The sequence below is a fragment of the Soonwooa purpurea genome, from assembly GCF_053891095.1.
Genome location: NZ_JBSSMA010000009.1, coordinates 57,672 through 115,342, shown reverse-complemented (window position 1 = coordinate 115,342; position 57,671 = coordinate 57,672). Strand labels below are relative to the sequence as shown.

At 35.7% G+C, this 57,671-nt stretch carries 51 protein-coding genes and 1 pseudogene (2 of these 52 cut by a window edge); 20 read left to right on the top strand and 32 right to left on the bottom strand.

The annotated features are described in order from the left end of the window. Positions 1–278, top strand: partial view of a Maf family protein gene (locus ACVFVN_RS09950; RefSeq protein ID WP_456235128.1) — the end only. Its footprint begins 289 nt before the window's first position; the window shows 278 of its 567 coding nt (coding positions 290–567); its start codon lies beyond the left edge, outside the window; the stop codon is at positions 276–278. 99 nt (positions 279–377) lie between these two features. Further along, complete coding sequence (porW, locus tag ACVFVN_RS09945) at positions 378–2,900, top strand: type IX secretion system periplasmic lipoprotein PorW/SprE (RefSeq protein WP_456235127.1); 2,523 nt, start codon at positions 378–380, stop codon at positions 2,898–2,900. 43 nt (positions 2,901–2,943) lie between these two features. Here the strand turns inward: porW and ACVFVN_RS09940 are convergent, their stop codons facing one another. From ACVFVN_RS09940 to mutL, 4 genes are read right to left on the bottom strand one after another with little or no spacing between them, the layout of a single operon-like run. Then, a complete protein-coding gene (locus ACVFVN_RS09940; protein ID WP_456235126.1) occupies positions 2,944–3,285 on the bottom strand; it encodes a hypothetical protein in 342 nt (113 codons plus the stop codon). Further along, the gene (locus ACVFVN_RS09935) at positions 3,282–4,271 is read right to left on the bottom strand and encodes an endonuclease/exonuclease/phosphatase family protein (protein WP_456235125.1); all 990 of its coding nucleotides are present in this window, start codon (positions 4,269–4,271) and stop codon (positions 3,282–3,284) included. The genes ACVFVN_RS09940 and ACVFVN_RS09935 overlap by 4 nt, the downstream gene beginning before the upstream one ends. Beyond that, entirely contained in the window at positions 4,271–5,020 is a 750-nt protein-coding gene (locus ACVFVN_RS09930; RefSeq protein ID WP_456235124.1) for a rhomboid family intramembrane serine protease, read from the bottom strand. The genes ACVFVN_RS09935 and ACVFVN_RS09930 overlap by 1 nt, the downstream gene beginning before the upstream one ends. A gap of 3 nt (positions 5,021–5,023) precedes the next feature. Next, positions 5,024–6,811 (bottom strand): DNA mismatch repair endonuclease MutL, encoded by a 1,788-nt coding sequence (gene mutL / locus ACVFVN_RS09925; RefSeq protein ID WP_456235123.1) that lies wholly within the window; start codon positions 6,809–6,811, stop codon positions 5,024–5,026. A 146-nt stretch (positions 6,812–6,957) separates the two neighbouring features. Between mutL and ACVFVN_RS09920 the strand changes: the two genes are divergently transcribed. Further along, positions 6,958–8,049, top strand: a complete 1,092-nt coding sequence (locus ACVFVN_RS09920; protein WP_456235122.1) for an acyltransferase family protein — start codon at positions 6,958–6,960, stop codon at positions 8,047–8,049. Between the two features lie 30 nt (positions 8,050–8,079). Here the strand turns inward: ACVFVN_RS09920 and ACVFVN_RS09915 are convergent, their stop codons facing one another. Further along, positions 8,080–8,316, bottom strand: a complete 237-nt coding sequence (locus tag ACVFVN_RS09915; protein ID WP_456235121.1) for a hypothetical protein — start codon at positions 8,314–8,316, stop codon at positions 8,080–8,082. Positions 8,317–8,421: 105 nt separating this feature from the next. Then, the gene (locus ACVFVN_RS09910; protein ID WP_456235120.1) at positions 8,422–9,282 is read right to left on the bottom strand and encodes a DUF4846 domain-containing protein; all 861 of its coding nucleotides are present in this window, start codon (positions 9,280–9,282) and stop codon (positions 8,422–8,424) included. Positions 9,283–9,349: 67 nt separating this feature from the next. Between ACVFVN_RS09910 and miaE the strand changes: the two genes are divergently transcribed. The 3 genes from miaE to ACVFVN_RS09895 all read left to right on the top strand — a co-directional run bounded on the left by miaE (position 9,350) and on the right by ACVFVN_RS09895 (position 12,013). Continuing rightward, positions 9,350–9,928, top strand: a complete 579-nt coding sequence (gene miaE, locus ACVFVN_RS09905; RefSeq protein ID WP_456235119.1) for a tRNA isopentenyl-2-thiomethyl-A-37 hydroxylase MiaE — start codon at positions 9,350–9,352, stop codon at positions 9,926–9,928. 3 nt (positions 9,929–9,931) lie between these two features. Further along, complete coding sequence (locus ACVFVN_RS09900) at positions 9,932–10,546, top strand: DUF502 domain-containing protein (protein ID WP_165135140.1); 615 nt, start codon at positions 9,932–9,934, stop codon at positions 10,544–10,546. Positions 10,547–10,636: 90 nt separating this feature from the next. Continuing rightward, on the top strand, positions 10,637–12,013 hold the full coding sequence (locus ACVFVN_RS09895; protein WP_456235118.1) for a tryptophanase: 1,377 nt from the start codon (positions 10,637–10,639) through the stop codon (positions 12,011–12,013). A 163-nt stretch (positions 12,014–12,176) separates the two neighbouring features. Here ACVFVN_RS09895 and prfA read toward each other — a convergent pair whose 3' ends face one another. The 3 genes from prfA to ACVFVN_RS09880 all read right to left on the bottom strand — a co-directional run bounded on the left by prfA (position 12,177) and on the right by ACVFVN_RS09880 (position 14,235). Beyond that, entirely contained in the window at positions 12,177–13,262 is a 1,086-nt protein-coding gene (prfA, locus tag ACVFVN_RS09890; protein ID WP_456235117.1) for a peptide chain release factor 1, read from the bottom strand. 213 nt (positions 13,263–13,475) lie between these two features. Further along, positions 13,476–13,736 (bottom strand): DUF4260 family protein, encoded by a 261-nt coding sequence (locus ACVFVN_RS09885; protein ID WP_456235151.1) that lies wholly within the window; start codon positions 13,734–13,736, stop codon positions 13,476–13,478. Between the two features lie 226 nt (positions 13,737–13,962). After that, entirely contained in the window at positions 13,963–14,235 is a 273-nt protein-coding gene (locus ACVFVN_RS09880) for a hypothetical protein (protein WP_456235116.1), read from the bottom strand. 381 nt (positions 14,236–14,616) lie between these two features. On the opposite strand from ACVFVN_RS09880, the gene ACVFVN_RS09875 reads away from it, so the two are divergent. After that, complete coding sequence (locus ACVFVN_RS09875; protein ID WP_165135125.1) at positions 14,617–15,273, top strand: C40 family peptidase; 657 nt, start codon at positions 14,617–14,619, stop codon at positions 15,271–15,273. A 63-nt stretch (positions 15,274–15,336) separates the two neighbouring features. Here ACVFVN_RS09875 and ACVFVN_RS09870 read toward each other — a convergent pair whose 3' ends face one another. After that, complete coding sequence (locus ACVFVN_RS09870; protein ID WP_456235115.1) at positions 15,337–16,350, bottom strand: aminoglycoside phosphotransferase family protein; 1,014 nt, start codon at positions 16,348–16,350, stop codon at positions 15,337–15,339. A gap of 78 nt (positions 16,351–16,428) precedes the next feature. On the opposite strand from ACVFVN_RS09870, the gene xrtF reads away from it, so the two are divergent. Both xrtF and ACVFVN_RS09860 read left to right on the top strand, forming a co-directional pair. Beyond that, a complete protein-coding gene (xrtF, locus tag ACVFVN_RS09865; protein ID WP_456235114.1) occupies positions 16,429–16,965 on the top strand; it encodes an exosortase family protein XrtF in 537 nt (178 codons plus the stop codon). Then, complete coding sequence (locus ACVFVN_RS09860; RefSeq protein WP_456235150.1) at positions 16,952–17,383, top strand: exosortase F system-associated membrane protein; 432 nt, start codon at positions 16,952–16,954, stop codon at positions 17,381–17,383. Before xrtF ends, ACVFVN_RS09860 begins: the two co-directional genes overlap by 14 nt. On the opposite strand, the gene ACVFVN_RS09855 is transcribed toward ACVFVN_RS09860, so the two are convergent. The 9 genes from ACVFVN_RS09855 to dnaB form a co-directional block, all read right to left on the bottom strand. Next, a complete protein-coding gene (locus ACVFVN_RS09855; RefSeq protein WP_456235149.1) occupies positions 17,380–18,381 on the bottom strand; it encodes a cation diffusion facilitator family transporter in 1,002 nt (333 codons plus the stop codon). The two genes, ACVFVN_RS09860 and ACVFVN_RS09855, sit on opposite strands and share 4 nt — an antisense overlap. Before the next feature lie 80 nt (positions 18,382–18,461). Then, entirely contained in the window at positions 18,462–19,454 is a 993-nt protein-coding gene (locus tag ACVFVN_RS09850) for an aspartate-semialdehyde dehydrogenase (RefSeq protein WP_456235113.1), read from the bottom strand. Between the two features lie 37 nt (positions 19,455–19,491). Next, the gene (locus tag ACVFVN_RS09845; RefSeq protein ID WP_456235112.1) at positions 19,492–19,923 is read right to left on the bottom strand and encodes a hypothetical protein; all 432 of its coding nucleotides are present in this window, start codon (positions 19,921–19,923) and stop codon (positions 19,492–19,494) included. 83 nt (positions 19,924–20,006) lie between these two features. Further along, a complete protein-coding gene (locus ACVFVN_RS09840) occupies positions 20,007–22,592 on the bottom strand; it encodes a TonB-dependent receptor (protein WP_456235111.1) in 2,586 nt (861 codons plus the stop codon). A 141-nt stretch (positions 22,593–22,733) separates the two neighbouring features. Further along, the gene (gene nadC / locus ACVFVN_RS09835; RefSeq protein WP_165135110.1) at positions 22,734–23,594 is read right to left on the bottom strand and encodes a carboxylating nicotinate-nucleotide diphosphorylase; all 861 of its coding nucleotides are present in this window, start codon (positions 23,592–23,594) and stop codon (positions 22,734–22,736) included. A 51-nt stretch (positions 23,595–23,645) separates the two neighbouring features. After that, positions 23,646–25,217 (bottom strand): L-aspartate oxidase, encoded by a 1,572-nt coding sequence (gene nadB, locus ACVFVN_RS09830; RefSeq protein ID WP_165135107.1) that lies wholly within the window; start codon positions 25,215–25,217, stop codon positions 23,646–23,648. A 16-nt stretch (positions 25,218–25,233) separates the two neighbouring features. Continuing rightward, entirely contained in the window at positions 25,234–25,860 is a 627-nt protein-coding gene (locus ACVFVN_RS09825) for an NAD(P)H-dependent oxidoreductase (protein WP_456235110.1), read from the bottom strand. Positions 25,861–26,116: 256 nt separating this feature from the next. Further along, positions 26,117–26,593, bottom strand: coding sequence for a ribonuclease HI (gene rnhA, locus ACVFVN_RS09820; RefSeq protein ID WP_456235109.1), 477 nt, complete (start codon positions 26,591–26,593; stop codon positions 26,117–26,119). A 10-nt stretch (positions 26,594–26,603) separates the two neighbouring features. Beyond that, positions 26,604–28,211 carry a replicative DNA helicase gene (gene dnaB / locus ACVFVN_RS09815; protein ID WP_165135098.1) on the bottom strand — a complete coding sequence of 536 codons (1,608 nt, stop codon included), beginning with the start codon at positions 28,209–28,211 and terminating at the stop codon, positions 26,604–26,606. Positions 28,212–28,407: 196 nt separating this feature from the next. On the opposite strand from dnaB, the gene ACVFVN_RS09810 reads away from it, so the two are divergent. From ACVFVN_RS09810 to ACVFVN_RS09795, 4 genes are all read left to right on the top strand, one after another. After that, entirely contained in the window at positions 28,408–29,874 is a 1,467-nt protein-coding gene (locus tag ACVFVN_RS09810) for a DUF5687 family protein (RefSeq protein ID WP_456235108.1), read from the top strand. Positions 29,875–29,883: 9 nt separating this feature from the next. Next, the gene (locus tag ACVFVN_RS09805; protein ID WP_456235107.1) at positions 29,884–30,585 is read left to right on the top strand and encodes an ABC transporter ATP-binding protein; all 702 of its coding nucleotides are present in this window, start codon (positions 29,884–29,886) and stop codon (positions 30,583–30,585) included. A 69-nt stretch (positions 30,586–30,654) separates the two neighbouring features. After that, complete coding sequence (locus ACVFVN_RS09800; protein WP_456235106.1) at positions 30,655–31,968, top strand: M16 family metallopeptidase; 1,314 nt, start codon at positions 30,655–30,657, stop codon at positions 31,966–31,968. Between the two features lie 4 nt (positions 31,969–31,972). Next, a complete protein-coding gene (locus ACVFVN_RS09795) occupies positions 31,973–34,018 on the top strand; it encodes a M16 family metallopeptidase (RefSeq protein ID WP_456235105.1) in 2,046 nt (681 codons plus the stop codon). Positions 34,019–34,169: 151 nt separating this feature from the next. On the opposite strand, the gene fumC (ACVFVN_RS09790) is transcribed toward ACVFVN_RS09795, so the two are convergent. From fumC (ACVFVN_RS09790) to fumC (ACVFVN_RS09780), 3 genes and pseudogenes are all read right to left on the bottom strand, one after another. After that, positions 34,170–35,564 (bottom strand): class II fumarate hydratase, encoded by a 1,395-nt coding sequence (gene fumC, locus ACVFVN_RS09790; protein WP_456235104.1) that lies wholly within the window; start codon positions 35,562–35,564, stop codon positions 34,170–34,172. Between the two features lie 103 nt (positions 35,565–35,667). Beyond that, positions 35,668–37,743 (bottom strand): TonB-dependent receptor, encoded by a 2,076-nt coding sequence (locus tag ACVFVN_RS09785; protein ID WP_456235103.1) that lies wholly within the window; start codon positions 37,741–37,743, stop codon positions 35,668–35,670. 275 nt (positions 37,744–38,018) lie between these two features. Beyond that, positions 38,019–38,351 (bottom strand): annotated as a pseudogene (fumC, locus tag ACVFVN_RS09780) (class II fumarate hydratase); the annotation flags it as partial. Positions 38,352–38,574: 223 nt separating this feature from the next. On the opposite strand from fumC (ACVFVN_RS09780), the gene ACVFVN_RS09775 reads away from it, so the two are divergent. Both ACVFVN_RS09775 and ACVFVN_RS09770 read left to right on the top strand, forming a co-directional pair. After that, the gene (locus ACVFVN_RS09775; protein WP_456235102.1) at positions 38,575–41,223 is read left to right on the top strand and encodes a BspA family leucine-rich repeat surface protein; all 2,649 of its coding nucleotides are present in this window, start codon (positions 38,575–38,577) and stop codon (positions 41,221–41,223) included. A gap of 170 nt (positions 41,224–41,393) precedes the next feature. Further along, positions 41,394–43,001, top strand: a complete 1,608-nt coding sequence (locus ACVFVN_RS09770) for a fumarate hydratase (protein WP_456235101.1) — start codon at positions 41,394–41,396, stop codon at positions 42,999–43,001. A gap of 64 nt (positions 43,002–43,065) precedes the next feature. Here the strand turns inward: ACVFVN_RS09770 and ACVFVN_RS09765 are convergent, their stop codons facing one another. Beyond that, positions 43,066–45,264: a glutamine synthetase III family protein gene (locus tag ACVFVN_RS09765; protein ID WP_456235100.1), complete on the bottom strand. Its 2,199-nt coding sequence runs from the start codon at positions 45,262–45,264 to the stop codon at positions 43,066–43,068. Positions 45,265–45,578: 314 nt separating this feature from the next. On the opposite strand from ACVFVN_RS09765, the gene ACVFVN_RS09760 reads away from it, so the two are divergent. Next, positions 45,579–47,246 (top strand): DUF6909 family protein, encoded by a 1,668-nt coding sequence (locus ACVFVN_RS09760; RefSeq protein WP_456235099.1) that lies wholly within the window; start codon positions 45,579–45,581, stop codon positions 47,244–47,246. 112 nt (positions 47,247–47,358) lie between these two features. Here the strand turns inward: ACVFVN_RS09760 and ACVFVN_RS09755 are convergent, their stop codons facing one another. Next, positions 47,359–48,213, bottom strand: a complete 855-nt coding sequence (locus ACVFVN_RS09755; RefSeq protein ID WP_456235098.1) for a GLPGLI family protein — start codon at positions 48,211–48,213, stop codon at positions 47,359–47,361. A 17-nt stretch (positions 48,214–48,230) separates the two neighbouring features. Continuing rightward, positions 48,231–48,755: a hypothetical protein gene (locus ACVFVN_RS09750; protein ID WP_165135065.1), complete on the bottom strand. Its 525-nt coding sequence runs from the start codon at positions 48,753–48,755 to the stop codon at positions 48,231–48,233. Between the two features lie 290 nt (positions 48,756–49,045). Here ACVFVN_RS09750 and mnmA point away from each other — a divergent pair, with 290 nt between their 5' ends. Continuing rightward, the gene (mnmA, locus tag ACVFVN_RS09745) at positions 49,046–50,233 is read left to right on the top strand and encodes a tRNA 2-thiouridine(34) synthase MnmA (RefSeq protein ID WP_456235148.1); all 1,188 of its coding nucleotides are present in this window, start codon (positions 49,046–49,048) and stop codon (positions 50,231–50,233) included. A 73-nt stretch (positions 50,234–50,306) separates the two neighbouring features. Here mnmA and ACVFVN_RS09740 read toward each other — a convergent pair whose 3' ends face one another. Genes ACVFVN_RS09740 through ACVFVN_RS09730 form a run of 3 tightly spaced genes read right to left on the bottom strand, consistent with a single transcriptional unit; the run spans position 50,307 to position 52,691 of the window. After that, on the bottom strand, positions 50,307–51,050 hold the full coding sequence (locus ACVFVN_RS09740; RefSeq protein ID WP_456235097.1) for a LytR/AlgR family response regulator transcription factor: 744 nt from the start codon (positions 51,048–51,050) through the stop codon (positions 50,307–50,309). Between the two features lie 18 nt (positions 51,051–51,068). Beyond that, positions 51,069–51,362 (bottom strand): 2TM domain-containing protein, encoded by a 294-nt coding sequence (locus tag ACVFVN_RS09735; protein WP_228455843.1) that lies wholly within the window; start codon positions 51,360–51,362, stop codon positions 51,069–51,071. Between the two features lie 9 nt (positions 51,363–51,371). Then, a complete protein-coding gene (locus tag ACVFVN_RS09730) occupies positions 51,372–52,691 on the bottom strand; it encodes a 2TM domain-containing protein (protein ID WP_456235096.1) in 1,320 nt (439 codons plus the stop codon). A 180-nt stretch (positions 52,692–52,871) separates the two neighbouring features. Between ACVFVN_RS09730 and ACVFVN_RS09725 the strand changes: the two genes are divergently transcribed. From ACVFVN_RS09725 to ACVFVN_RS09715, 3 genes are all read left to right on the top strand, one after another. Then, the gene (locus tag ACVFVN_RS09725; RefSeq protein ID WP_456235095.1) at positions 52,872–53,069 is read left to right on the top strand and encodes a hypothetical protein; all 198 of its coding nucleotides are present in this window, start codon (positions 52,872–52,874) and stop codon (positions 53,067–53,069) included. 129 nt (positions 53,070–53,198) lie between these two features. Next, complete coding sequence (locus ACVFVN_RS09720) at positions 53,199–54,239, top strand: PA0069 family radical SAM protein (protein WP_456235094.1); 1,041 nt, start codon at positions 53,199–53,201, stop codon at positions 54,237–54,239. A 35-nt stretch (positions 54,240–54,274) separates the two neighbouring features. Beyond that, a complete protein-coding gene (locus ACVFVN_RS09715) occupies positions 54,275–55,033 on the top strand; it encodes an amidohydrolase (protein ID WP_165135050.1) in 759 nt (252 codons plus the stop codon). A 33-nt stretch (positions 55,034–55,066) separates the two neighbouring features. On the opposite strand, the gene ACVFVN_RS09710 is transcribed toward ACVFVN_RS09715, so the two are convergent. The 4 genes from ACVFVN_RS09710 to ACVFVN_RS09695 form a co-directional block, all read right to left on the bottom strand. Further along, on the bottom strand, positions 55,067–55,366 hold the full coding sequence (locus ACVFVN_RS09710; protein WP_165135047.1) for a thioredoxin family protein: 300 nt from the start codon (positions 55,364–55,366) through the stop codon (positions 55,067–55,069). A 17-nt stretch (positions 55,367–55,383) separates the two neighbouring features. Then, positions 55,384–55,752 (bottom strand): rhodanese-like domain-containing protein, encoded by a 369-nt coding sequence (locus ACVFVN_RS09705; RefSeq protein WP_456235093.1) that lies wholly within the window; start codon positions 55,750–55,752, stop codon positions 55,384–55,386. Further along, positions 55,753–57,162, bottom strand: coding sequence for an MBL fold metallo-hydrolase (locus tag ACVFVN_RS09700; protein ID WP_456235092.1), 1,410 nt, complete (start codon positions 57,160–57,162; stop codon positions 55,753–55,755). A gap of 123 nt (positions 57,163–57,285) precedes the next feature. Then, positions 57,286–57,671, bottom strand: partial view of a hypothetical protein gene (locus ACVFVN_RS09695; RefSeq protein WP_456235091.1) — the 3' portion only. 58 nt of this gene lie beyond the right edge of the window; the window shows 386 of its 444 coding nt (coding positions 59–444); its start codon lies beyond the right edge, outside the window; the stop codon is at positions 57,286–57,288.

Sequence of the window (57,671 nt, the reverse complement as noted above, 5' to 3'; positions counted from 1 at the left end):
AAACGCATCAGGTATATACCGCGATATGCATTAAAACCACTTCGGAAACTATTGTAGAAACCGATTGTGCTGATGTTAGCTTTCACGAAATATCTGAAGAGGAAATTAGTTTTTACATTAAAAACTTCAAACCATTTGATAAAGCGGGAAGCTATGGCATACAAGAGTGGATGGGTATGGCAAAAATTGCCGAGATCAAAGGAAGCTATTACAGCATTATGGGATTGCCGACACATTTGGTTTATCAATATTTATCAAAATACTTTCCTGTGAGTTGATTTGTTAATTTAACACCGATTCTTAAAAAGAAAAACATTATTTTTACAAAAATTAATATTTTAAATAATAAATTGCCCTTTAGCAAGTTATCTACTTAAATGAGAAAATTCGCCCTAATTATACTTTCTATCTTTGCTGTTGCCTCTTGTAATCCTCGTAAAAAGAAAACGAAGAGTGGCCCCATGAACCGTTTCTCAACCTATTACAATACCATGTTTAATAGTAAGGAAGCCTTCAACACAGAAATGCAAAACCGTACAAAAAGTTTCAAAGACAACTTTTACGAACCCTATATTCCCATTTTAACAACCGAAGATATTGCCTCGGAAGTTACCAGTTTTGGTGCAGGAAATCCAATGAGCGACTTGGGCACCGCTAAAGGACCAGGCTCACCCAATGCCAATTCCAACTCTGGTTTCAGCAGTACGACCACAAGGCCAAACTCTACAAAAGGCGCAACAATTCTACAAATTGCTGAAGCCAAAGCGATAAAAACGATTTCTAAAAACTCGGTATTGGTAAATGGTGTTGAGAAGAATTCTTATATGTTCGACGCTTATATGTTGTTGACAAAATCTAGATTGTATCAAAACAAATATCTTGAGGCTTTGGACACTTTAGGTTATATTTTTAACAATATGCCAAAACACAAACGCATTAATACAGCAAGAATTTATCAGGCTCAACTGTATGCAAAACTTAAAGATTATCAAAAAGCCGATAAACTATTTGCGGAACTTAAAGAGGAAAAACTTAACAAAGAAGAAAAAAGAACTTTAAGCATCTTCTATTCGGAAATGTTACTAAAATGGGGCAAAAAAAATGATGCGATTAAAGAGCTAGAAGAAGCTTTTGAGTATAATAAAACACGTAAAACTAAAAGTAGAATCGCTTATTTGCGAGGCCAAATCTTGTCGGAACTGGGACAAAAACAAGACGCAAGAGATTCTTTTACAACTGCTTACAAATATGCATACGATTATGAATTTGAAGTGAAAACGCAAATCCAAATCGCTAAAACTTTTGACACTTCTAATGACAGCTATGCCGATGCAATGGCTTATTTAGAAAAGATTTCTAAAAAAGGAACTTATGCCTCTCGTAAAAACGAATTGTATTACGCCATGGGACTTTTGGCTCAGAATGCGAAACAAGGAAAAGATGCAGACTCTTTGTTTAGAAAATCGATTTCAGAAAAAGTATCCGATCCACAAATCCGAGGTCTAGCATTCTCACAAATTGGAAAAAAATATTTTGAAGAAGATGATTACTTAACAGCGGGCGCTTACTACGACAGTGCATTGGCGGTAATGACGTACGCTCCAGAAAAACAACGTTTGACAGAGCTAACCACCAACATCAAAAAGCTGTCAAAAAACTACTATTTGATCAAGAAAAACGATAGTATTCTTGCGTTGACTAACATGACAAAAGAACAACAAGACGCTTATTTCACAAAACATATCGACAAACTAAAAGCAAAAGAAGCTGCAGAAGAGCTCGAAAGAAAAAGAGCAGAACGTTCCAAAGGTTTTGACACGGGCGATTATAATGCTAATTCGATGTTTGCCAATTCTGGCGGCGGAACCTTCGGAGACATCAACATGGGCGGCGAAAACAAGAGCACATTTTATTTTGTTAATACCAACAATATTCCGCGAGGAGAAAATAACTTTAAACAAATTTGGGGCAACAGAACACTAGCTGACAATTGGCGTTATTCTGCAAAATCTCAAACGATTGAAGATCTTAAAAATGATGCTTTGGGAATTAGCGCAGCACCAGATCCACGCCGTTTTGAACCAAGTTTCTACACCGAAAAAATCCCGACCAAAACATCCGAAATTGCTAAGCTTAAAAAAGATAGAGATACAGCAAGTCTAGGTCTGGGAATAATGTTTGAAAACTTCTTCGGAAATTCTAAATTAGCAACCAAAACGCTTTACGACCTTGTTGATTCTAAAACCGATGAAGACACAGAACTGAAAGCCCTTTATCAAGCTTTTGTAATTAATTACGAAAAAAATCCACAAGCAGCTGAACGTGCTAAGAATTTAATTTTAGAAAAATATCCATATACTTCTTACGCCGAATTTGTGAAAAACCCGAGGGACAAAAATTTTAATAAATCGTCAGAAGAAGTTCAAAAATTGTACGAAGAAGCCTACCAACTTCATATAGATGGGAAATACCAAGCTTCTACAAACCTCATCCACAAAGCCATTGAAGACAATAAAAAGGACGCTTTAATTCCGAAGTTTTATTTACTAAATGCTTACAATGCAGGAAAATCTGCGGGCAAAGAAATCATGATTCTCCAGCTAGAGCAAATCGTTCTGAATTATGCCAAAACACCTGAAGGAATAAAAGCTAAAGAACTTTTGAAACATCTGAAAAGCGATGTCAAATTAGAACTTACAGACGGTGAGGGTAAAGCTTTAGCACCGACCAATCCGGAAACAACGCCAACGGACAACAACGAATTATTAGATCAGGGTAAAAAAGAAAATCAACCGCGACGACCTGTTCGTCCAGGAAAAAATAATAACATTGAGGCTTCGCCAAAAATGCGACAAATACAAGCTCAGCCTGCAACAGAGAGTATACAAATGCAACTGTAAAAAAGAAATAGAAAAGCTGCCTAAATTCATTAGACAGCTTTTTTTATATTGCTGATTGTTCAGTTGGAAGTGAGGTTTCCAAAGCTTTTTGCTTTTCTTTATCTTTTGATTTTTGCTTTTCTTCAGCTTTCTTTTTTTCGAGTTCCTTTTTTTCGAGTTCTTTTATTTGAGCTTCGAGTACTTTCTTTTTAGCTTCTTTTGCACTATCTTTTACAATGATAACTTTTTTTGGAAGCATATTCGTTGGTGTTGCTCCAGGCGCGAAAGAGTCAATTGCGGTTGTATCATAATCCAAAACTTCGGGCTTCTCCGACATTGTTGTTTCTGGAGCTTTTTTTGAACAAGAAGCGGCGATTAAGAATATTAGCAACATTAGATTTTTCATAAGCTATCCTGAAATTTAAAACTGGCTAAAACTGGAAAATGATCCGAAACATGAACACTTCTATCCACTTTATAATTTAAAGTTTTTATAGATTGCGACGTGAAGATATGATCAATTTTTATTGGAAATTTAAACTCATGAAAGCTTGTCCCGCTGCCGATTCCTGCTTCTAGGAAAGAATCTTTCAGGTTTTTGGAAGCGGTAAAATATTCATAAGAGTTAGGCACCGCATTAAAATCTCCTACAAATACGACCGGATGAGGCGAATTATCTACATAAGCCATTGTATTCTGCATTTGTATTTGATGTTCTTTAAAAATAGGCAACATCTTTCTAACCAAACTTTTGGCTTTAGCTTCGTTTTCGTCCATCGAACGTGTTGGTCGCACCATTTGTTTATCGATTTGGAAAGGCTCCATATAGATATTCACAAAACGAATCGTCTTAGATCCGATTTTAACATCCGCATAAAAACTATTGCCAATATCGACTTGGGTTTTAATATCCTCAAATTTTTCTATTGGAAATTTCGAATAACATCTTATTTGTGAAAATTGGTCGATTTTATATGGATAATTAAGAAGATTAAGTTCTAATGATGCTTCTTGCAAAAAGACAAGATCTACTTCTTTCTCGTTGATATAACGTTCCACATCTTCTTTTCCCATGGTTCCGTTTTTGATGTTGAAAGTCATCATGCTAAAGTCAGACTTAGCATTTTTCTCTGGGGAATAGTTGATCCAACGGCGTGTTGGCGTGATAAAAAATATGGAAATCACTAAAAATAAAATCGCTCTTTTTTTAAATAAAATAATCCAATAAATGCATAATAAAACATTCAGAATCATTAAAACCGGAAAGCCCAAAGAGAGAAGATTTAATAATGATAATTGGCTAGGCGAAATGTAAGCATTGGCAAGACATGCCAATAACATCAGCGTTATCAGTAAATGCAATAAACTTAAAATGAAATTAAAAAACTTCATTAACCGCCAATATAATTATTGTTTTTTTTCCAATGTCTGATATAAAGGTAGCCTACAATAGCACCGCCAATGTGGGCAAAGTGCGCGACATTATCCCAACTGAATTGTCCAATTCCTAAAAATATAGAACCCAAAATAATAATTGGCAAAAGATACTTAGCTTTAATAGGCGCTGGAATAAACATGAACATCAATTTGGCATTTGGAAACAAAGTAGAAAAAGCCGCAACAACTCCGAATATCGCACCCGATGCGCCAAGCATAGGAATTGCAAGAATACCATATAAACTATCAGCTTTCTCTTGTATTAACGGGCTATTTGAGAAAACTAAACCTTGTCGATAGCCATAAGCAGAAATTTCATAAATATCTTTAAGGTTAAAATCTTGGAGGCTAAGATAATTTGTCAACTGTTGGACTTGGAAAAAATTTATTAAATTATACAACGCAAAACCACCTAGACCAGCTAGGAAATACAAAATTGTAAATTTTTTCCCACCCAAAACTTGTTCCAAAACAGGTCCAAAACTCAGCAAGGTTAACATATTAAAAGCAATATGCATAATCCCACCATGCATAAACATGTGTGTGATAATTTGCCAAGATCTGAAATTGGGAGACAATGGAAAGAAGGCTGCTAACCATTGAACTAAATAAATTCCATATTTTTCCAAAAGTATAGTAGCTACAAAAACTACAACATTGATAATGATAATATTTTTGGTTATCGGGGTAATATTCTGAAACATAAATTAAAATTTATTTTTAAAATCATCGAACGGAATTTCCTCAAAACATTTCTTTCCTGTAACGGTATATTGTGGAAATCCTAGCTCGATAAAATCTTTTATAAGCTGTTCTACTTCGGTTTTGTATATAAAATCAAACTTCGATTTGCTATGGACTTTTAACCATTGATCTTGGTAAAAATTCATAAACTCATCTTCGGTTCGGTATTCTAAAATTTCAAATATTTTTTCTAAAAATCCTACAACAGCAGATTCTTTCAAACCTTCTGGCACTGCATTAATTCTCAAAACATTCTCTTGTGCAAGGATCATGTCAAAACCTAAAGCTGGCAAATATTTTTTAATGGATTTATATTTATTTTTTTCGATTTCGTTGAGATGATATTCAATGGAAAAAAGCAAATGTTGCCCATTTTTGTCAGGCTTAAATTCTTTTTGTTGCGATTGCAAAATCACCCGATGAATACGTCCCAAATCCAGCATAAAAGTTTTTCCTTCTTTATTGAAAAGCCAATAGGCATTCGGAAGTCGGAAAAGATCTTCTTCCAAGTCATCATCATCGTCCTCAAAAAGATTAATTTTCGAAGGTTCCGCGCTTGGTATTGCCGCATTGTACATTTCAGAAAGATTAAGACTTTCTATCGTCGAAGGCTTCTCTGATGTGAAAGGATTAAAACTTCTGTCAACTTTCACATTTTTGGAAAAAGAAGAACTTCCAGATTCAAGATTCGCCTTGCTCGGTTGTGCCTGGAAAAAAGCGTCCATCGCTGGATCTCTGTCAAAATCTAAACTTGGCGCAATATTATAAATCCCTAAAGCTTTTTTAATTGTTGATCTCAGCAACGCAAAAATCAATGCTTCGTCCTCGAATTTTACTTCCGTTTTTTGGGGATGAATATTAACGTCAATTTTCTCAGGATCAAGCTCTAAAAACAAGAAAAAGCTCGGAATATAACCAGGCTGCAAAAGGCCTTCAAAAGCTTCCTGTACCGCTTTGCTGAGATAAGGACTTCTGAAGTATCTTCCGTTGACAAAGAAAAATTGTTCGCCTCTGGTTTTTTTGGCACCTTCGGGTTTTGCCACAAATCCGTTAAGCCTTACCCAGCCAAGGTCTTCTTTTATGGGAATTAAAAGTGGTTGTATTTTTCTTCCAAAAACTTCCACGATACGCTGCATTTGCCCGCCTTTTCGCAAACGAAAAATAGGCTCGTCATTATGGAACATTTCGAATTCTACATTTTCGTGCGCTAAAGCAACGCGCTGAAATTCGTCAATAATATGACGGAATTCTATATTATCATTTTTCAAAAACTTGCGTCTAGCAGGAACATTGAAAAACAAATTTTTAATTAAAAAATTAGACCCTTCCGCAGTCTGTATCGGCTCTTGAAATTGTAGTTCGCCGCCTTCAATATAGATATTTGTTCCTACGGCTGTATCCTTTTGTTTGGTTCGGAGCTCTACTTGCGCCACGGCAGCAATCGATGCCAAAGCCTCTCCACGAAAACCTTTGGTAGCGATTTTAAAAATATCTTCGGTACTTCTTATTTTAGAAGTAGCATGTCTTTCGAACGCCAATCTGGCATCGGTATCGGACATTCCACCGCCATTGTCAACAACTTGGATCAGATTTTTTCCTGCATCGCGAACAATTAATTCGACTTTGCTAGCGCCAGCATCTATAGCATTCTCCATCAATTCTTTAACAATAGACGCAGGCCGTTGCACCACTTCTCCGGCGGCAATCTGGTTAGCAACGTGATCTGGCAAAAGTTGAATTATGTCTGACATTCTAAAAAATTAACTCCCAAAATTACGGATAAGATTCGAGGCTCAAAAATTAAATGTTTGTGAAATAATCTTAATAAAAGCCAATTCTGTTGTATATTGTTGGCTAAAATTAGTCGTATTTTAATTTTTAATATATAGCATTTTTAATGAAAAGAGATTTATATATTGATTTTGCAAAAGGTTTTGCAACGCTTTCTGTTATTTTTATCCATACGGTATTTTGGTCGGGTCAGTTTTATGTACCAACAGAAGTTCGTGTGATGTCGTTGTTTTTTGATGTAATCTTGTTTTATGCCTTGAGTGGAATAACTTCTGGCGCCAATATCGAAAAGACCTTTTACAGACTGCTGAAGTTGCAAGTTACTTACATGATTTTTGTGACTTTTCTGTTCTTTATGGATTATTTCTTTAAAGTTTTTGGACTCACATTTTTCTCAATAGATTGGCTAAAAGATTTTTATTCAACCTTTGGAGGAAAGTATGTTCCACAGAATATTTCTAGCGATCCTCAATGGCAGAATTTGGGCAATTGGTATCTTCACCAATATACGAATGCCGACACTTTTCCCGTGGTAATGGGAAGTTTTTGGTATCTTAAAGTTTATTATATCCTCACTGTTTTTGGCGTTTTAATTTTAAAGTTCTTTCCAAAACATATCAATTGGTTTATCGCGCTTTGTGTTGTTTTAACACTGATTTTCAATTTATTTCCTCAATATTATCCTAGTGGACAAGTTGGTTATGTGGCATTTTATCTTGCGGTGTTTTTAATCGCGCACCAGATGCGTGGAAAAAAAATCCCAACGAAAATGATTCCTGTGCTTTATAGCATCGTCGCTTTAGCTTTGGTAGGAATGTTTTCTTACTACGGAACTGAGATTTTTTATAAACTGAATAAAAATAAATTCCCACCGAAATTGCCTTATATTATTTGGACAATGTTTGCGGTTGTAACTTTATTCGTCGGATATAACCGATTGAAAATCAAAAAACAAAACTTCTTAACCTACATTGGAAACAACGCTATTTTCTTTTATTTTTCACAAGGAATCAGTTCGTCTTTAATTTACTTTTTAGTCGTTCCTTTAAAAGAAGATCTTAATTGGGTTTTGTTATTAATTCTAGTTTACGCAGTTAATATCGGTCTGGCTGTTGTCATTGCTGAAATTCTAAAAAAAGTAGATAATCTCGGCTGGAAAATACTTGGTATTTTAAGAAAAAAAACCGCTTCTAATTAAGAAGCGGTCATATTTTTTTATAAAATTAAACTAATTTTTGCTTCCACCGCCTCGCATAATTAATGCTATGATAATGATAAGAACCACACCACCTATTATAAGGTAAGTAGGATTAGTGTACCATTCTGTAGTTGTTGTTGTTTTGTGTGTATTAACATCGACGGTAAGGTCAGCGCCTTTGTCTTGTGCAAAAATTAATCCTGTTGATAAAAATGATAAAAGCATAATAAATACACTTCTTAATCGGTTTGATAGGTTAGTTGCCATAGTTTTAAAATTTTGTGAAGTTGATATTTGTTTTAAATTTCAATTCACAGATTCACAATAATTATACCAAATAATATTAAAATTTTATTTTATGGTGTTTGTTAATTAAAACTGTTTAATCACTGGCTTTTCAAAATGATATCGAGGTGTAATTATTTCCTTGCTCGGTTTTATGTCAAACCAAGGATTTCCGTTTTTTGATAAAATGTGTATTGATTGTGCAGGTGTATATCCTTCTATCAAAGCATATCGTTTTTCGTTTCCTTTCTCGATTTTATCAACAATCATCACGACGTGGCCTGGACTTCCTGGCGTTATAATAAGATCACCAATGTTAAATTCTATTTTGTTTTTGCTTTCTTTGAGATCTCGTGCGAGGGAAATTGTACCAGCATAAGTATAAATGATATCTAGATATTGTCTGAAATCTTGATAAGAATTAATAGAATTCGGAGCTGCTCTTTTACTAAAATCTACGTTGTTTCCAGAAACAATGGGGCGAAGACCATCAGCATATTCATTCCAATAAAATTGATGTCCGCTTGTGAATTTGAAATGAATAGCATTGTATTTTTCATTTTTAAAAAGGTATTCTGCACGCAGCCTTATCAAAGCATCTGCACATTGTTGAAGATCTTTTGAGCCAACATCATAAGTCAATATTCCGACGTGATGTTTCTGGTCCGATATTTCTGTTCCATCATATTTTAATATAGGTTTTCCGGATTCTTGTAGATTTAAATTTTGTAAAAAAGATTCCCAAGAATTGAGCTTGGTTTCAACCCGTTGATATCCAGACATAGGAATTAACCTGTCTTTGAGAATGTTAAACTTCTCATTAACAAATTTTGCTTCTACATGTTCTTTATTTTTGGAGCTGATAATATTTGTTTCAAATACTGATTTTTCTGATTTATTACAATTAAAAAATAGAGTTAATATTAAAAAAGGATAAATGGATTTCATATAATAAGGTTTGTAATAAAATTAATAATTAAGTTTTAAAATTCTTATTTTTACGAAAAAAATTGAAATGTTTAGGTTAAAGCTACTTACGGATCCCCGTTGGGCAAATATCGCAGAAAGCAATTTAGAGGAAATATTAACCGACCACGCTTGGTGTGAGCAAAAAGCAGCAACCAATGCGATTGGGCTTATCACCATGTTGCCAGAATATCCCGAGATTGTAACAGAGCTATTGGCTATTGCACAAGAGGAGTTGGATCATTTTAATCAAGTTCATGAAATTATAAAAGAACGTGGTGGTGTACTGGGAAGACAGCGCAAAGATGATTATGTTAATGACCTTCTCAAGTTTGTCGTGCAAGGAAGTCGCGAAGATCTTATCGTTGACAAAATGCTCTTCGCAGCTATGATAGAAGCCAGAAGTTGTGAACGTTTTAAAGTTTTAACAGAAAATATTAAAGACGAAAAGCTAAAGAAATTTTATCACGATTTGATGATTTCGGAAGCCAATCACTATACAACTTTTATAGGTTTTGCAAGACAACTAGGCGATCCTGAAAAAGTAAACCAACGCTGGGAAGAATGGCTAGACTACGAGTCCAGCATTATCCGTTCTTACGGCAACAAAGAAACAATCCACGGTTAATATATGAAGAAAGGCATCAACGATTATTTGGCGTTAGCATTCCGTAATTTTTTACAAGGCTTGGTTATTATTGGACCTTTAGCGATTACGGCATGGATAATTTGGTATATTGTTTTTAGTATCGACAATATTATCCCATCGGTTTCAGAGAAATTTCCAGGATTGGTTTTTGTTGTGGTTATCGCCGCAACAACGCTTATTGGTTATTTCGGAAACAAATTTATCCTAGGCAGAATTATCGTTGACAGTGTTGATTATATCTTAGAACATACGCCAGGCATCAAATTTATCTACACTTCTCTGAAAGACGTAATGGGCTCTTTCGTAGGCGATAAAAAGAAATTTAACATTCCTGTTTGGGTAAAAACCAATGAAAATCCAGAAGTATGGCGCATCGGATTTTTAACACAAAATGACATGTCAGCCGTTAATATGGATGGCATGATTGCCGTTTATCTCCCACATTCTTACGCCGTTTCGGGTTGGGTTATCGTAACTAAATTTAATAATATAAAAGAAGTCGAAGGCATGAACGCTGCCGAAGCGATGAAATTTGCTGTAAGTGGAGGCGTTGCTGGATTCCATAGTGATGATAACGTTTTCAAAGCACCAGAATGATGCTTGATTTTTAGAAATGAAAAACATTTCAGGTTAAAAACACATTTGACTTAGAAACATTCAAACTTTAAAAATCAACAAATATTATACATGAAATTACCTTATGCAGAGCCATTTAGAATTAAAATGGTTGAAAACATTGAGCAATCAACCCCAGAACAAAGAGAACAATGGCTGAAAGAAGCGGATTATAATTTGTTCAATCTAAAATCTTCACAAGTTTTCATAGACCTTTTAACAGACAGCGGAACAGGTGCAATGTCCGATCAACAATGGGCTGCACTGATGACGGGTGACGAAAGCTATGCAGGATCCCGTTCCTTCCAAGAATTACAACAAACCGTAGAACGTATCACAGGATTCCCTTATCTATTGCCAACGCACCAAGGTCGTGCTGCAGAAAATGTATTGTTTTCGGTATTGGTGAAAGAAGGTGATGTTGTCCCTGGAAATTCGCATTTTGACACAACAAAAGGCCACATCGAGTTCCGAAAAGCGTATGCAATTGACTGCACCATTGAAGAGGCTTTTGATATTAACGACCTCTACCCCTTCAAAGGAAATATTGATTTAAACAAACTAGAAGAAGTTTATAAATCTCATCCCAAAGAGCAAATTCCGTTTTGTTTGGTTACAATTACGTGTAATTCTTCGGGAGGTCAACCTGTTTCTTTAGAAAATATAAAAGCGGTAAAAGCTTTGTCCGACAAATATGGCATTCCTGTTTATTTCGACTCTGCTCGATTTGCAGAAAACGCTTATTTCATTCACCAACGAGAAAAAGGTCAACAAGATAGAAGCATCAAAGAAATTTGTAAAGAAATTTTCTCTTATGGCGAAGGCATGACAATGTCGTCCAAAAAAGACGGTTTGGTTAACATCGGAGGATTTATCGCGCTTAATAATCAAGAGGTATTTGAGAAAGCTTCTAACTTCACAATTATCTATGAAGGCTTCATCACCTATGGCGGCATGGCAGGTAGAGATATGGCGGCTTTGGCAGTAGGTCTGGACGAAGCAACTGAGAAAGCCTATCTGGAAAGTAGAATTTCCCAAATCGAATATCTTGGAAACAAATTAATAGAATATGGTGTTCCTGTACAAAAACCAATTGGTGGACATGCTGTTTTTATTGATGCTTTAACTTTTCTTCCTAATATTTCGCGAGAAGAATTCCCTGCACAAACTTTAGCCATTGAACTTTACAAAGAAGCGGGCGTACGTGGTGTAGAAATTGGGACTTTATTAGCTGACCGCGATCCGGAAACGCGCGAAAACCGCTATCCAAAATTAGAACTTTTGCGTCTTGCAATCCCTAGAAGAACCTATACTAATAATCATATGGATTACATTGCCGCTGCAGTAAAAAATGTCTATGAAAGACGAAATGATATTACTAAAGGTTATAAAATTGTAAAAGAATCACATATTTTAAGACACTTCACCGTGAAGTTAAATAAGGCATAAAAAATAAAAACGGCACTCCGATTGAGTGTAGTTTTTTTGCTATTCCATTTTTTAGAAAATTAAGTATAACATCATCTATCAATATGGTCAAACTTTAGTTTAAAAAAATAACAAAGAACTCTCAATTTTGGGAGTTCTTTGTTTTTATAATTTATAAGAAATTTTACATTCCTTCTTCTTCGCCTTTCATTTTTTCAGCATTTTCCGCCATGATAACAGCATCAATCATTTCACCAATATCACCATTCATGTAAGCATCAAGGTTATAGATTGATTTATTAATTCTGTGATCTGTTACTCGACCTTGCGGGTAATTGTAGGTTTTAATCTTTGCCGAACGGTCACCCGTAGAGACCATAGATTTTCTTTGTGCCGCAATATCTCCCTGAACTTTTTGTAACTCAATATCATAGAGTCTTGTACGAAGCATTTCCATCGCCAACTCACGGTTAGCTAACTGAGAACGTGCTTGCTGGCATACCACCACCATTCCGGAAGGTTTGTGCGTCAACTGCACTTTTGTTTCTACTTTGTTAACATTCTGTCCACCTGCACCTCCAGAACGAGATGTTTGCATTTCTATATCGGCAGGGTTAAGTTCAAAATCAACTTCTTCAGCTTCTGGCAAAACTGCAACTGTAATCGCAGAAGTATGTACACGTCCTTGAGATTCTGTTTCTGGAACTCGTTGTACACGATGAACACCAGACTCAAACTTCATGACACCGTATACGCCATCGCCCTCTACTTTCATGATTAATTCTTTGTAACCTTTGGCTGCTTCGTTGCTATCCGTTACTTCGTGACGCCAACCTTTTGTTTTGAAATACATCGTGTACATTCTATAAATGTCTTCCACAAAGATAGCTGCTTCGTCACCTCCAGTACCAGCGCGTAGTTCCACGATAACATTTTTGTCATCTGCGGGATCTTTAGGTATTAACAGGACTTTCAGTTCTTCTTCCAAGCCTGGGATTTTATCTATAGCTTCTTGCTTTTCCATTTTAGCCAAGTCCACCAAGTCTTTATCAGAACCATCAGCGATAATTTCGTCCGACTCTTCAATTGCATCCAAAGCGCCTTTGTATTGGTTGTAGACAACTACAATCTTTCCCAAATCGCTATATTCTTTGTTAAGAGTAGAATATCTTTTTTGGTCGTTGATGACATCGGGTTGGATAATCAGGTCAGCAACTTCGTTATATCGTTGTTTTATCGCTTCCAGTTTCGGAATGAGAGATTTTGACATCGTTTTATTTTAAGTATGCAAAAATACAAAATTTCAGGGAATTATTTTTTGGCTGTGCCCCTTTGTTTTGCCTTGGCTAAAAGCTTTGCAAAAACATGCGGGTCGGTCTTCGTGCAGTCGCTGTTTTCGTTGGCTTCGGCTCCGCCCAGCCATCGCAAAACGAGCTCCAACAATGCACTGCGCCCTCACAGATGATTAGGTATATTTAGAAAACTATTTAGCCTTACCTATTTTTCCCAAATGTGTATTTTGGAAGCTGTCTTCATATTTTAAACCATAGCCAACAATCCTATCAAATGCAGAATGCGCTAACATTATTGTAGCAATCATTTCTAGGTAAGCTAATTCAAAATATATCGCGCCCAAATATAGAAGTATCGCTGTACCCAAATGATGGAAAAGATTATAACAAAAAGCACCAAATCTCGTATTTACCAAATATCCCAATATCGAAATATCTGAAACAAAAAACAATCCCAAAAATCACAACCACGAAAATCCTGTATGGGAGAATCCATATAACGACAAAATAAAAAGGGTAAGAGATTCCAGTTTCAATATTATTTTCATAGATAATAAGTCAGCATTTTAAAAAGAAAAGTTACAAAACAAAAAAGCTTTCTGGAAAAATCCAAAAAGCTTTTCAATATATGTTGTTTCGCTTTGAGTGCAATTCTCAAAACAGAAAATTGCCAACTATTTAGTGGTGATGATTGTCTGCTGGCTTTTCGCCTGTAGGTCTTTGGTAGATAACTTCTACACCTTCTTGTTCGTACAATTTTTGGTATCTAACTTTTTCTGGATCGAAGTTTTTATTGATTTTCCCAAAGTATTCTGCAACCCCTTCTGTCAACCAAAGTGGAACGATATAGGTTGCAAACATAAAAATACACCAAAAGCCAGCCAAGAACATTACAATAAAATAGATTGTCCAAAGGTACTGGTAAAACGGCCAAAATGCTGATAACATCATTTTCTTAAATATTTAACGCAAAAATAGAACATTTTTTCTATTTCAACAAAAGTTTTAACCATGATTTTTTCCAAGAAAGAAGAATTGCAAGTAATGACAAACTTAACATCTTTTTTTAGAAACTTGAAAGACACGAATAACTAAGTAAATAAAGGATATCAACTGAATATGTTAAAAAGTCTTAAACAAAATAAAATCGCAAAACCCTATTATAAGCGTTTTGCGATTTGTTTTTGATTAACATTCTTAATAAAAATGTTAAATAGTGTTAAATAAAGTCTTCCTTAATTACAATCGGAAAGTCCTTTTATAGGTATTCTTTAAATTTGCCTTGCATTTGAACAAAAAAGAAACCTGTTTAACACGTTTAAATAAATATATATGAAGAAAAGAGTTCTGTTTTATATCCTAGCTGTAGTTACAACATTCTCCCTACAATCATGTGTATCCAACTACGTTGTATCTCAACCAAATATATACAAAACTGATGCCAAAGTTACACCTGTTATAGCCAAAGCTGAAAACGCGGACAAACTACAAGCTAAGAGAATGTTAGCATCTCTTAACAACGCATCAAATTCTATCAAGGCATCAATGATTGCAGAAGCTATCAAACACGAAAAAACAATCGACAATATTTTAGACGAAGCAAGTACTTACCTTGGAACACCTTACAGATATGGTGGAACAACAAGAAGTGGGATCGACTGTTCTGCTTTTGTACTTTCAGTTTTCGGTGCAGTGGCGGGTGTTAATTTACCAAGAGTTGCGGCAGATCAATCTCAAGAAGGTGAAGCGGTAGATAAAACTGAACTAAAAAAAGGAGATTTGGTATTTTTCTCACATGGTAGAGGCCGTATCTCTCACGTAGGAATTGTTGAAGAAGTTAATGAAGAAGGCGATGTTAAATTCATCCATTCGGCGACATCGAAAGGCGTAATGGTATCTTCTCTCAACGACAGATATTGGGGTCCAAGATATCGTTTTGCTAAAAGAATTATTAAAGAAAACAGTTTAGTATTAAATCAAACGAACTAATTCAGAAAAATATAAAATTAAAAAGCTTCCCATTGTGGAAGCTTTTTAATTTTATATTTATTTCTATTGTAAAAGTTGCGCAATCTTACGTTTTGTCTCATCTGTATTAAGTTGCTGAATCAGCATTAATAATTCTGGATATTGCCTCAAACCTTCCCACGTGGACGCCAATACTGTTATGTTTTTAATCCCTTGTTCCAGACTTTGCATAAAATGCTTTTTTCGTTGAATTATACCACGGAATCCATAAGCGCCTAAAACTTGCAAATAACGCATCATTATAATAGGCTTAATAGAAGCTTGTAAACTTTCAATATCCTTTTCATTTTGCCATAATGATAAATAATAATTTATCATCTCGCTTTTGAAATCATCTGAAAAATTAGCTTTCGCTTGATAAAGAAACGAAACAACATCGTACATCAACGGGCCAAACATCGCGCCTTGATAGTCAATAAAACTAATATTATTGTTGTCATCAACCATGATATTTCGCGATTGAAAGTCGCGAATCATTAAACCTTTAGGGCTTAACACATGGATTTGCAAGACGATGGATTGAAACTCTTTTAATAGTTTTGACTTATGATATGGCATCTCAAGAATATCGATCAAAAAATTCTTGAAATAATACAAATCGTGTGTGATGGCCAATTCGTCATAAGCTTCATAATCAAAGGTTTTTGTATAATCGATTTTTGAGGCGGTTTTCTGCTGTAACTCAAACAAATCCTTCAGCGTTTTCTTGACAAGTGTTTTTATTCTATCATCATTTTTTTCGGATGAAATAACTTCAGAAAGCGTTTGATTACCCAGAAATTCCTGAATATAAATCTGTCTTGTTGGATCTACACTAAAAATCTTTGGTGTGTTGAGTCTCAACTCTGAAAAAACTTCCGAGAAGTAAAAAAAAACTTCATTTTCTCTTAGATTATCATTGTCTGTAATAATGTATTTTTTATCGTTACAACTTCCAATATAATTTTTTCGGGACGATCCACTTTGTGGCAAATTGACGATTTCCACAGCCTCGGTTTTACAAAAATTACTGAAGAATTCTTTAATCTTAGATTCCATAACAACAAATTTAATCAATTGTCTTTTAAGAATCATAGCCTTCACAAAACTTGCTAATTATTTATGTATTTTTGTGTTATGCTAAACGATTTAAAACCTGTTCTTAGAATTTTGCTCCGCTTTGTGGGCATCTACTTGATTTTGGTTTTTTTTTATCAAATATTTCTCAATCAATATGACACAGAGATTATTGATCCTTTTTCTCGTTGGGTTGCTGGACAAGCCAACTGGCTACAAAATGTATGCGGATTTTCCTCCACGCTACAAGATGGCATCGGGAAGGAAGGCATTCGTTTTATTGTTCGGGGCGAATATTTGACCAGAATGGTGGAAGGTTGCAATGCTATTTCGGTGATGATTATGTTTGTAGCCTTCATATTTGCATTTTATAAAGGTGCCAAAACTTTTCTTTTTGTAGTTGCAGGTTTGGTGGCTTTACACCTTATGAACTTCGGGAGAATTGCCTCGTTAAACATGGTAATTGCAGATTATCCAGATTATGGAAAAATGTTTCACGATTATGTTTTTCCTGGAATTATCTATGGAACTGTGATTATCTTATGGATTGTTTGGATTAAATTTTTTGCTTTAAAACAGAATGATGAAAGCGCATAATTACCTATTCGTCGTTCTTGGAATTTTTGGACTAATTGGTGTTCGTTTTTTGGAAGACACGATATTTTATGACCCTTTTCTAGCTTACTTTAAAGGAGAAAATGACACGACGCCGTTTCCAGAATTCGAAAGCATTAAACTGATTTTAAGTTATTTATTTCGATTTGGACTTAACTTAATATTTTCACTTTTAATTATTCAACATCTTTTCAGGAATAAGCCATGGACAATTCAAGCGATGATTTTGATTGTATTGGTATTTGCAATTGTTTTCCCAATTTATTTATATTGCATTTATACCAATTTTGAAATTGGCGCGTTGTTTTCGTTTTATATGCGACGTTTTGTCATTCAGCCGATGACACTTTTTTTGATTGTGCCCATATTTTATTACCGAAAATATTTACAAAATATTTAATTATCTCTGTCGTGTTTATCAGCTTGTGTAATTGCTTGAGATGTCCATTCGATACGCTTTAGGAAAGGAAATTCGCGCACGGGACAATTTTGGATTTGGCAGATTTCACAAGATTTTGGTTTGCAATCGTCCATGTGAAAATTAAACTCAACTTGCCGATTAGAATTTTTAGCCAAAAGAATAATCACCTTTTCCATTTCCTGGTGTGCTTCCCGTAGAGAGTAATAGTAAGGCAAAGTGATATGCGCATCGATATGCAAATTGGCACCAAACTGCTGAATCTTCATATTATGAATATCTATCCAGTCGATTTCACGATTATTTTCGAGGATTTTAGCTATTTTTTCGACCAAGTCTAAATCCTGCTCATCCATAATTCCACTTAAGGATTTTCGCACGATTTTGTAACCAACAACAATAATATAAGAACCGAACAAAATCGCAACTACGGCGTCCAGCCAAAATAATTTGGTTATATAAACAATGATTAAACTGAAGACAACGCCACCTGTCGTAATCGTATCGCTCATCAAATGTTTGCCCGAACTTTGTAGCACCAAGGATTTTTCTTTTAAACCTTTTTGAAGTGAGATGTAACCCATAACATAGTTGATGACCGCAGTTGCTGCGACAATTGCCATTCCCCAATCTAACTTGCTCGGCACATTTTGACTCAATAATGAATTGGCCGCTTGAACGATAATGACAATACCAGCAAAAATGATAAGTGTACCTTCCACACCTGAGGTGATAAACTCAACTTTTCCGTGGCCATAAGGATGATCTTCATCTTTTGGTTTTGCCGCAACATATAGCGAATAAAGTCCCATAAATGCAGCTATAATATTGACAATACTCTCCATAGCATCTGAAAATACAGCATCCGAATTGGTGAGTCGCCATGCGATGAGTTTAGCAATAAATAAAACAATCCCTGCAATCGCAACATTACGTTGAAACTTGAAATTTTGCTTTTCTATTTTTTGTCCGTTAGGCATCATAAGTTTGAAAAATGAATAATCTTTTGTTTGGCTATTCTAATAATAAAAAAAAGCTCACTTTGTTGTGAGCTTTTTGTTTATACTAAATTTTGTTTTAAAAGGTATTCTGCGATTTGTACAGCATTGGTTGCGGCACCTTTTCTAAGGTTGTCTGCGACAATCCAACAATTGAGTGTTTTTGGTTGAGAAGCATCTCTACGGACTCTTCCTACAAAAACATCATCTTTGCCTTCGGCCATCAAAGGCATTGGATAAATTTTGTTTTGCACATCGTCAAGAACTGTAACACCAGGCGTTTCGGAAAGTAATTTTCTAAGTTCGTCTAAATCAAATTCGTTTTCAAATTCGATATTAACGCTTTCTGAATGACCTCCTTGCACCGGCACTCGCACCGCTGTTGCTGTTAAACTAAATGTATCGTCTCCTAAGATTTTTTTAGGCTCTTTCATTAATTTAATTTCTTCTTTGGTATAATCATCATCCGCAAAAACATCGCAATGTGGCAAGGCGTTTTTGAAGATTTGATAAGGATATACCATTTCTACAGATGCGTTACCATTAACTTCTGCGTTCAATTGATCAACAGCTGCTTTTCCTGTACCGGTTACCGATTGATAAGTTGATACCACAACGCGTTTGATGTCGTATTTCTGATTAAGAGGATGAAGCACCATTACCAACTGGATTGTGGAGCAGTTGGGGTTAGCTATGATTTTGTCTTTGTTTGTTAAAACCTCAGCATTAATTTCTGGAACTACTAATTTTTTTGTGGGATCCATTCTCCAAGCTGATGAATTATCAATAACGAAAATTCCTGCTTCCTCAAATTTGGGAGCCCATTCTAAAGACGTATCGCCACCCGCAGAAAATATTGCAATAGAAGGTTTTTTATCAATAGCGGTTTGCATAGATACAACTTCATAATCTGTACCTTTGTATTTGACCTTGCTACCAATTGACCTTTCTGAAGCCACTGGAATTAGCTCGGTTACAGGAAAATTTCTTTCCTCTAGTACTTTCAACATCACTTGTCCTACCATTCCGGTAGCACCAACAACTGCTATTTTCATTAAAAAAATTCTATTTGTTTGTTTTATAAAGTTTTAATTAAGCTCCGAAAACTTTTGCCCAAGGGAAAGCAAATGCGAATAATGCGATTGCCAATACACCCATGAAAACTACTTTTAAAGTAATGGTCTCCGCAGTTTTTACTTTTTTATTAATAATAGTCATTAAGATAACCGCTATCAACATTGAGAAAGGGTGTTCTACATACTGAAATCTTAAGTCTGAGTTTTTCATTACTGCACCCATGTCCATTCCGTTTGAGAATGTTACGCCTAACATGACAAGCCCTACTAACAATTGGATATGGAAGAAAATCATTGTAAACAATGTTGTTTTCTTTAAAAAGTTATTGACTTTGCCACTGTAGCCGAACATTGTCATCAATAAGGCAATTAAGAATAGGGCAACTAGCAAAAGTTCTAGGTAAGCAAAACCTTTGTGTGCATTTAATAAAATGTTGTAAAATTCCATGTTTCTTTTTTTTTAGGTTAACAAAGATAACAAAAATCCCGACGTAAAGCCGGGATTAAATATCTTAAAACTAGAGTGTTTTATTAGAAATTGAAAGATAAACTTGTTGACCAAGTTCTTCCAAAGCCAAAGTAAACTCTGTTACCATCTGCTAAACCATCGTAAACTCTTCCTGCTTGTGCGTAAGTAACACCATAATCGGCATCATTAGGCTTAGCTTTAGGATTTACTAAATCTGTTGTTTTGATATTAGTTGCTCCGTCTTGGATATATGTTGTATCAAATAGGTTGTTAACATTAACACCAATTGTGAAGAATTGAGCTTTGTTATTCAATCTGATTTTATAAGATGCACCAACGTTAAATAAATTAAAGTTTGGTAATTCTAATGCTGTATTTCCTGGCTTATCAAATTCAGAAACATTTAAAGAAGAATAAATTTTTCCTACATATTGCCAATCTCCATAAATTCTCAAATCATCAAGTGGAGAAATTGTAGCTCCTAATGACCCTGTCATTTGTGGAATACTGTTGTTACTAGATCCTCCAACTTTTACTTTATCCAAATATAAAGTTGTTGAGTTTGATCCGTTGATAGCTACTGGCGTATTATCGTCTAAGAAGTTAGATCCAGTTGCATTACCTTTATATTGGTAATCACCGTAAGAGAACATACCATTGAACTCTAGGTATTTGTTCACTTTATAGTTAGCTTCTAATTCTGCACCCATGTGGATTTGAGTAATACCACTGATTTCTGAATAACCATTGTTTCCTAAACCATCGATATCTTTAATCCCTGATTTTCTTTGGAATCTGTCTTTCCATTCAGTTCTATATAAGTTAACTTTCGCATTAAAGTTAGATGTTCTGAACCCATAACCTAATTCTGCGGAGAAAATCTTTTCATTAGTCAAGTTAGGATTTACAACTTGTTGGTTACTAGGATATACAGCACTCATGAAAGGTTGTTTGCTATAATAACCAATGTTAGCAAAAACATTATTACGGTTGTCAATATTATAGTTAGCGCCCCCTTTGATGTTGTAGCCTAAGATATTTTTAAATCCTGTTTTTCTTTGAACTTCTTGACCTTGTTGCTTTGTCCCAGGTTTTACAAAATCATCAATTCTTTGATAAGCCTGATTAGATACGGATCCTTGTAAGAACGCTGAAAGTTTTTCATTAGAATATTCAACTTGTCCAAAACCACTGTACCATAATACTTCACCATCGTTACTGAACGCCACTCTATCCTCCATAGCTGCATTTTTGCCTCCAAAAGGATTCCATGATAATTTTTTATAATCGTAAGTGTTTCTGATTAAATTGTTACCAGGTAAGTTTTTATTTGATCCATCCGTATAACCAGAAGCTCCATAAAGGTCAGAAAGTACTTGGTAGTGGTAACCATAGTAATATCTATCATCTGTACCTACTGAGAAATTCCAATTATCATTAATTGTATGTTTGAAATTCATCAAAATACCGTACCAATTATGAGAGTTAACACTTGATGTTCTTACAAGAGTATTACCTACTACTCCTGCCGTTGGTGTTACCGCTGCATTAGCTGCAAAAATTGCATCATAGTCATAGTGGCCATCGTTAGGATTTACAAAATCTTGCATACCCTTACTATTAACTTTTCCAGCATTACGAGCTCCACCTCCACGTCCATTGGACATATAAGCAACTGTACTTAAAGTAGATTTTTCATTAATTGTCCAATCCCAGTTCAACATAATTACTGGTTTTGCATAGTAATTCATTGCATTAGCAACTGCTACTCTCTTACCCTCAGGTCTGGTGTAATATCCGAAATCAGAATTATATCTTCTGTATGGAGTACCATCGTTATCTGGATTATACTTAATATAATTAGAAATTGTTGGAGCATAAGATCTTTGATCGTGCCATTGTGGAGAAGAAGTAATCATGAACTGTAAGTTATGCTTCTTACTTGGCTGATAACCTAACGCAAAAAAATATGTATATGCTTCATAATCTGTATTTTCGATATATGTTGCACCAGATTGTCTTGCCATCAAAAATGAAGAAGACCACCCTTTATCTGATTTTCCCGTGTTATAAGCAAAAGAAGTTTTTAAGAAGTCATTATTACCAACACCTAATCTAACAACCCCACCTTGCTTCATATCAGCAGCACGAGTAATAAAGTTAAGCGTACCTCCAACTGATGCGATAGCCAATTTAGAAGAACCCAAACCTCTTTGTACTTGCATTGTGCTTGTAACATCTGATAATCCTGTCCAGTTTGACATGTATACAGAACCACCTTCCATATCATTAACTGGCATACCATTTACCATTACAGCAATATTTTTACTTTCGAAACCACGCATTGTAATACCTGAGTCTCCGAAACCGCCACCACCTTTTGTGGCATATACCGAAGGTGTTGTATTCAAGATTTCTACAAGCTCTTGATTCCCTAATCTTTCTATAATCTGAGCAGATTTAATAGTAGATACTGCAACTGGCGTTTTTCTGTCCTTTGCGATATCTGTCACCCCTTTTGTAATAACTACTTCATCTATATCACTCGATTTGATAGTATCTTGAGGAGTTTGTTGAGCAAAGTAAATACTTGCTGTTGATAGTGTTAAAACGATTGATAATGATCGTCTTCTGAGATTGCTTTTCATTTTTTGTCTATTACTATATTTATTTGACTGGACAAATTTCCGAAATAAAAGTTAACTAGCTTTTAACAAAGAATTAACATTTGTCATTTTATAAAAAAATTAATATTCCGTTAACATTATGTTAAATTTGAATTAAAACTACTATTCTACAGCTTTCAAACTTAGGTCAATATTTTTTGCAGAGTGTGTTAATGCACCAGCCGAAATGTAGGTTACGCCAGTAGCAGCAATGTTTTTGAGCTGGTCTCTTGTAATTCCTCCAGAGGCTTCGGACTCACATTTTCCATTGATAAGTTGCACCGCTTCTGCCATGGTTTTCACATCCATGTTGTCGAGCATGATCCTATCAACATCTGCCTCAATAGCCTCTTCAACCTCTTTTAGATTACGGGTTTCGACTTCTATTTTCAGTTTTAATTTATTTTTTTCAAGATAGTCTTTAGCCATTTTCACAGCATTGGTAATACTACCGTTATAGTCGATATGGTTGTCTTTTAGCATAATCATATCATATAATCCGTAACGATGGTTGGTTCCGCCTCCAATAGCAACTGCCCATTTTTCACAAATTCTAAAATTAGGCGTGGTCTTTCGAGTGTCCAAAAGCTTGGTTTTTGTACCAACCAATCTTTGGTCCCATTCGTGGGTTAAAGTAGCAATACCACTCATACGTTGCATACAATTGAGAACCAATCGTTCAGCAGACAAAATAGACTGCGCTTTTCCTCGAACCAAAAATGCGATTTCTCCAACTTTTGCCTGTTCTCCATCCTTAATAAAAACATCAACTTCCAGATCTTTGTCAACATAATTAAAAATCTCCAAAGCCATGTCAACACCCGCCAAAATGCAGTCTTCTTTTACTAAAAGTTTGGCTTGTTGCACTAAGTCTTTGGGAATGGTCGACAATGTAGAAACATCTCCTGTATGGATATCTTCCAAAATTGCCGCTTTTATAAATGTATGTAAGGCTTTATTGGTTATATAGGCTGGTTTTGTCATGCTAAATTGTTGATTTATTTTTAGTTAAATAATTTATATAAAGTTAAAATATCAATTCAAATCTTTATTATAAAAAGCACCTTTATTGACTTTCATTTCTAAAGATTGATTAATGATAAGTCCAGAAACACTTACCAGATTTCGAAGTTCTGATAATTGTGGTGAAAGTATAGAATAGTTGTATAATTCGTTAACCGCCTCGGAAATATCTTGGTGTTTTTTTTGTGCTATTTTAAGACGCTCATTACTTCTAACGATACTCACCAAATCGCTCATCATCTCCTGTAGTTGTTTTCTAAGATAACTTACCAGAACCATTTCGTCCATAATCTTCATGCCTTCCTCATTCCATTCTGGAATCGCTTTAAGATCATCAAAATTAAAATTATTCTCTTGCAAAAGTTCCATTGATTTTATTGCGGCATTATGCCCAAAAATCAAACCTTCCAACAAAGAATTAGACGCTAGTCTGTTAGCACCGTGAAGTCCAGAATTGGTACATTCGCCGACAGAAAAAAGATTCTTAATAGAAGATTGTCCATCTTTATCAATGTTAATGCCGCCCATCAAATAATGTGCTGCAGGGACAACAGGTATCAACTGTTTGAAAGGATCAATACCTTCGCTAAGACATTTATTATAGATATTCGGGAAATGCTTTACAAATTTTTCTTTATCCATTTCGCGACAATCCAGACCAACATATTCGTCACCACTTGTTTTCATCTCATTATCGATGGCACGTGCGACAATATCTCGTGACGCCAGTTCTTCGCGCGAATCATATTTTTGCATGAAAGATTTGCCTTGTTTGGTACGAAGTTTTGCACCATCGCCGCGCACCGCTTCCGAGATTAAAAACAGCATCCCATCCAACTTCGAATACAATGCCGTAGGATGAAATTGATAATATTGCATATTGCTAACCTTACCAAAAGCACGTGCCACAAAGGCAATACCATCTCCCGTTGCAATTATTGGATTTGTTGTGTTTTTATAAACGTGTCCAGCGCCTCCTGTTGCAACTAAAGTTATTTTGGCCGTAATTTTTTTGATGCGCTTTTGCTTTTCGTCCAAAATATAGGCGCCATAACAATGGATATTATCTGGATCCAAATCTTTTCCAGGTACGTGATGCTGGGTTAACAAGTCAATAACATAATGATATGGAAGAATTTCTATATTCGGAGAATTGCGAGCCGTTTCCAATAAGGCACGTTCAATTTCAAAACCAGTAATATCTTTGTGATGAACAATTCTGTTTTCGGTATGTCCTCCTTCCCGACCCAAAGCAAATTTTCCGTTCTCTTGGTCAAATTTTGCACCCCATTCTACAATTTCTCGAAAACGCTTTGGTGCTTCTTCAACAACCATTTTCACAACCTCGGGGTCATTTTCTCCGTCACCCGCACGTATCGTATCATCAATATGTTTTTGGAAATTATCTTTATCAAAATCCGTAACTACAGCAAGACCACCTTGGGCATATTTGGTATTACTTTCATCCTCGTCCGCTTTGGTAACAATTATGATTTTGGTGTCGGGAAGTTGCTCCGATATTTTGATGGCGTAGGACAATCCTGAGATCCCTGAACCAATTACTAAAACATCCGTTTTAATCATAGTTTTTTTTGCTTTCTTAGATAAATTTAATGAATTTATCCAAAGGTTTTCTAATTTTTTTCAAGTTCTGAAACACGTCATCATCAGCTCTTTTTCCTAAAGCCAATACCACAGCAACACGTTCTTCCAAGAGATTCAAATTTAATGCCTCAGACAATCTATCATGTCTAAAACCTTCCATCGGGCACGTATCAACCATTTCTTCCGCTGCTGCGGTTATCATGGTACCCAAAAGTATATAGGCTTGTTTTTCAGACCAATGACTCAACGTATTTGTATCATAACTTGAAACGAATTTGTCAATATTATTCCGAAATGCAGAAAGTGTTTCCATATCAATTCCACGTTCATCCGATATATGTGCAAAATAAGCATCTACATAATCTGGATCTATTTTGGTTTTCGACACAATCGCGACAAGATGAGAGCAAGTACTTATTTGTGACTCGTTATAAAATGCCGGAATCAATCTTTTTATTTCTTCGTCCGACTCTACCACAATCAATTTATAAGGCTGCAATCCCATCGAACTTACCGACAAACGTCCTGCCTCCAAAATATTTTCCAGAGCTACTTTCGAAATCTTTTCTCCACTAAATTTCTTCACGGAATACCGCCAACGCAAAGCTTCCAAATAATTCATATAACAAAGATAATCATCCGAAGTCAAAATAAATTCTAAAGTTTTGTTAATTAGAAGCTGTTCCGGCTTTCACTAGTCGCTATCTTGTATTTCCTTCCGCAAAAAGCCATCCCAAAATACAAGATGAGCTCCGACATGCCGTTCAATCCGGGCTATGGGAGCCCTAACAAGGCTCCTAACAATTTCAGGTGAAATTAACTTTATCAAAAAGTGAGAAACAAACAAACTGTTTAATTTAATAAAATGAATATCCTTTTTAGAAAAGCCCGTCATTGTTTTGATTCTCAAAATAGCTATCAACCTGAAGATTAGCATTTTGAGCCGCTTTTACAGCAAGCTGGTCAACCAATTCGTTTTCGGGATGACCTGCGTGACCTTTTATCCAATGGAATTTTGGATTGTACTTTTTCAATAACGGAATCAAAGTTTGCCACAAGTCGGGATTCTTAACATTTTTCCAAGCGCGTTTTACCCAACCAGCAATCCAATTTTGATTAATCGCATCCGACACATACTTGCTGTCCGTATAGATATGGACATCGTGTCCTTCGTCTTTTAATTTTGACAAAGCAACGACAACAGCCATTAACTCCATTCGGTTATTGGTTGTTAACCGAAAACCAGCAGAAAAATGTTTTTGATATTGTTTTTCGGGAACGCGCATAAGGATTCCAAAACCTCCTTTTCCAGGATTTCCACTACATGCGCCATCGGTAAAAATTTCGATTTTCAAAGTCTAAATTTTAGAAAGGCATTTCATCATCGTCGTCATCGTTCATCGCAGAACCAGAAACTTGTCCTTTAGAAGGAATCGCTGGTCCAAATGCAGAATCTGGCGTTCCGGTAACCGTGATTTTTCCAAAATCTGGCGCTTCGAAATTTCCCGAACCAAATCCAGAAGGAGTCGAACCGCCAAAACCACCACCATAAGCGTTGCCAAGCGTTTCGATATCATCGAATTTACCAATATTTTTGTGAAAAGCTAATCGCACATCGGCTGTTGCACCATTACGGTGTTTTGCAATGATAATCTCGGCTTGATTTTCGGTCGGCGTTTCCATACCTTCTTCATCATTATCCCAAACAGCAATTTTATAATATTCTGGACGGAAAATAAATGACACAATATCAGCATCTTGCTCAATGGCTCCAGATTCTCTCAAATCCGATAACATTGGACGTTTTCCAGGACGCGTTTCTACCGTTCTCGATAACTGAGAAAGGGCAATAACAGGAACATTTAATTCTTTTGCAATGGCTTTTAATGACCGTGAAATCATGGCAATTTCTTGTTCACGATTGCCTCCTGCTTTGCCAGAATTAGCAGTCATCAGCTGAAGGTAATCGACCATGATGATTTTAACACCGTGTTGCATAACCAATCTTCGACATTTTGCTCTAAAGTCAAAGATGGACAAAGATGGCGTTTCATCAATATAAAGCGGTGCGTTTTCCAAAGCTGAAACATTGGTAAACAAGCTGCTCCATTCTTGATCGGACAATGTTCCTTTTCTTAAATTTTCGGAAGAAATACCCGTTTCGGAAGCAATCATCCTGGTAATCAACTGTACAGAAGCCATCTCCAGAGAGAAAAGCGCCAAAGGAATATTATTATCTACAGTGATATTTCGTGCCATAGAAAGTATGAAAGCGGTTTTCCCCATCGCTGGACGAGCTGCAATAATAATAAGGTCCGAATTTTGCCAGCCTCCCGTTTCTTTATCCAAAGCAGAAAATCCTGATGGAACACCGGAAAGACCTTCTTTATCTTTTAATGATTTTATCTTGTCAATCGCCTCTTTTACCAAAGAGTTGGCGGTATCGAAACCTTTTTTAATGGTTCCGTTTGTAATTTCAAAGAAAGATTGTTCTGCTTTATCAAGAAGTTCAAAAACATCGGTCGTTTCTTTGTAAGAACTGTCGATGACATTGGCCGAAACATTAATTAAAGAGCGAAGAATAAATTTCTCCAAAATCACCCGAACGTGATATTCGATATGCGCTGAAGAGCTAACACCTAATGTCAAATCAATGATGTAATGGTCGCCTCCTGCAAGATTGAGTCTTTCAGTTCTTTTAAGTTCCTGAATAACGGTCATCATATCGATGGGCGAATTGGTCTCATAAAGTTTGAGTATCGCTTCAAAAATCGTCGTATGTCGCGGATCGTAAAACACCTCTGGCGTCAGCAGGTCGATAGAATGGTCCAATCCTTTTCTATCAATTAAAAAAGTCCCGATAACCAGTTTTTCAAAATCAACGGCGTTGGGTGGCATTTTGCCATCTGATATGGATAATTCTTTAGCAAAATTGCCTTGTGTAAGCGACGATAAGGTTTCTTTTTGAGCCATAATACAAAGATACGTCTTTTAGATTTTTTTAAAAATCAAGTTCTAAACAAAATTTTATGGAAAACTAATAAAAGTCTTGCAGAATCGCAGTTTGTAATGTTGATAACTTCGATGAAACTTCAAAAATATCAGACTTTGTAACAAATTCCGTATTTTGTTAACTAAATAATTATACTACATTTTCTAAAATTTAAAAATGATAAAACCTTTTCTAAGCTTGGAGTTTAAAAACTTTATGCGTTCTAACACTTTAGCAGCCAATGTTGCGATGAAGATTTTCCAGATTTTCATCATCATTTATTTTCTGGCGGTTTTTGTGGGTCTTAGCATTTTTGCTTTTTATTATCCAAAACAAGAGTTGCATGTTGATCCATTGCAATTTGTAGGTAGATTTTTGTTATACGCTTTTTTGGCAGACATTGTTTTGCGCTATTTTATGCAACAAATGCCAACGCAGAACATCAAAGCATTTTTAACAATGAACATTCCCAAAAACACCATTGTTAAATATTTGATTTCTAAAACCTTTTTATCATTCTTCACTTGGGGAAACGTGTTTTTGTATCTTCCTTTTGTCGTGTTGCTATTGATAGATGGCTATAGTTGGTTTGGATGTTTGGCTTGGTTTACAGCCATTATTTTCATGTATTTCATTAGCAATTTGTTGAATATTTTAATGAACGGAAAAGACAAAATCGCGTATTTGATTGGTGCATTTCTTTTCATTGCCATTGTTTTAGACTATTTTAAAATTATTTCTTTCAGAGATATTTCGGGAACGATATTTTATGCTTTCTACGAAAAACCTTGGTTAGCAATTCTTCCTATTTTGGTGTTTTTGCCCTTGTTGTATTTGTGTTTTAATTATATAAAAAATATTTTCTATCTGGACAAAGCTCTGGAAACCAAAAAAGAAGAAGCCAAATCTGAAAATATTCAATTCTTAAACAAGTTTGGGATATTAGGCACTTTTATGAACAACGACATCAGAATGTTGAAACGCAGCAAGGCAGCACGCGCTATCGCCATCGGAGGTTTTTTATTTTTATTTTATGGCTTATTAATGTTTTCTACGCCATCTTACAAAACGCCTTTCATGCTGATGTTTTTAGGACTTTTTGTAACGGGAGGTTTTCAGATGCTATTCGGACAAAGAGTTCCGTCGTTTGACAGCTCGTATTATCCGCTAATGATGAGCCTGAATGTTCCTTATAAAGAATATCTAAAAGCCAAATGGTGGCTGGTAAATATCGTAACGTTTGTGTCGATGTTTATGGCATTATTTTATGCCTTTTTTGGGTGGAAAGTTTATTTCACATTTTTCGCGGCAGGCCTTTATAATATTGGTGTAAATTCTCAAATCACTTTATTATCTGGCGCATTTAATAAAAACCCAATGGACCTCAACACCGCAAAAAAATCAATGGGACAACAGAATAATCTCAGTCTCAAAAACATATTGCTCGTTATTCCGAAAATACTTTTACCGATGTTAATTTTCGGAGGCGCAAATCATTTTTTTGGGACAATAGGTGGCGTTGTAGCCATTGCCGCTGTCGGCATTATCGGATTTTTGCTGAGAGAAAAGGTGTTTGACTACATCACAAAGCTTTATAAAAAAGAAAAATACGACACCTTGGTCGCGTTTAAAAAAACATCTTAAAAATTAAAAATGATAAGAATTCAAAATTTAACAAAAATATATGGCGATCGACAAGTTCTTAATATTCCTGAACTTAATCTTTCTGAAGGCCAAACCATTGGCTTGGTCGGAAACAACGGCGCTGGGAAAACCACACTTTTCAGCTTAATTTTAGATTTAATAGAAGCCTCGTCTGGATCAGTGGAAATAGATGACGAAAAAGTCAACGTTTCCGAAAATTGGAAAAACAAAGTTTCCGCATTTATCGATGAAAGCTTTCTTATTGGTTATTTAACACCCGAAGAATATTTTTATTTCTTAGGAGAACTTCGTGGTTGGAACAAAGCCAGCGTTGACAGTTTTTTAACAGAATTTGTTGAATTTTTCAATGGAGAAGTCCTGAATGCCAAAAAATACATCCGCGATCTTTCTAAAGGAAACATGAAAAAAGTAGGTATTGTTGGCGCCCTCATTGGCAAACCGCAATACATCGTTTTGGATGAGCCTTTTGCAAATCTTGATCCGTCCACACAGATTAAACTTAAAAATTTAGTAAAACACTGGTCCAACAATTCAGATTCTACATTCATTATTTCTAGTCACGATTTAGCACATACCACAGAAATATCCGACAGAATTGTAGTCCTTAACAAAGGAGAATTGGTCCGCGACATCCACACTTCTCCAGAAACGTTACAAGAGCTCGAGCATTTTTTCACAGAAAACATATAGAAAAAGCCCATCACATGTAACATTTTTAACTTTTTTCATACTTATACATTAGATTAACAAATGTTAAAGATGAAATTAAAACAATTATCCATTGCTTCGCTAGCATTTTTCGGAATGCTGACGAACGCACAAGAAATTAAGTTTGAAGAATATACGCTTCCTAACGGAATGAATGTTATTCTTCACCAAGACAATTCCGCGCCAGTAGTAACTTCTGGTGTAATGTATCATGTTGGGGCTAAAGATGAAGAAGTTGGCAGAAGCGGTTTTGCACACTTTTTTGAACACCTTTTATTCGAAGGTACACCCAATATTAAAAGAGGAGAATGGTTCAAAGTGGTATCATCTAACGGTGGTACAAACAACGCGAACACAACCAATGACAGAACTTATTATTACGAAACCTTCCCATCCAACAATCTGCAATTGGGACTTTGGATGGAAGCTGACAGATTGCGCCATCCGATTATTAACCAAATCGGTGTTGACACACAGCGTGAAGTTGTAAAAGAAGAAAAAAGACTTCGTATGGATAACCAGCCTTACGGAAATCTTTTGACCGCTTTACAAAATAACTTGTTCACAAAACACCCTTACCGATGGACAACCATAGGAACTATGGAAGATCTTAACAATGCGAAGTTAAGCGAGTTCCAGGATTTCTTTAAAAAATATTATTCTCCAAACAATGCGACTTTGGTTGTAGCTGGAGATTTCCAAACGGATCAAACAAAAAAATGGATTGAAGAATATTATGGCTCCATCCCACGAGGTCCAGAAATAACGCGTGTTTCTATCAAAGAAGATCCTATTACACAGCCAAAAGAAGTAACCTGGGCAGATCCCAACATTCAGATTCCTGCTTATTTGTTCTCTTACAGAGTTCCGGGAAGCCGTGACAAAGAATCTTATGCACTAAGCATGCTTTCAACTTATCTAAGTGGCGGTAAATCTTCTGTCTTGTACAAAAAAATGGTAGATCAGGACAAAAAAGCTTTGGAAGTACAAGCGATTAATTTAGGTCTTGAAGATTACGGCATTTTCGCTGTATTTGCCATTCCGATGGGCTCTACAACAAAAGACGCTTTACAAAAAGATATCGATGCTGAAATTACAAAATTACAAACCACTCTTATTTCGGACGAAGATTATCAAAAACTTCAAAACATCGAAGAAAATCAGTTTGTTAATGCCAATTCAAGCGTTCAGGGTATTGCAAGTTCTTTAGCAACTTACAAAGTTTTGTATGGCGATGCTAATTTAATTAATAAAGAAATTGACATCTACCGTTCTATTACAAAAGAGGATTTGAGAAATGCTGCGAAAAAATATCTTAATCCTAACCAACGTGTCATCATCAATTACGTACCTGAGAAAAAATAATCAAATGAAAAAGCAACTAACTTACATAGCCGCAAGTTTTCTGATTTCAGGAATGACGATGGCACAAAAACTAGACCTTAACGCAATGCCAAAGCCTGGTCCAACGCCAAGCATCAACATTGCAACACCAAAAACTTTTAAACTAAACAATGGTTTAACAGTTATGGTGGTAGAAAACCACAAGCTGCCTCGCGTTAACGTGAGCTTGTCGATGGATCGCCCGCCGGTTTACGAATCTAACATTGCTGGTGTTAACAGCATCATGGCTGACCAATTGGGAAAAGGCACAATGTCCATGTCTAAAGATGATTTTAATAAAAGAGTCGATTTCTTAGGATCAAAAATTAATTTTAGTTCAAACGGTGCTTTCGCAAACACTTTAACAAAATATTTCCCAGAAGTTTTAGGCTTGTTGGCAGATGCGGCAATCAACCCAAAATTCACGGCCGAAGAAGTTCAGAAATCTAAAGAAAGAAGCATCGAAGCTTTAAAACTTGATGAGAAAAATGCAAAATCTATCGCATCAAAAGTTTCTAATGCTATTATCTACGGAAAAAATACAGCAAGAGGGGAATTCGAAACCGAAGCTACTAACAATGCCATCCAACTGAAAGACGTTCAAGAAGCTTATTCCAAATATTTCGCTCCAAACAACGCCTATCTAGTTGTTGTTGGTGATGTTAAATACAAGGATGTAAAAAAGCTTATCGAAAACAAATTTGGTGCTTGGAAAAAGTCAGATTTCGTTTATCCTCCGACTCCAGCAGTTAAAAATGTTGCTAAAACGGAAATTGTCATGATCGATGTTCCATCGGCGGTTCAGTCGGTGATCAATATTAATAACATCAGCACATTACACAAGAAAGACCCTGAGTTTTTCGCTGCAGAAATTGCAGATTACATCCTTGGAGGCGGTGGAGAAGCGCGTTTGTTCATGAATCTTCGTGAGAAAAATGGATTCACTTACGGTGCTTATTCAGATTTATCAACAGGAAAATACAGCCCCGAATTTAATGCTGAAGCAAGCGTAAGAAACGAAGTAACAGACAAAGCAGTTGTTGAGTTTATGAACGAATTGAAAGGCATAACTACCATAAAACCAGAAGAACTTGCCAATGCAAAAGCCAAACTAAAAGGCGATTTCATCCGTTCTATGGAAAAACCAGAAACCATCGCTGGATTTGCAGTTAATTCTCAGGTTTACAACTTACCAAAAGATTTTTACACCAATTATCTTAAGTCTATTGACCAAGTGACAATTGCTAATGTTCAAGACGCTGCAAAAGCCTATATCCTACCCAATCAAAGTAGAATTTTTGTTGCTGGTAAAGCTTCGGAAGTGGCTGACAGCTTAGAAAAATTAGGCTATCCTGTTAGCTATTATGACAAAGATGCGAACAAAACTTCAAAACCAGTCGCACAAAAAATTGATGTGACCGTTGCTCAGATTGCAGACAAATACATCACAGCTATCGGAGGAAAAACCGCTTTGGACAAAGTAAAATCTATAAGCCTGAATGCCGATGCAACTGTGCAAAACATGCCAATTAACATGACGATGAGCAGAGCTCTAGGCGGCAAAAGTTTGATGGATATCAAAGTTATGGGCAACAGCATGCAGAAAATCGTTTTCGATGGTACAAATGGTAAAATGATGGCGCAAGGTCAATCGATGGATCTTCCTGAGGAAACGAAAGCTCAAATGTTGGCAGACAAATTATTGTTCCCAGAATTAGGATTTGCAAATAACAAAGATCTTAAAATTACAGGCGTTGAAAAAATCAACAACGAAGATTCTTACGGCATCAAAGATGCTTCGACAACTTATTATTATAGCCTTGGCACAGGTTTGAAAACTGGCGAAACCAAAACTCAAAAAATGGGTGGTCAGGAGATGACAGTTCCTGTGACATTTAGTGATTATAAAGTTGTGGATGGTGTTAAATATCCTTTCAAAATGTCACAATCAATGATGGGGCAAAGCATCGATTTCATCATCAAAGATTACCAAATTAACAAAGCTAAAGATGCAGATTTTAAAATAAACTAATTTTTCAGTTTATAAACTTAAATAGCTTTAGGACAAACCTAAAGCTATTTTTTTATTTTGATACTATGTCCCTCATCCGCTTTTTGCGCCTTGATCGCTTTCATATTTTATGAATATGTTTAAAAATCACCTTGATTCTTGACTTTTTATTCTACTTCAAACTTCCCACCATGTCTTCAGGTTTTACCCATTCATCAAATTGTTCTGCCGTTAACAATCCAAGATTAATAGCTTCTTCTTTTAAAGTTGTTCCGTTTTTGTGAGCTGTTTTCGCAATTTTTGCAGCGTTTTCGTAGCCGATATGCGTATTTAATGCCGTAACCAACATTAAAGATTTATCCACTAATTCTTTAATTCTTGGTAAATTCGGTTCAATTCCCACTGCACAATGATCGTTGAACGAAATACAAGCATCTGCAATCAACTGCGCCGATTGTAAAAAATTGTACGCCATCACAGGTTTGAAAACATTGAGTTCATAATTTCCTTGCGTTCCTGCAAACGAAATCGTGGTGTCATTTCCTAAAACTTGAGCACAAACCATAGTCAGAGCTTCGTTTTGGGTAGGATTTACTTTTCCAGGCATGATGGATGAGCCAGGTTCATTTTCAGGAATATGAATTTCGCCAATTCCTGAACGAGGCCCAGAAGCCAACATTCTGATATCTTGTGCAATTTTGAAAAGTGAAACCGCCAATTGTTTCAAAGCGCCATGAGATTCTACGATTGCATCGTGAGCGGCCAAAGCTTCAAATTTATTTTCTGCCGTGATGAAAGGATGTCCCGTAAATTTTGCAATATATTCTGCGACTTTTACATCGTAAGCTTTTGGGGTGTTGAGGCCCGTTCCAACTGCTGTTCCGCCCAAAGCCAATTCTGAAAGATGCGGAAGTGTGTTTTTCAAAGCGCGTAAACCAAATTCCAATTGAGCCACATAACCTGAAAATTCTTGTCCGAGCGTTAATGGCGTTGCATCCATTAAATGCGTTCTACCAATCTTCACAATGTCCTTAAAAGCATCGGATTTTTCTTTCAACGTAATTTTTAGTTTTTCAACAGCTGGAATGGTTTGTTCTACTACTTTTTTGTATGCTGCAATGTGCATTGCCGTTGGATAAGTATCGTTGGAAGATTGAGATTTGTTGACGTCATCATTTGGATGAATTTCAGATGTTTCGCCCAACTTCCCGCCATTGAGAAAATGAGCTCGGTTAGAGATAACTTCATTCACATTCATGTTGGATTGTGTTCCAGAACCCGTTTGCCAAATCACCAACGGAAATTGATCGTTGAGTTTTCCGTCCAAAATTTCTTCACAAACTCTTGCAATCATGTCTCTTTTTTCTGTTGGAAGTACGCCTAAATCTGCATTAGCAAAAGCCGCCGCTTTTTTTAAATACGCAAAAGCTTCGATGATTTCGTGCGGCATGGATGCTTCGGGACCAATTTTAAAATTGTTACGTGATCTTTCGGTTTGGGCACCCCAATATTTATCGGCAGGGACTTTTACTTCGCCCATCGTGTCGTGTTCTATTCTGTATTCCATTTTTAAAAATTTAAAAGATTCTTATCAAATTTAAGGTTTAATCTTTTAATCTAGATGTGATTAAAATAAAAACTGACTTATCGAAAGTCAGTTTTATATATTTTTAGAACGTTGCAGCAGGCGCCGTGGAGTTGTTGAGTTTCCTTTGTATTTGTGCTTTTTTACCTGTGGAGAAATCGTAACTAATTCCCGCAACCAACATGTTTTTATTATTATGAATTTGTGTTGTCCGATTAAAATTCACCAAATCTTGTTGCACACTTCTGGCTTTGTATTCCGCTGGATGTCCCACCCAATACATTCCTGCAGAAAATGTCCATTCTTTAAGTTTGTATTTTGCGAAAATATGATTTTGGTTTTCGTTTGTATTCTCAAATACTCCAGTTAAAATAAACACCGGGAAATTGAATTGATAGAAAATACTAAAAGCTTTGTATTCCGATGACAACACAAAATTATTGGAGATATATTGGCTGTTCATGCTGGTTCCATTTTCTCTTTTGGTGTGAATAGAAACAGGTAACAAATACGTTTTCAATGCTAATAAACTGTTTCCAAAAGGTTTTACAGAACCTGAAATTTGCAATCCTAATTGTGTGGTGTATTTTGAGTTTTCATAACTAATAGCATAAGCGTTTGCATCATTAATAAAGAACTGATTAATCACTCCTGGCATATAGTTAAAGAATGCAACGGTGTTGAAATCAAAATATTTATTATTAAAAGAATATTGCAAATTATTATGGAACAATTTATATGTTTTCAGATGTGGGTTGCCATATTGTACAATATTTGGAACTACTTGTACTACATTGCTGCTCATGGCTTCGCTAGATGCGCTGTGCATTGTAAAACTGGATTGTAATCTTATGCTCTGATTTTTTGCAAGGTCATAGCCCAATAGCATTTTAGGAGCAGGAGACCAACTAGAATTAGTAGTTTCTGCACTTTTATTATTAATGAAAGTAAAACCCATGGAAAATCGATATGAGAATTTGTTTTTCTTCCCAGAATATTCAGAATAAAGATATTGATCCAAATAATTTACTTTATAATGAAAATCTCCTGCAAGATTCGTCAAATCATTGCTAATGGAGTTATTGCTAATTCTGTAACCCGAACTTAATTTTCCTTTTTCAAACTGATGTGTATGAGCAATTTCTCCTACAAAACCATTTTGTTTGGCTCTCAAAATCATATCATTGTTGAAAATATCTTCATCTGTGGCTTGATTCCATTCTCTGTCATATTGTGTAGAATTGGTGTCATAATGTGAGCCAACAAGATTCAGACTAACTTCATCTTTTTTACCAAAGTTTTTAGAATAATAAATATCCAAAGTAGGACTTACATAATCAGAAGTACGATTATGGATAGTTCCGTCCAATGTTTGAAGATTCCCTTGGTTGAAAATACTTGTCCCATTTCCGTTACTGAATGAATTATTAATTTCTAAATTCAATTTGGCTTGGAAAGCATATTTTCCCATTTCAGAATTACTGTATCTTGCCGTAATATCATGCGTGGTATAGCCAAAATGATCTTTTTGTGTTTCATCCGAAATGTAATGAACATTGTTAAAATCGTACTCATATCGTTTATTCACAATTCGGTTATCATAATTTCTTAGATTAAGATTGTACTCCACCCCGAAATTATTTTTGCCTCTCGTTATATCTGCATAAGCAGCACTGTTCACAAAACCTGTGGTAAAAGCTGAGGTTACATCTGCTCCGAAACTATATCCATTTTCGGGATTTTTGGTGATGATGTTGACAACCGTATCAGCTCTTGATGCCCATCTAGCAGGCGGAATATCATAATATTCAACTTTTGCAAGGTTGTTTGGAGCAATACTTTTGATTTGATTGTCAGAAGCTTCAATTCCATTAATGAGGAACAAAACTTTCCCGCCTTTAACGCTTGCAACCGTGTTGGAAACAGGATCCAACTGCAATTCGGGCAAAGTGGTTAACAGATCTTTTGCATATCTTGCTTTTTCCAGCGCGTCGGGATCAAAAGTGTATACCGATTTGTCCACAAATTGTTTTTTGCGTTGAGATTTTATTAAAACCTCTTGTATTTCTTTGGTGTTTACAATAGTGTCTTTAACTTGGGTTTCTTGCGCCAAAGCCAACGAACTTCCCAGTATGAATATCGTGATAATAGTTTTTCTCATATTAATTTGACAATTCAGTTTCGTATTTTATTACATTATTTGACAAAACAAAAATGCAAAACCAGTTTTTTAAGTACACTTTTGGGAACAGCATGATTTACAAAAAAATTAATATTATATACGAGTAAGATTGTAAATATTTAAAGTATTCTAATACTTTAAATTTAGTTTGTTAAAAATATATCTGAATTAATTCTAATTATAGATATCAAGTAATGAAATCAATAAAAAAGTCCAAAAATTTTTCGGATTTTATATATTGTTTATTATATTGATTAAACCATATTTTCTGGTCGAACCCATTTATCAAAATCCTCGGCAGAAACCAAGCCTAAATTAATAGCTTCTTCTTTTAAAGTTGTTCCGTTTTTATGGGCTGTTTTTGCAATTTTTGCAGCGTTTTCGTAACCGATATGTGTGTTCAATGCCGTAACCAAAATCAAAGATTTATCCACTAGTTCTTTAATTCGAGGTAAATTCGGTTCAATTCCCACCGCGCAATGATCGTTGAAAGAAATACAAGCATCTGCAATCAATTGCGCCGATTGCACCGATTGTAAGAAATTATAAGCCATCACAAGTTTGAACACGTTGAGTTCGTAATTTCCCTATGTGTTCGTGTTCTATTATGTATTCCATCTTGTTTTTTTAATTAGATATACAAATTTGATTATAGTTTAGCATTTTTAGGTGGATAGATCGTTTTTTTAGTAGTAAAGTGTTTATGATTTGTGATGAATTAATTTTATATAATTTATAACATAATTGTATTATTTTTTAATAGAATATAATTATTATTTTAGCATATTGAAAAATAAAACTAAAAACTATATGAAAGTATTCGGAAAGTGGTCGATATTGTTGATGATTTTAATTGGATTTTTGTGCTTTGGACAAGATAAACCAATGGTAATGAGAGTTAAATTTACAGAAACATCTTTTCCATGGGGCTTTACAGGTTCTTCTAATTTTCAATATACCACACAAAAAGTGGGGACTCCCACCGTGAGTCCCATACAAACAGGAACAGATGGGTTTGCAGTAGATGAAGTAGGGGAATATCTTGTTTCTATCTTGCCACCATCTGGTAACGTATCGGTAAATACATCGGTTCTTTCTCTTAATAATCCTGCGAGAGAAAATATTTTGGAGTTAAAAAATTGGGGAGATATCAAATGGGCTTCGGTAGAAAATCTATTTTACAATGCAATACAGCTTGGTGTTTCAGCTACAGATATTCCTAATTTAACAAATGTTAGTTCGCTGGCGAGGATGTTCTATAATTGCAATGCATTAACGGAAGTTCCTGGTATAAATAATTGGGATACTAGCCATGTCACAAATATTTCTTATATGTTTCAAAATGCTATTCGATTTAATCAAGATTTGTCGTTTAATACAAGTAATGTAACAAATATGTTCGGCGTTTTTTTTAGAGCGTCTGCCTTTAATAAATCTGTAAGTTTTGATACGAGTAATGTGACTTTGATGGACGCCATGTTCTTTGAGGCAACGAAGTTTAATCAAGCATTAGATTTTAATACCAGCAAAGTGACGTCTATGACTTACATGTTTAGCGGTGCTACTGCTTTTAATAGACCATTGGCATTTGATACAAGTAATGTGGTTTCCATGGAGGGCATGTTTGGTGGAGCTACAAAATTCAATCAGAATTTAGGAGGTTTTACCCTCAAACCGGGTGTGTTTATGGCAGCTTTTGCTGTTAATTCTGGGATTAGCTGCTTTAATCTTAGTAATACTTTAAAAAAATGGGCAGAAAATCCTTTAACACCTAGTGATATAGAGGTTGATTTTGGTAGCATAAATTACCGCAGTGAAGCTCAAGTTTATTATAATCAACTCCTTGCAAAAAATTGGGAAATAGTTTCAGGTGGTGTAGATGCTATGTGTGGTAAAAAACCTTTGGTACTTAAAATTGATTTTAAGGAAACTAGTTTTCCGTGGGCTTTTGTAGGTGCAAATGATTTTCAGTATACGACACAAAAAGTGGGAGAATCGACGGTAAGTGCAGTAAAAACAGGAACTAACAGTTTTATTGTAAATACTATCGGAGAATATATTGTGTCTATTACTCCTCCTTCTAGTAGTGTTGAATTGAATACTCAGGTTCTTAGGATTAATGATCCAATACGTCGAAATATTTTGGAGCTTAAAAATTGGGGGGATGTTAATTGGTATTCGATGGAAGCTTTGTTTCAAAATGCGAGCAGGTTAATCTTGTCTGCGACGGATAAACCCAATTTAATGGATGTATATTCTTTAAGTAGACTTTTTGCAAATTGTGAATCCTTAATTACGGTTCCCAATATTAACAGTTGGGAAACAGGTGAGATAACAGATATGTCTTCTATGTTTGAAAACGCTAAAACCTTTAATCAAACACTATCGTTTGATACGGGGTCGGTAACCTCAATGTATATGATGTTTAGTGGAGCACAATCCCTTAATCAGCCTTTACGTTTTGATACGAGTAAAGTGATATCCATGGCTCGTATGTTTAGTGGAGCTTCTACTTTTAATCAACCTTTAATCTTTGACACTAGCAAGGTGGTAGATATGTCCTACATGTTTAGTGGCGCTTCTATTTTTAATTTGCCTTTAGCATTTGATACTAGTGCAGCAACCGATATGTCTTATATGTTTCATAATGCAACAGCATTTAATCAACCTTTATGGTTTAATACAAGTTATGTGGAAAATATGACAAGTATGTTTACAGGAGCAGTATCGTTTAACCAATTATTAGCATTTAATACCAGTAAAGTTGTAAATATGAATTGGATGTTTCGAGAAGCAATAGCATTTAATCAGCCTCTAGCTTTTAATACGAGCAATGTGAAAAGTATGGTGGGTATGTTTTTTAATGCAAGTGCATACAATCAACCCATTACCTTTGACACAAGTACGGTAACCAATATGGAATTGATGTTTATGAATGCCTCCGTATTTAATCAAAACTTAGGAAATCTTAAACTTAACTCTGTTGTTAATACCTCTCCTCCTGCGTTATTTGTTTTTGCAGAATATTCGGGGATTGATTGTGTGAACTATGGAAAAACATTAAAAGGTTGGGCGGAAAATAATTTAACACCAAACAATATTATAATGAATTTTGGATCCATTGCTTATGGAACCGATGCAGTACAATATCGCAATCAATTGATAGAAAAAGGGTGGTCGCTAAAGGATGGAGGACTAAATTCTTCTTGCGATTCTTTTTTAGGTACAGATGTGGAAATGCCTTCAAATGATGTGTTTATTTACCCTAACCCTGCAACTAATGAGGTTAACTTTGTGGCAGAACAAGCAAGTAAAGTTCAGGTTTACTCCGCCAATGGTCAACTCATAAAGGAAATTTATTCTACCAAAGGAGGGAATAAACTTAATGTTTCCAGTTTGCCGAATGGGGTTTATATTCTTAAGATAGGTCATCAAAAGTCAAGATTTATTAAGAAATAAAATGTAAAGAATAATAAAATAGAGAAGCGAAGACTATGGTTTTCGCTTCTCTTATTTAAAATCATTTTAAATAAGCTTTTCGGGAGATACATCAGTTTTTTTAATTTTCCACAAAACTTACTTATGCTTAAATTTACAAGAATATTATTTTGGACCTAAATAAGCATAATATGGAATTTTCATATCAGGAACCATTTCCTATTCTAAAAGACGATACACAATACAAAAAATTAAGTTCAGATTACGTAAAAGTTGAAAAATTGGGCGACAGAGAAATCCTTTCTGTTGATCCAAAAGCGTTGGAACTTCTATCTGAAAACGCCATGAAAGATGTTTCTTTTTTGTTGCGTTCGGCACATTTGCAAAAACTTAAAAATATTATCGACGATCCTGAAGCTACGGATAACGACCGTTTTGTGGCTTACAATCTTCTGCAAAACGCTGCTGTTGCGGTTCAGGGAGCTTTGCCATCTTGTCAGGATACGGGAACAGCGATTTGTGTAGCTAAAAAAGGAGAAAATGTGTACACGGGAGCTAATGATGCAGAATGGATTTCGAAAGGAATTTATAATACGTATCAAGAACAAAATTTAAGATATTCTCAAATTGTTCCGTTAACGATGTTTGAGGAGAAAAATTCGGGCTCAAACTTGCCTGCACAAATTGATATTTATGCGGAAGAAGGGAATGCTTACAAATTTTTATTCCTAGCGAAAGGGGGTGGCTCTGCGAACAAAACTTTTCTGTATCAAAAAACAAAATCTTTGTTGAATGATGCTTCTCTAGAGGCTTTCATCAAAGAAAAAATCATGGATTTGGGAACTGCAGCTTGTCCTCCTTACCATTTGGCTTTGGTAATTGGCGGAACTTCTGCGGAAGCAAATTTAGCAGCGGTGAAAAAAGCAAGTGCAGGTTATTATGACAATCTTCCAACCGAAGGAAATATGGGCGGCCAAGCCTTCCGTGATTTGGAATGGGAAAAAAGAGTTCAGGAAATTTGTCAAAAATCTTCTATCGGAGCTCAGTTTGGTGGAAAATATTTAACGCATGATGTTCGAGTGATTCGTTTACCGCGTCATGCAGCTTCTTGTCCAGTTGGAATGGGTGTTTCTTGTTCTGCGGATAGAAATATCAAAGGGAAAATTACAAAAGACGGAATTTTCTTGGAGCAATTGGAAACCAATCCTGAGAAATTCTTACCTGCAACGCCTCCACATTTGGAAGAAGCGGTTACCATCGACTTAAATCGTCCAATGCCAGAAATTCTTGCAGAACTTTCAAAATATCCAATCAAAACCCGTTTGAAATTGAACGGAACTTTAATTGTTGCGAGAGATATCGCTCACGCAAAAATCAAAGAATTATTGGATGGAGGACAGCCCATGCCAGAATATTTTAAAAATCACCCCATTTATTACGCAGGACCAGCTAAAACACCAGAAGGAATGCCTTCAGGAAGTTTCGGGCCGACAACGGCGGGAAGAATGGATGTTTATGTGGATGAGTTCCAAGCGAATGGCGGAAGTATGGTAATGTTGGCTAAAGGAAACAGAAGTAAAGATGTAACCAACGCTTGCGGAAAGTATGGTGGATTCTATTTAGGCTCTATCGGTGGTCCAGCGGCGATTTTAGCAAAAGAAAACATTAAATCTGTGGAAGTGGTAGATTTCCCAGAATTAGGAATGGAAGCGGTTCGTAAAATTGAAGTGGTAGATTTCCCTGCATTCATCATCACAGACAACAAAGGCAACGATTTCTTCGCAAATTTGGCACATTAATATTTACAAAATTAAATATTCAACATCATAAAAAAAGGACTCACAATTGTAAGTCCTTTTTTTTTTATCTAGTAAACAAAAGCTCTCTGTATTTTGTCATCGGCCAAAGTTCATCATCAACCATCATTTCTAAATTGTCTGAAGCTTCACGAATCACATCAAACAAGGGCTTCACTTTGTTGCAATAAGCTTCCGCTTGTTTGTGACTATCTTTAGCATTTTTCGCAGATTCTTTTTCCTTAAGAAGTTCGTCAACACCCAGTTTCATTTTTGATACATTTTCAGAAATCTGAGTAATCAAACTGATTTGCTCTTTTCCTAAAATTTTGAATTCTTTATCACCGAAAATTTCCTTTAGACCTTTAACGTTTTCAATCAATCTATTTTGATAGTTAAGTGCTGCAGGAATAATATGGTTTCTGGCAATATCTGCCAAAACGCGCGCTTCGATATCGATTACTGTTGAGTATTTTTCAAACTTAATTTCGTTTCTAGCTTCAAATTCTCTGTGAGAATAAATTCCTAATTCTTCATAAAGATCAGAAAATTTAGAATTTAATTCTTGTTTTAAAGCTTCTGGCGTGGTTTTAAGATTGTTAAGTCCTCTTTTTTTGGCTTCTTTAGCCCAATCATCCGAATAGCCATCACCTTCAAACAAGATATTTTTTGATTGTTTGATGTACTCTCTCAAAATATTGAAAATCGCTTCATCTTTTTTCAGTCCAGTTTCGATGAGTGCATCAACTTCTTTTTTAAACACTCGCAGTTGTTTTGCTGCGATAACGTTCATCACCGTCATTACCTCAGCACAGTTTGCCGAAGACCCAACGGCGCGAATCTCAAATTTATTCCCGGTAAATGCAAAAGGCGACGTTCTATTCCTATCGGTATTATCCAAAAGGATTTCCGGAATTTTTCCAACAACATTCAGTTTTAATTCTGTTTTTTCTTCAGGCGACAATTTGCCATCCGTCACTTTTTCTAATTCTTCCAAAACGGAGAACAACTGACTTCCTATAAAAGCTGAAATAATTGCTGGTGGCGCTTCGTTCGCACCTAAGCGGTGATCATTACTCGCCGAAGCGATACTCGCTCTCATTAAATCCGCATAATCGTGAACCGCCTTAATGGTGTTCACAAAGAATGTCAAAAACTGAAGGTTCTTTTTAGGATTTTTCCCGGGGCTTAAAAGGTTCTCACCAGTATCTGTTGCCAAACTCCAGTTGTTGTGTTTTCCACTTCCATTAACGCCTGCAAAAGGTTTTTCATGGAACAAAATATGGAAATGATGCTTATGAGCAATTCTAGCCATAACATCCATCAACAAAGAGTTGTGATCCACAGCAACATTACATTCTTCAAACATGGGCGCCAACTCGAACTGGTTCGGCGCAACTTCGTTGTGACGCGTCGTTACGGGAATCCCAAGCTTCATACATTCGATCTCCAATTCTTTCATAAAGTTCATCACTCTAGTGGGAATTGAACCAAAATAGTGATCGTCCAACTGTTGTCCTTTTGCGGGTGAGTGGCCCAACAAGGTTTTTCCTGTCAATACCAAATCTGGGCGCGACATATACAAGGCAGAATCTACTAAGAAATATTCTTGCTCCCAACCTAAAGTGGGTGTCACTTTGGTTACATTTTTATCAAAGTAAGCTTTACAAACATCTGTTGCTGCTTCGTCAACAGCATTCAATGCTCTTAATAATGGTGTTTTATAATCTAAAGTTTCGCCCGTGTAAGAAATAAAAATCGAAGGAATACAAAGTGTCGTTCCCATGATAAATGCTGGCGAAGTTGGATCCCAGGCGGTATAACCTCTGGCTTCGAAGGTGTTACGGATGCCGCCATTCGGGAAAGAAGAAGCATCTGGTTCTTGCTGTATCAGCATTCCTCCATTAAAACGTTCTATCGCTCTATCGCCCTCAATAGGTGTAAAAAAAGAATCGTGTTTCTCAGCAGTTGTACCCGTCAAAGGCTGAAACCAGTGCGTGTAGTGTGTCACCCCTTTTGACATAGCCCAATCTTTCATTGCTACAGCAACTTGATCTGCAATATGTCTTTGGATTTGAGTTCCTTTTTTGATCGCATCCATAATAGAGCTGAATGCCTCTTTCGTTAAATACTCTCTCATCGTATATTCTGAAAACACATTGTTGCAGAATAGTTCTGAAAGTTTCACTGGAACATCCACGAAATTGTCTTTTCTGTAATTTCTAAAAGGAAGTTCTGCTAAGGCTTTAAATCTTAATGTTGACATATAACATATATTTTAATAGGGCAAATTTATAAAAAAATCAAAAACAAAATCAAAACACCCCTGTTTTTTTATATTAAATTTTAAAAATTATATATTTAAAACCTAAACACCCCTAAAAACAACACACAACTACCATTTCTAATTTCAAAAATATAATTCGCAAATATTAAGCAATTATGAATTTTTTGAAAACATAGTCAAATATCATGTTTGATATCTGCGGAATGCCTTTGTTTAATGCTATCTTTACACAAGATTAGCTTTATCTAATAAAATTTGCTAACTTTGCGAACTTTTCTAAAAACAAAAACATTATGGTAAATTCTAGAGCAAGAGAGACCACAGAAGCGATTGAAAGATTATACGTTTCTATGAGACACTTATTTTATAGAGGATTTTTTAAACCTTCTGGCGTTTCTGGTGAGTCATTAAGAAAACTTTTGACAATTATCCAACCGGAGATCTACGGAAGCATGGGCAATCCACATAAGATAGAACTTAGCGGTCTTCTTTATGTTTTAGACCGTTTGCCTGAAGGCATTGAAGAATGCGCTTTTATCCATCTAACGTCTGATGAAGGTTTTGAAAAAGGCAGTTTCGAACCTATCGTTCCTAAAAAACGTCGTAGAAATTGCTACAGAATCGATGAACACCAAATGAACATTGAGGTTCTTCTGGGACGTTCGGAGATTTATGATATCCTAACGCACTTAACTTTCCTATATCTGGAAGCGGACAAAATCAGAAACATCGGTTTTGACATGCAAGATGGCGGAAGACCTAGACGCGTTTGGAAAATTATCGAAGAAGTTGCTATCGGCGAGAAAAAATACAGCCGCAAAGAGAAAGAAGTAGCATTAATCCATTTGTCCTCATTGCTAGGAAGAACTTTTGATGAGACCTTGGACGCTTACAACGATTTTGGAGATGATGCTAATCCTGACAGATTGTTCAAAATAATTTATTGGCTGGGGCAAACAAGTCTCGAAGATTGGAAGGAAGTACGCAACCGCGAGATCTATTTCTCTTCTATTCTACAAGAACGCGTTGGTCACCACCTTTTCGGTGAAAGATGGGCGAACAAAATAAAGTCTGTCCTATACGAAAACAACCTACACATGCGTCCGTTACACATCATCAGCGCGAACATGCACAGCGTGAAAAACATGTTATACGCGAACGATGCTTTGGGTAAAAAAGCAAAAAAGGAAATAGACTATAAACTTTTTGAAGAAATCAGCAATAAAAAAGCTTTACAAGATAAAATCTTACATACTTCTCAAGAACAAGGTCTTATTTACATTAAAGACCAAAGTGGAAGTAATATTGATGTACAAATCATTGATGTTTCTAAAACAAACCTTAAAAACACGGCTTTTGCTGACTCAACTCCTTCTGGTGACGAAGTGATTTTAGTATTCGACTACGCTTTCGGTGAGCAGGCTTATGAAGTGATGGACGAACTCTTGCGACCTTATGATGTTAATGGTGAAATCTACACCATGAAAGTGAAATCCATCTCTATTATGGGAAAAGCTGGAATTCTGGAAGGTCAAAAAGGCGACATTATGATTCCAACGTCTCACATTTTTGAAGGCACGGCGGACAACTATCCATTCGTTAACGCTTTGGATTTAGAAGACTTTAAAGATGATGAATTACAAGCTTTCGAAGGGCCCATGATTACCGTTTTAGGAACATCGCTTCAAAACAAAGACATCCTGTCGTATTTTATGAATACTTCATGGAAAGCAATTGGACTAGAAATGGAAGGCGCACATTACCAAAAAGCCATACAAGTAGCGAGTAAAATCCGTCACCATATCAGCGAAGATCTCTTTGTATGCTATGCTTATTACGCTTCGGATAATCCACTAGAAACAGGTAGCACACTATCGTCTGGAGGTCTTGGACTAACTGGTGTTAAGCCAACTTATTTAATTACTTTAAGAATCCTTGAAAAGATTTTTGGTAAAGCATAACTTAAAAATCAAATTAAATTTTTCAATAGAAAATCCCGAAACTTACATGGTTTTCGGGATTTTTGTATTAATCAAAGACAAGCTAATATTTTAAAATCTTCGAACAGAATCCTTATTTATAAAGATCCTTTTCTATAAAATTATTATTCTTTTCAAAATAAGCTTTTGCGCCTTGTTCCTTATTTCGGATTAACTCTTCCTTTGTTAAAGGCTTATTGGTATTAGAATCAAAAAGAATAGTTTCCGACATGGCAGATGAGCCATGCATCAGTTTTATATTTTTAGCAGGATCTTTTTTGTAGTCATTCCAAAGCTTATTGAATTTTTCTTTAGAAACAAAAACCTCTTGCACTTTCGAATCAAGAAACACCGATGAATCCTTGATTTTTTGACTCCCGATGAAACTAAAACGATGCTCTCCTTTATCGTCTTCAACATTCAAAATAAGGCCCGGTAAACCACAAAATTTATAAGGCCCGTCTTGTATTTGGATATCATTGGCAAACCAAGCCATCCAATGTCTGCCACCGAAATCAGCTGTTGCTTTCTGCACTTTAAAGTTTTCAATATTTTGGGTTTCTGAAAAAATAGTCCATTTTATGGGATGCTCTTCTTTCAAAGCGATATTCACCGCATTTAGCATCGTGTGATAAGTTGTTTCCAAACTTGGATAGCTTTTAGAAATACGAAAATTAACTTTTGACTGTTTTATTTTTCGCATATCAACAAGAATCGATCTCGACATTTTTCCCCTTTCGAATTCGGATTTAAACAATGAGTCCCGGGCTATCAACAAAACACTATAAAACCTGGATCCCTCTTTTGTAACGTCTAGATTCATGATTTCTTTTCCAACATGTTCTTTATTTAAAGAATCATTCTTGAAAGAATATTCGTAGACAAATCTTTGATTTTGCGACAACAAAAATCCCGATACAAAAAGACAAAATAAAAGGATGTATTTCACTTTATTCTTTAATTAAATTATAGCCCCACTACAAATCCAACATTTGGTACAAGTCCGCTTGCAAAAATGCTGTTATTTTCTTTCCAAAGAACATTGTATGTCAACCCAACTTGGAAGTAAGAATTGCCCGCTATTCTAGTCATATAACCAGCTCCGAGATAAAGCGCAGATTCTTCGGTGTCGTAGGTTTTGTTATCATATTTGTTTTTAAAATTGATGAAATATTCCTGAAATGCACTTGTTAAATAAAAATTTCTTCCAAAATAATAATTCGCAAATGGCCCTACACCAAACATCGTAGATTTGTAAGCGTCGGCGGTTTGCCATGTGAAATTCCCCATGAGCCCCATCTCAAAGTCGCTGGTAATTCGGTAGCCGACTCTTGGCGATATTTGAACATTAAATCTTCCGCCATTTCCAAAGCCCATACCAAGCCCACCACCATAAGTCCAACGATTGTCAGAACCGGACTGGGAAACGCCAATTTGTGAAAAGGCTAACACTCCTGAACAAAGCAATAATAAACAAGATAATTTTTTCATAAGATAGTTTTTGTCAATGTGTAAAATTAATGCTTTTATTGACATATTATTCGTTGTATTTTTGCATTGTGAAATATGGCGCGAGCGTAGCGAGCGTCACAGCAGTTGGTTGTTGTTCTAAAAAATGGAAATCCCTACAACCTAGCCCCGATGGAAGCGACATCCTTTGTTGTGAGCGAGGCGGCGGAGCGATAGCGGAGCCGACCGAGCGAACAATAAAGATACAGCGTACAGCGGGTGAGAATTTTCTAAAAAAGAAAAATTGTCCTGCTCCTAAAATTTTAAACATTATGAAAGTAGTAGTTGGCCTATCCGGCGGTGTGGACTCTAGCGTAACCGCGTATCTTTTGCAACAACAAGGACACGAGGTGATTGCACTGTTTATGCGTAACTGGAATGATGCTTCGGTAACTTTGGAGGACGAGTGTCCTTGGGTGGAAGATAGTAATGATGCTTTGATGGTTGCTCAGAAATTGGGCATTCCGTTTCAGGTAATTGACATGAGCGAGCTTTACAAAGAGCGTATCGTGGACTATATGTTTGACGAATATCAGAAAGGACGCACGCCGAATCCTGATGTGCTCTGTAACCGCGAGGTGAAATTCGATGTGTTTATGCAGACGGCTTTATCTCTTGGCGCTGATAAAGTTGCCACAGGACATTATGCGCGGGTAGATTCTACAGTTGATGAAAACGGCAAAGAGATTTTCCACCTTTTGGCAGGTAAAGACAACAACAAGGATCAATCTTATTTTTTATGCCAATTGAGTCAAGATCAATTATCAAAAGCGCTTTTCCCAATTGGCGAATTAACAAAACCTGAAGTTCGGGAAATTGCAAGAGAAACAGGTCTTGTAACTGCTGACAAAAAAGATTCGCAAGGTTTATGCTTTATTGGAAAAGTAAGTTTGCCAACTTTCTTGCAACAACAATTGGAGGTAAAAGAAGGCGAAATTGTTGAAATCTTTAACGATTTTGCCGAGTTTTCGAAACCCATACCTCGTTTCAATTCTAAACAAGAAGAACTAGAATATCTTTCCCGAAAAATCGATTATAAAAAAGAGGACGGAAAAGTTATTGGAAAACATCAAGGCGCGCAATTCTTCACCATCGGACAGAGCAAAGGTCTAGGAATTGGCGGTCACAAAGAAAGTTGTTTTATCATTTCTCGTGATATGACCAACAATATCATTTTCGTGGGCGAAGGTCACGCTTTTCCTGGCCTCCACAAAAAAGCTCTGAAAATTGACAACAGCGAAGTGCATTGGGTAAGAGAAGATTTAAAATTAAACAATGGCGAAAGCATGCGTGTCCAAGCCAGATTCCGTTATCGTCAATCTTTACAGGAAGCCACTATTTATCAGTTTGATGAAGCTTTCTATATGGAATTTGATGAAGCGCAATCCGCCATTGCTGAAGGACAATTCGCGGCTTGGTATCTTGACGACGAATTGTTGGGAAGTGGCGTGATAGCTTAATGAAAAAATAAATTTAATAATATAAAAGCTTCCTCACGTGAGAAAGCTTTTCATTTACTTAATAAACTAATTATCAGCTAGATAACCAATTTTTAAAATCTTTGACACGATCCCGACTTACGGTGATTTCTTCTTCTGGCTGAAAGTTTAATTCTACTTTGAAATAAGGCGAGGTGTGAATATTTTTGATAAAACTTGACTGAATAATATATTGACGATTAACCCTAAAAAACAATTGATTGTCAAGAACTTCCTCTAACTCATCTAACGTAAAATCGGTGGGAAAAGTTCTTTCTTTGGTTTGTAAATACACAATTTTATTCTCGCTATAAAAACAACTAACGTCTTGCGTATGGATAATTTTAAGATTATAACCAATTTTCACCAACATTCTCGATAAAACAGACTTTTCTTTTTTAAGAATTTGCTTGATTTCCTGCGAATTAACAAGGCCTTCTTCTGGCAAAAACGATTTGAATTTCTCAATAGCTTTCGTTAAATCTTCTTCCATAATTGGTTTCAAAAGATAGTCGATACTGTTCAGTTTAAAGGCTTTTAAAGTATATTGATCAAACGCCGTGGTATAGATGATAAAAGCTTTGGTAGCGACTTTCTCGAAAATATCAAAAGACAATCCGTCGCCTAAAACAATATCCGAAAAAATGAGTTGTGGATGTTTGTTTTGCGAAAACCAAGCAACAGCTTCCTCCACCGAGTTAAGAACCGCAACCAACTCTAAATCAGAATAATTAGCCAACATTCTTTCGAGTTTTCTAGCGGCTGGTTTTTCATCTTCGATAATAATCGTCTTTATCATATTTTCAAAAATAATATTTTATTTATAGTTCTTCATTAATTCTTTTATCTTGCGTTCTTCCCAATTTTTTGATAAAATAAAACCGGGCACAAACACGGATAAAGCGTGTGCAATGAGCCCAATTCCCCACAACAAAGGCGTTATCCAAATCTGCCATTGCCAAATACTTTCACCTTTTGGCAGCTCTCTATAGTTTAAAAAGAAAAGTAAAAGATTAACCGCAAGGTAGACGAATAGATGTGTGTAAAAACTTTTCAAATCTTTGACGCGTTTTGCGGCCATTTGGTATTTTATGTTTTCATTATTTTCCATGATTGCTAATTAAAATTGATCCTTTTCCATTATTTCTTTTATCTTACGTTCTTCCCAGGCTTTTCCGATGGTAAAAACATTCATACCGTGGGCAACGAGCCCTATTCCCCAACCCAACATCGGCCAATAAAACCAAAGTTGCTTTGGAGAAGTAACCAGATTAACAATTACTATAAATGGGATAACGATACAATATGAAATCAAATTGCCGTAGAAGCCTTTCAGTTCTTTAACACGTCTAGCAGCTTTCTCGTAAGCCAAACTTTCTTGTGATGTTGTTGCATTCATAATTCTAATATTTTCTTGTTCAATTAACATGGGTATTTTAACTTTGAAGTAATCTTCAGATTTTTCGATAAAAACATTTTCTTTGGTCAAAAGCGAATAACGCTGTACAATATTTAACAATCCAATGCCTTCTCGATCTTTGGGTAATTCTCTGGTTTGCAGATTATTTTCAATGCACAAAAATTTTTTTTCGGTATAGATTTTCATCACCAGAGGTTTGGCTGCGGTCGCAAAATTGTGTTTGATACAATTCTCTAATAAAAGTTGAAGTGACAGCGGAACAACCTTTAACACATAATCTTCTTCTGGAACATCAAACTGGAATTCTACACTATCTTCAAACCTTGTTTTTAAAAGCTCTGCATAGGTTTTCGCAAAATCCAACTCGTCTTCTACACTGACCAATTCTTTATCTTTTTGGTCCAGCACATAACGGTAAATTTTTGACATGGACAGCGTGAATTTTTGTGCCTGGTCTTGATTTTCGTCAATTAAAGCGCTTAAAACATTTAAAGAATTAAATAAAAAATGTGGGTCAAGCTGATTTTTAAGACTTTCAAATTGTGCATTGGCCGATTTTGCGATAATCTTCTGCTCAACAACTTCTTTGCGCGTTACTTTTTTCAGTTCCTCCATAAAGCCTTTAGCATGAAGAAATGCCGAAATCATCAATGCGAAATTAATCATGAACCAATTGGCAAAATTGTATTTCTCCGAAAAGAAAACCTCCCAGGTAGTCACTTTTTGTATCAAAACAAAGTTGATCCCGTTACATAAATAGGTCAACAAAAAATTAAGTACAATGGTAGCAATAACGCCAATAACAGCTCTTGTACGCGTCTGGTCAACCCAAGAATATCTTTTATTAAGATAATCATTTAGCAAACCATTGGGCACAGCCATCAAAAAACCATACATAGATGATATCAAACAACTTATAGCAAAAGTTTCTAAACTTTTCTCATTCGAAAAAAAGAGGAAAAAGAAAAGCCCCGAGCCTAATGCTAGCCATAAGCATATTTTTAGTGATTTGCGTGTCATTTTCTAATTATTATAATGCAAATTTATACTAAGCTTTTATTTTTATTAAAAAAATATTACCGAATGGTCAAATTTGGCAACCGAATGGTTTTTAAACTTTAATTAAAATTAACACTTATCATCCGACTAGCTTTGTAGAAAAGGAACACATTTTGTATCTTAACTTCAAAATTAATTCTTATGAATAAAAATGTAGAAGTAATATTGGCAAGCGCTATTGGCTTATTCGCGGTTGTAGGCGCATTAGCTATAAGAAAGGTTTTTAAAGACAAAACATACGTAAAAGACTATACAGATTCTCATCGTCTTTTTAGTAAAAAATCAGAAAACCAACTTGTCGAACATGGAGATGGAATAGAAATTAACGCATTTATATAATTTTTTTTAATAAACATATATTAAAACCAATCTCTTTTCGGGATTGGTTTTTTTGTGGAAAACTTTAAGTTAAATGTCATTTTTTTTCAAAAAAACTCAATTAGATTTATAAAAATTTTGGCTTAGAAAATGACAGTTAATATTCCAAAAGGTCAAGGTGCGCAGCACAATATTGTTAATCGGTTCGATCGTTATACTTACGAACCGGACGAAGAAGACATAGCAATAATCAAAACCCAAGTCATTGAAGTTTTTCCAAAAACAATCCTTAACAAAGTGAAAAGCCCCGACCTGAGGATGGATTATTCCATGAATCCTTATCAAGGTTGTGAGCACGGTTGTGCGTATTGCTTTGCCAGACCAACGCATGAATATTGGGGTTACAGCGCAGGCATCGATTTTGAAAGAAAAATTATGGTTAAAAAAAATGCGCCAGAACTTTTAGAAAAAAACTTCCAAAAGAAAGGCTACATTCCAAGACCTATCATGCTTTCCGGAAACACCGATTGTTACCAACCTATAGAACGCGAATTCGAAATCACCCGAAAACTTCTCGAAGTTTGCCGGGATTATAGACATCCCGTAGGTATCATAACTAAAAACGCGTTGATTCTTCGGGATATAGATATCTTGAAAGACATGGCTAGTCAGAATTTGGTTTCGGTTTCTATGAGCATTCCAACGCTTAATGAAAAATTGCGCCGTGTGATGGAGCCCAGAACTTCATCTTCTCAAAATAAATTAAAAGCCATAGAAATCCTTTCTCAGAACGACATTCCTGTGAATGTAATGCTAGCGCCCGTTATCCCAGGCTTGACGAGTGATGAAAGTCTATCGATATTAAAATCCGTTTCTGATGCGGGGGCTCGTAATTTTGGCTACACTTTGGTAAGACTCAACGATAGTGTAGAGCCTATATTTATAGAATGGCTATCGGCTCATTTCCCGGAGAGGAAAGATAAAGTTCTTAACCTCATCCGAAATATGCGTGGCGGAAAATTGGGCGAAAAACGTTATTTCGAACGTTATAAAGGCGAAGGAAACATTGCAGAAATGATTCATAAAACCTTTGAAGTTGGGAGAAAAAAATATTTTCATAACAACGAAAAACGAGAGCTTTCCGTAGAAAATTTCTCAGGATCGCGAGCGCAGCAACTTCGTTTGTTTTAAGATTTAATCCTTAACTTTAAGCAAGAAATTTCATTATGTCAAAACTAAAAATTGCTGGACTCAATCTAGACATTTTCTGGAAAAACAAAGTCAGAAATTACGACGTTATCGCCGATAGTTTCAAAAATATAGAAGCTGATGTCTTTTTGCTTCCCGAGATGTTTTCAACAGGATTTTGCATGGATGCCGAAGATATTGCTGATCGCAACAACGAGACATTAATCTGGATGCAGAATTTTGCGCAACAAAAAAAGACTGCAATTGCTGGAAGTGTTTCTATTTGTGAAAATGAGAAATTTTACAACCGATTTTATTTTGTAAAACCCGATGGAAATTTTGATTATTATGATAAAAAACACTTGTTTTCTTATTCTGGCGAGGACAAAATCTATACGGCAGGTAACGTCAGGAAAATAATTGATTATAAAGGATTTAGAATATTATTACAAGTTTGTTATGATTTGAGATTTCCAGTTTTTCAAAGAAACTTAGGCGATTATGATTTGGTAATCAATGTTGCCAATTGGCCAGAAACTCGCGTTGAGGCTTGGCGTACATTACTGAAAGCGCGCGCCGTAGAAAACCAGTCTTTCGTATTTGGACTTAACCGCATCGGGACAGATGGCAATCAACTGAACTACGAGGAAAGCTCTTTGATACTTTTCGCAGATGGAACCGAAATTTCGGCTAGACAAAATAATATTGTTACAGCCGAATTGGATTTGGAAGATTTAAAGAAATTCCGAGCGCGTTTTCCGTTTTTGAAAGATGCTGATGAATTTGAATTAAAATAAAAACAGCCAGAAAATATTTTCTGGCTGTTTTTATTATTGAAATCTTTTTAAAAGTTCTGTCAGCGTGTTGACATCATGGACACCACTTTCTTTCCATAGCATTTCTCCATTTTTGAAGATGGCTAAAGTTGGTACGCCTCGCACACCATATTGACCAGCTATTGCGGGATATTGATCGACATCAACTTTGATGATTCTTGCACCTTCTCCAATATTTTCTTTCACCGTTGTTAGTACGGACGATTGTACTTTGCAGGGTTGACACCACGTTGCAAAAAAATCGATAAGAACAGGACGTTCAGAATTTATAATTTCTTGAAATGCTTGTGACATTATTTATTAATTTTCAGTTACTTATCATTACTTTCTTTCTGTAAAGCTTGAACATTAAAAACGCTTACACCAGAATAGACATTGTCGTGTCCTACTTTTTTCAAAATGTCCAAAGCTTGTCCAGCTTGTCTTCCTGTATTACAAAACAAAACGACTTTTTTGCCCTTCAACTCAGTGGCATGTTCTTCTATTTCGGCTAAAGGAATATTAATAGCACCTTTCGCTGTGTTTTTTTCAAACTGCTCTGGAACGCGAACATCTACCAATACGGTTTCAGAATCGTTAATCAACTCTTTCATATCTGGACGTGCATTAACATTTTGTGGCTGTTGTGTTTGGCATGACGCCAAAAACATCAGAATTACAACCGTAATTAATTTATTCATTTATAATGTTTTACTTTGACATGCAAAATCCGAAGTTGGCACTTTTTCTGTTTTTTTAATCCCATTAAAACCGCCATCAATTTCGGTAAAATTCCGAATTCCTCTAGCATTAAGAATACTTGCAGCAATCATACTTCTGTAACCGCCTGCACAATGTAAGAAGAAATGTTCTTTATCATCGACATTGTTTACCCATTCGCTGATTTCCGATAAAGGTCTATGATAGGCTTCATTGATATGTTCTGCCGCATATTCTCCATCTTTTCTAACATCAATAACTTTGTCATCCGTTTTATAAACTTCAGCAAATTCTTGCGGACTAATTCTTTTAACCACGTCAATTTCTTTTCCTGCATTTTTCCAAGCCTCGAAACCGCCATTGATAAAACCTAATACATTATCGAATCCTACGCGGCTTAGTCTGGTAATGACTTCTTCTTCTGTGCCAGCGTCACTTACCAACAAAATTGGTTGTTTAACATCCACAATCATAGCACCAACCCAAGGCGCAAAATCACCTTTCAAACCGATGTTAATAGAATTAGGAATAAAGCCTTTATGAAAGTCTGCCGCACCACGTGTATCCAAAATCAAAGCATCCGTATTTTCTGCAATGCTTTCGAAATCTTCAACAGAAAGCGGATTATTTCCTTTTTTCATAACGTCATCAAAAGAATCGTAGCCAGCTTTATTCATCGCGACATTCATCCCAAAATATTTTGGCGGTGCAGAAAGTCCATCCAGAACTTCTTTTACAAAACTCTCTTTATTGGGCTGGTTAAGCGCATAATTTGTTTTCTTTTGATTGCCTAAAGTATCGACAGTTTCTTTCTGCATATTTTTTCCACAAGCCGAACCTGCACCATGCGCAGGATAAACTGTAATATCGTCTGACAAAGGAACGATCTTAGTCTGCAAACTGTCATACAGCATACCCGCTAACTCCTCTTGTGTCATATTTGCGGCTTTTTGTGCTAAATCTGGTCGGCCGACATCACCTAAAAATAGAGTGTCGCCAGAGAAAATTGCGGTTTCTTTTCCATCTTCGTCAATCAAAAGATAGGTTGTACTTTCCAAGGTGTGTCCTGGGGTATGTAAGGCTTTAATCTTAATTTTTCCAATTTCAAAAACCTGCTCGTCTTCAGCAATAATAGCTTCAAACTCTGGATTGGCTGTTGGTCCATAGACAATCGGCGCATTTGTTTTTTTACTTAAATCTAAATGTCCAGAAACAAAATCTGCATGAAAATGAGTTTCAAAAATATATTTAAGCGTAACACCATCTTTTTCCAATCTTGATAAATAAGGCGAAATCTCACGCAGAGGATCAATAATTGCGGCTTCATTTTCAGAGACGATATAATAAGCGCCCTGTGCTAAACATCCTGTGTATATTTGTTCTACTTTCATATTTTTTAAATCTAAATTTTTTTGTTTTCTATATCAGCAAAAATCATTCTTTTCATTTCAAAAATGTTAAAAATCAGGAATTGCTGCGATTGGGTTTATCTATTTGTTTTAATATTCATTTTTTTATAAAATCGATAGGATATTATACATCTGGTTTCCAAGACTAATTTGATCGCCCACTTTTTTATCTTCAACATTTTTAAAAGCTGGCGCATCGGTAGAAAAACTCATAAACGTTTTTCCAGAATAGTCAAATTTTGGCAGAGAAAGTCCAATAAACAATAGGGCATCGTTGAGATTTACAAGACTTCCTTTTTCAATTATTTCATGTTTCAAATCACGCTCTATAACCAAAAAACTCATTTCGTCTTGGGCTTTCTTCAAAAGCTGCTCAAAGCGAAGTTGCATATCTTTGGCTTGTACTTGTTGGGACAAATCGTCCGGATCAATCGTACTATCCTCTTCTATATCTGAAGCTAGGGCATATCTATCCACAGATTCTTTTAAAT

Bases quoted from the DNA above. Each gene is read 5' to 3' on its own strand.
- porW (WP_456235127.1), top strand. From the start codon at position 378: ATGAGAAAATTCGCCCTAATTATACTTTCTATCTTTGCTGTTGCCTCT.
- ACVFVN_RS09940 (WP_456235126.1), bottom strand. From the start codon at position 3,285: ATGAAAAATCTAATGTTGCTAATATTCTTAATCGCCGCTTCTTGTTCA.
- ACVFVN_RS09935 (WP_456235125.1), bottom strand. From the start codon at position 4,271: ATGAAGTTTTTTAATTTCATTTTAAGTTTATTGCATTTACTGATAACG.
- ACVFVN_RS09930 (WP_456235124.1), bottom strand. From the start codon at position 5,020: ATGTTTCAGAATATTACCCCGATAACCAAAAATATTATCATTATCAAT.
- mutL (WP_456235123.1), bottom strand. From the start codon at position 6,811: ATGTCAGACATAATTCAACTTTTGCCAGATCACGTTGCTAACCAGATT.
- ACVFVN_RS09920 (WP_456235122.1), top strand. From the start codon at position 6,958: ATGAAAAGAGATTTATATATTGATTTTGCAAAAGGTTTTGCAACGCTT.
- ACVFVN_RS09915 (WP_456235121.1), bottom strand. From the start codon at position 8,316: ATGGCAACTAACCTATCAAACCGATTAAGAAGTGTATTTATTATGCTT.
- ACVFVN_RS09910 (WP_456235120.1), bottom strand. From the start codon at position 9,282: ATGAAATCCATTTATCCTTTTTTAATATTAACTCTATTTTTTAATTGT.
- miaE (WP_456235119.1), top strand. From the start codon at position 9,350: ATGTTTAGGTTAAAGCTACTTACGGATCCCCGTTGGGCAAATATCGCA.
- ACVFVN_RS09900 (WP_165135140.1), top strand. From the start codon at position 9,932: ATGAAGAAAGGCATCAACGATTATTTGGCGTTAGCATTCCGTAATTTT.
- ACVFVN_RS09895 (WP_456235118.1), top strand. From the start codon at position 10,637: ATGAAATTACCTTATGCAGAGCCATTTAGAATTAAAATGGTTGAAAAC.
- prfA (WP_456235117.1), bottom strand. From the start codon at position 13,262: ATGTCAAAATCTCTCATTCCGAAACTGGAAGCGATAAAACAACGATAT.
- ACVFVN_RS09880 (WP_456235116.1), bottom strand. From the start codon at position 14,235: ATGATGTTATCAGCATTTTGGCCGTTTTACCAGTACCTTTGGACAATC.
- ACVFVN_RS09875 (WP_165135125.1), top strand. From the start codon at position 14,617: ATGAAGAAAAGAGTTCTGTTTTATATCCTAGCTGTAGTTACAACATTC.
- ACVFVN_RS09870 (WP_456235115.1), bottom strand. From the start codon at position 16,350: ATGGAATCTAAGATTAAAGAATTCTTCAGTAATTTTTGTAAAACCGAG.
- xrtF (WP_456235114.1), top strand. From the start codon at position 16,429: ATGCTAAACGATTTAAAACCTGTTCTTAGAATTTTGCTCCGCTTTGTG.
- ACVFVN_RS09860 (WP_456235150.1), top strand. From the start codon at position 16,952: ATGAAAGCGCATAATTACCTATTCGTCGTTCTTGGAATTTTTGGACTA.
- ACVFVN_RS09855 (WP_456235149.1), bottom strand. From the start codon at position 18,381: ATGCCTAACGGACAAAAAATAGAAAAGCAAAATTTCAAGTTTCAACGT.
- ACVFVN_RS09850 (WP_456235113.1), bottom strand. From the start codon at position 19,454: ATGAAAATAGCAGTTGTTGGTGCTACCGGAATGGTAGGACAAGTGATG.
- ACVFVN_RS09845 (WP_456235112.1), bottom strand. From the start codon at position 19,923: ATGGAATTTTACAACATTTTATTAAATGCACACAAAGGTTTTGCTTAC.
- ACVFVN_RS09840 (WP_456235111.1), bottom strand. From the start codon at position 22,592: ATGAAAAGCAATCTCAGAAGACGATCATTATCAATCGTTTTAACACTA.
- nadC (WP_165135110.1), bottom strand. From the start codon at position 23,594: ATGACAAAACCAGCCTATATAACCAATAAAGCCTTACATACATTTATA.
- nadB (WP_165135107.1), bottom strand. From the start codon at position 25,217: ATGATTAAAACGGATGTTTTAGTAATTGGTTCAGGGATCTCAGGATTG.
- ACVFVN_RS09825 (WP_456235110.1), bottom strand. From the start codon at position 25,860: ATGAATTATTTGGAAGCTTTGCGTTGGCGGTATTCCGTGAAGAAATTT.
- dnaB (WP_165135098.1), bottom strand. From the start codon at position 28,211: ATGGCTCAAAAAGAAACCTTATCGTCGCTTACACAAGGCAATTTTGCT.
- ACVFVN_RS09810 (WP_456235108.1), top strand. From the start codon at position 28,408: ATGATAAAACCTTTTCTAAGCTTGGAGTTTAAAAACTTTATGCGTTCT.
- ACVFVN_RS09805 (WP_456235107.1), top strand. From the start codon at position 29,884: ATGATAAGAATTCAAAATTTAACAAAAATATATGGCGATCGACAAGTT.
- ACVFVN_RS09800 (WP_456235106.1), top strand. From the start codon at position 30,655: ATGAAATTAAAACAATTATCCATTGCTTCGCTAGCATTTTTCGGAATG.
- ACVFVN_RS09795 (WP_456235105.1), top strand. From the start codon at position 31,973: ATGAAAAAGCAACTAACTTACATAGCCGCAAGTTTTCTGATTTCAGGA.
- fumC (WP_456235104.1), bottom strand. From the start codon at position 35,564: ATGGAATACAGAATAGAACACGACACGATGGGCGAAGTAAAAGTCCCT.
- ACVFVN_RS09785 (WP_456235103.1), bottom strand. From the start codon at position 37,743: ATGAGAAAAACTATTATCACGATATTCATACTGGGAAGTTCGTTGGCT.
- ACVFVN_RS09775 (WP_456235102.1), top strand. From the start codon at position 38,575: ATGAAAGTATTCGGAAAGTGGTCGATATTGTTGATGATTTTAATTGGA.
- ACVFVN_RS09770 (WP_456235101.1), top strand. From the start codon at position 41,394: ATGGAATTTTCATATCAGGAACCATTTCCTATTCTAAAAGACGATACA.
- ACVFVN_RS09765 (WP_456235100.1), bottom strand. From the start codon at position 45,264: ATGTCAACATTAAGATTTAAAGCCTTAGCAGAACTTCCTTTTAGAAAT.
- ACVFVN_RS09760 (WP_456235099.1), top strand. From the start codon at position 45,579: ATGGTAAATTCTAGAGCAAGAGAGACCACAGAAGCGATTGAAAGATTA.
- ACVFVN_RS09750 (WP_165135065.1), bottom strand. From the start codon at position 48,755: ATGAAAAAATTATCTTGTTTATTATTGCTTTGTTCAGGAGTGTTAGCC.
- mnmA (WP_456235148.1), top strand. From the start codon at position 49,046: ATGAAAGTAGTAGTTGGCCTATCCGGCGGTGTGGACTCTAGCGTAACC.
- ACVFVN_RS09740 (WP_456235097.1), bottom strand. From the start codon at position 51,050: ATGATAAAGACGATTATTATCGAAGATGAAAAACCAGCCGCTAGAAAA.
- ACVFVN_RS09735 (WP_228455843.1), bottom strand. From the start codon at position 51,362: ATGGAAAATAATGAAAACATAAAATACCAAATGGCCGCAAAACGCGTC.
- ACVFVN_RS09730 (WP_456235096.1), bottom strand. From the start codon at position 52,691: ATGACACGCAAATCACTAAAAATATGCTTATGGCTAGCATTAGGCTCG.
- ACVFVN_RS09725 (WP_456235095.1), top strand. From the start codon at position 52,872: ATGAATAAAAATGTAGAAGTAATATTGGCAAGCGCTATTGGCTTATTC.
- ACVFVN_RS09720 (WP_456235094.1), top strand. From the start codon at position 53,199: ATGACAGTTAATATTCCAAAAGGTCAAGGTGCGCAGCACAATATTGTT.
- ACVFVN_RS09715 (WP_165135050.1), top strand. From the start codon at position 54,275: ATGTCAAAACTAAAAATTGCTGGACTCAATCTAGACATTTTCTGGAAA.
- ACVFVN_RS09710 (WP_165135047.1), bottom strand. From the start codon at position 55,366: ATGTCACAAGCATTTCAAGAAATTATAAATTCTGAACGTCCTGTTCTT.
- ACVFVN_RS09705 (WP_456235093.1), bottom strand. From the start codon at position 55,752: ATGAATAAATTAATTACGGTTGTAATTCTGATGTTTTTGGCGTCATGC.
- ACVFVN_RS09700 (WP_456235092.1), bottom strand. From the start codon at position 57,162: ATGAAAGTAGAACAAATATACACAGGATGTTTAGCACAGGGCGCTTAT.